Source organism: Streptomyces sp. NPDC045899, assembly GCF_056431485.1.
Window position 1 is genome coordinate 1 of the sequence record NZ_JBWKKP010000003.1, and the last position, 57671, is coordinate 57671.

A 57671-nucleotide genomic window follows, 5' to 3' on the forward strand; every position below is an offset into this window, starting at 1 on the left:
GGTTGATAGGCCAGATATGGAAGCCGGGTGACCGGTGGAGTTGACTGGTACTAATAGGCCGAGGGCTTGTCCTCAGTTGCTCGCGTCCACTGTGTTGGTTCTGAAGTAATGAACCGTGTTGATTTCCGGTTTCATCTTCATAGTGTTTCGGTGGTCATTGCGTTAGGGAAACGCCCGGTTACATTCCGAACCCGGAAGCTAAGCCTTTCAGCGCCGATGGTACTGCAGGGGGGACCCTGTGGGAGAGTAGGACGCCGCCGAACAATCATTCAGAGAGCCCTGTCGGGAACTTCGGTTCCCGACAGGGCTCTCTTTTGTTGTGTTTCGGGTCACGCGGAGTTCATGTTGCGTGGGCACGATGCTGGCCATGGGCACTCCTACGGATGAGCTGTGGCGTGAGTTGACCCGGCTGGGCATCCGGCCGGGCGACGAGGTGGTCGTGCCGTCCTACGGCACCCCCGAGGCGGCGGAAGCGGTGCTGCTGGCCGGCGCGAGACCGGTCTTCGTGGACATCGACGCCGAGACCTTCTGCATAGACCCCGCCGCGGTGGCCGAGGCGATCACGCCCCGGACCGCGGCTGTTGTCGCCGTACACACCTTTGGACACCCGGCCGACATGGCCGGTCTCACCGCGCTGGGCCGGCGGCACGGCGTTCAGATCGTGGGCTGTGGCGCGCAGCCCGAGCCCGCCGGGGAGATCCTGCGGCGGCAGGCCAACGCGGCCTATCTCGACGGAAAGCTGCGGGGGGTCATCCCACCCGCCGTGCGGCAGGGAATGGAACACACCTATCAGCAGTACGTGGTGCGGGTGCCCGGCAACGGCCGTCCGGACCGCGACGCCTTCGCCCGTACGCTGCGCTCCCGAGGCATCGTGTGTCATGTGCCGGTGCAGACGCCCGCGCACCGCACGGCGCGGTTCCGGCGTGATCTGTGGCTCGTGGAGACCGAGCGGGCGGCCGATGAATGCCTGGCGCTGCCCGTCGATCCCGGCATGTCCCGGCGGGAGTTGCAGCGGGTGGTCTCGGCCTGCAACGCGCTCGGGGGACTGTTGCAGTCAGCCGCCTGAGCGACCGGGGGTGGGGTGGTCAGGAGCGCACTCGAGTTCGGGTATGATCTATCTCGTTGCCGCGCCCCAATAGCTCAGTCGGCAGAGCGTCTCCATGGTAAGGAGAAGGTCTACGGTTCGATTCCGTATTGGGGCTCCAGCGCAAGGCCCCCGCCAAGTGGCGGGGGCCTTCGTCATGTTCGGATCCAGAAGCTCCAAGCCCCAATAGGAGGGGGAGGGGCCGAGCACTCCGGCTCCACCTCCTCCCCGGCTTCCGCTTCCTATGCGTCGTGTGGCTCGGGGACGCGCATGACCAGGATCGCCATGTCGTCGGACGGGGGTTCCGCGGCGAAGCGCTCGACGGCCCGCAGCACCCGCGCCGCCACCGCTCCCGCGGTGAGTCCCGTGCAGGTGGTGAGGACGTCGGTGAGACCCTCGTCGCCGAGCATCCTGGTGCCCTCGCGCCGCTCGGTGACCCCGTCGGTGACACACAGCAGGACATCGCCCGGGTCGAGGGTGATGGTCTGCTCGTACAGCTCCAGGTCCTCCATGACGCCCAGCAGCGGCTGTGGTTCGGCCGCCGCCTCGACACTGCCGTCCTGGCGCAGGCGCAGCGGCAGCGGATGTCCGGCGCAGACGACCTTGAGGACCGCGCTGCCGTCGTGCTGCGGCCACAACTCGCCGTAGAGCAGGGTCAGGAAGCGGCTGCGGGCGCCCTCGTCGAGAATGGCCGCGTTGAGCCGCTCCAGCACCGCCGGGCCGCCGAAGCCCTCACGGGCGAGCAGCCGCAGCGCGTGCCGGGCCAGACCGGTCACCGCGGCCGCCTCCGGGCCGGTGCCGCACACATCGCCGATGGCGAAGCCGTAGGCGCCGTCGCGGATGGGGAAGAGGTCGTAGAAGTCACCGCCGACCTCATTGCCCTCGCCCGCCGCGCGGTAGATGACCTCGACCTCGACCCCGGGGACCTCGGGCTGCTCCGGCGGCAGCAGGCTGCGCTGGAGGGACTGGCTGATGGCGGTGCGCTCCGAGTACAGCCGGGCATTGTCCAGGGCGAGCGCGGCCCGGCGGGAGAGGTCCTCGGCGAGCTCCAGATTCTCCTGGCGGAAGTGCTCGTCGGTGGGCTTGCCGAGGGTCAGCATGCCGATCACGCGGTTCCGGGCCACCAGGGGCAGGACGACGGTCTCGCCGCCCACCGCGGAGGCCGTCGCCAGGGAGGCGCCGGGGCCGGAGGAGGGGCGGGCGGAGTCGCCGAGGCTGAGGCTGCGCAGCGAGGTCCGCAGGGCCGCGGCGTGGGCGGCGTCGTAGGGGCCTGACCAGCCGCGGGCGCCGCCGGTGGGTACCTGATCCGGCGGATCGATCTTCGTCAGCAGGGCCTTGAGACCGTCGATACGGTCCTCGTCCTCGTGCAGGACGTAGGAGAGCTCGGGTTCGGAGACCTGGTCGGCGACGGTGTAGACGGCGCACCAGGTGGCGAGGGTGGGAACCGTCATCTGGGCCATCAGGGCGAGGGTCTGGTCGCGGTCCAGGGTGCCCGCGAGCAGGTCGGACGCCTCGACGAGGAAGGACAGCGAACCACGGCGCAGCCGCTCCAGCTCGGTGAGGCGGGCCCGTTCGACGGCGAGGGCGATGCGGTCGGCGGCGAACTGGAGGCGCAGCGCTTCCTCGTTGCTGTATCGGCCGGGGGATTCGGCGGCGACGCCGAGCGAGCCGGTGAGCCGTCCCTCGACCTTCAGCGGGACCGTGACGACCGAGCGCATCCCGGTGTTGACCAGGAGCGGGACGGCTCCGGGCAGCGCCGAGAGATCCTCGTGGACGGCGGGCATACGCGCCGAGCCGTAGCGGCCGGTGCCGGCTTCGACGGGGACGCGGGCGAAGCGCTGGCGGGCGGAGGGCAGGCCGGTGGAGGCGCGCACCTCCAGCTCGGTCTCGTCGTCGGTGGCGAGCAGCAGATAGGCGGCGTCCCCGTCCAGCATGTCGCGGGCCCGCTCGACGGTGCGCTGGAGCAGTCCGTCGAGGTCGTCCGGGGCCGGGGAGCCGATGAAGACCTCGAAGGCGTCGGAGGCCGGACCGCGGTCGGAGGATTCGCCGCTGTCGGGCGCCACCGCGCGCAGCGGGCTCTGGAGGACGGCGCGCTCGCGGTCGCGGACCAGCAGGCAGACGGTGGAGGGATCGCCCTGGGCGTCACGGACGCGCAGGTGGGAGGCGTAGACGGGGGCGACCCGGCCGTCGGCCCCGCGGATGCCGTAGGAGCCCTCCCAGCGGGAGAGCTGGAGGGCCTCGGCGACCCCGGTGCCGGTGCCGGGGGTGTGCGGCCAGGCCGCGAGGTCGGTCAGCGGTTTGCCGATGACCTGCTCCGCGGTGTAGCCGAACAGCTCCTGGGCGTCGTCGTTCCAGTCGCTGATGAGGGCACCGCTGTCGACCTGGACGACGGCGACCCGGACCCGGGCGTCGGCGACGGGCAGGGCGCTGGAGGGCAGTGCGGGGCCCGCGGCCCGGGTGCCGGCCGGGCGGTCGGGCAGGTCGAGCTGGAACCAGACCCGCTTATGGGTCGCGGTGTACTCGACTCCCCAGCGTCCCGCGAGGGCCGCGCAGAGTAGCAGACCGCGGCCGCCTTCGCTGTCGGGGCTTCCGAAGTGGTGGCCGCCGTTGCTCTGCACCGGAAGCTCTCGTTCCGGGTAGCGGTCGGCCACCTCGACGCGTACGCCGGTGTCCGCGCGGACGCAGACCACATCGGCGGTCGTACCGGCATGGACGACGGCGTTGGTGACGAGTTCACTGGTGAGGACGACGGCGTCGTCGACGATGTCGGTGAGACCCCATCCCTGCAGCGTGTCCCTGACGAACGTGCGGGCGGCGGCGACCGAGCGTCCGACCGGCTCGAAGGTGGCGGCTGCCCGCGCGGTGATCACAGGTCTCCTCATATGTGTCTCGGCGATCTGCTCACCCATGTCGCAGCGCCCCTCCGATGCCCTGGCCGGATGCCAGGTTACTTACCTCCACCGCGCTCGCGAATGCCGGTCGGCACTGATTCCACCCCAGAGGGTGCTGTACGCGGTGTGCGATGCTGCCGAACTGTTATGGCCTGGTTGGGCCATGGTGAAACACTGGGCAAGCTGGAAGAAGAACCCGACGAGGATGGTCGACCCTGCGGGAGGGACACGGTGGAGTCTGGCGCAGCGGCGCGGGGCACGAATACGCGCGCGAAGGGCGGACGGTCCCGAAGCAATGGGACGACTGAGGTGGAGACGGCTGCCCTGAACCGGTTGCTGACCGCCATGACGGCGATGCGGGACGGGAACTTCCGCAAGCGCATGACGGTCTCGGGCGACGGGGTCATGTCCGAGATCGCCGCGGTCTTCAATGAGGTCGCGGACCGGAACCTCCAGCTCACCGGCGAATTGACCCGGGTGCGGCGTGTGGTCGGCCGTGAGGGCAAGCTCACCGAGCGGCTGGAGACGGGTGCCTGCGAAGGGCAGTGGGCCGCGGCCATTGACGCGTCCAACGCATTGGTGGACGATCTTGTGCGGCCGGTGTCCGAGGTGGGCCGGGTGCTGTCGGCGGTCGCCGAGGGTGATCTCGAGCAGCGCATGGACCTGCGGGCACAGGGTGCCGACGGTTCGGCGCATCCGCTGCGGGGTGAGTTCCTCAAGGTGGGGCGCACCGTCAACGGCCTGGTGGACCAGCTCTCGGCATTCACCGACGAGGTGACGCGCGTCGCCAGTGAGGTCGGTACCGAGGGCAAACTGGGCGGTCAGGCGCGGGTGCGCGGAATGTCCGGTTCATGGAAGGACCTCACGGAGTCCGTCAACACGATGGCCTCCCGGCTCACCGCCCAGGTGCGCGACATCGCGCTGGTGACCACGGCGGTGGCCAAGGGTGATCTCTCCCGCAAGGTCACGGTCCATGTGTCCGGGGAGATGCTGGAGCTGAAGAACACCGTCAACACGATGGTGGACCAGCTGTCCTCGTTCGCCGCCGAGGTGACCAGAGTCGCCCGTGAGGTGGGTACCGAGGGTGAACTCGGCGGTCAGGCGAAGGTGCCCGGGGTCGCGGGGGTGTGGAAGGACCTGACGGACTCGGTCAACCTGATGGCCGGGAACCTCACCGCCCAGGTGCGCGGGATCGCGCAGGTGACGACGGCGGTCGCCAATGGTGATCTGTCGCAGAAGGTGACGGTCAGCGCACGCGGTGAGGTCGCTCAGCTGGCCGACACGATCAACACGATGACCGAGACGCTGCGCACCTTCGCCGACGAGGTGACGCGGGTGGCCAGCGAGGTCGGGGCCGAGGGTCTGCTCGGTGGCCAGGCGCAGGTGCCGGGTGCGGCGGGGACGTGGAAGGACCTCACCGATTCGGTGAACACCGCCTTCCGGAACCTCACCGCGCAGGTGCGGGACATCGCCCAGGTGACCACGGCGGTGGCCAACGGTGATCTGTCGCAGAAGGTCACGGTGGACGTGGCCGGTGAGATGCTGGAGCTGAAGAACACCGTCAACACGATGGTGGACCAGCTCCAGTCGTTCGGTGCCGAGGTGACCCGGGTGGCCCGGGAGATCGGTGTCGAGGGTGAACTGGGCGGCCAGGCGCAGGTGCCGGGTGCGGCGGGGACGTGGAAGGACCTCACCGATTCGGTGAACACCGCCTTCCGGAACCTCACCGGACAGGTGCGCAACATCGCCCAGGTGACCACGGCGGTGGCCAACGGCGATCTGTCGCAGAAGGTCACCGTCGATGTCTCCGGTGAGATGCTCCAGCTGAAGAACACCGTGAACACCATGGTGGACCAGCTGTCGTCCTTCGCCGACCAGGTGACCCGGATGGCGCGGGACGTGGGCACCGAGGGGCGGCTGGGCGGTCAGGCCCGGGTGGACGGCGTCAGCGGCACCTGGAAGGACCTCACCGACTCCGTCAACTCGATGGCGGGCAACCTGACCTCGCAGGTGCGCGGGATCGCCCAGGTGACCACCGCCGTCGCCCGCGGCGATCTGTCGCAGAAGATCGAGGTGGACGCGCGCGGCGAGATCCTGGAGCTGAAGAACACCATCAACACGATGGTCGACCAGCTCTCCGACTTCGCCGAGCAGGTGACCCGGGTCGCCCGTGAGGTGGGTACGGACGGCCGTCTGGGCGGTCAGGCCCAGGTGCCCGGTGTGGCGGGCGTATGGCGCGATCTGACCGACTCGGTGAACGGTATGGCGGGCAATCTGACCGCTCAGGTCCGTAACATCGCCCAGGTGGCGACCGCGGTCGCCAGGGGTGACCTCTCGCAGAAGATCGACGTCGATGCGCGCGGCGAGATCCTGGAGCTGAAGAACACGCTCAACACCATGGTGGACCAGCTGTCCTCCTTCGCGGAGGAGGTCACCCGGGTGGCCCGCGAGGTGGGCACCGAGGGGCAGTTGGGTGGTCAGGCCGAGGTGCAGGGTGTCTCCGGCACCTGGAAGGACCTCACGCAGTCCGTCAACGGCATGGCCAACAACCTCACCTCGCAGGTGCGTTCCATCGCCGAGGTGACCACTGCGGTCGCCAAGGGCGATCTGTCGAAGAAGATCACCGTTGACGCCAAGGGCGAGATCCTGGAGCTCGTCACCACCGTGAACACGATGGTGGACCAGTTGTCGTCGTTCGCCGAACAGGTCACCCGGGTGGCCCGTGAGGTGGGCACCGAAGGGCAGTTGGGCGGTCAGGCGCGGGTGCCGGGCGTCACCGGCATCTGGAAGGACCTGAGCAACAACGTCAATCTGATGGCCAATAACCTCACCATCCAGGTGCGGAACATCTCCCAGGTCTCGGCGGCGGTCGCCAACGGCGATCTGACGAAGAAGGTGACGGTCGAGGCGCGCGGCGAGGTCGCGGCGCTGGCCGACACCGTCAACACCATGGTGACCACGCTGTCGTCGTTCGCCGACGAGGTGACCCGGGTGGCGCGTGAGGTGGGCACCGACGGCATCCTCGGTGGTCAGGCGCGGGTGCCCGGGGTGTCGGGCACCTGGAAGGACCTCACCGAGTCCGTGAACTCGATGGCGTCCAACCTGACCGGTCAGGTCCGCAACATCGCCATGGTCACCACCGCGATCGCCCAGGGTGATCTGACCAAGAAGATCGACATCGAGGCGCGGGGCGAGATCCTGGAGCTGAAGACGACCATCAACACGATGGTCGACCAGCTGTCCTCGTTCGCCGACCAGGTGACCCGGGTGGCCCGTGAGGTGGGCACCGAGGGCCAGCTGGGCGGTCAGGCGCGGGTGCGGGACGTGGCCGGCACCTGGAAGGACCTGACCGAGTCGGTGAACGAGATGGCCGGGAACCTGACCCGTCAGGTGCGCGCCATCGCGGAGGTCGCCACCGCGGTGACCCGCGGCGATCTCAACCTCAAGATCGACGTGGATGCCTCGGGCGAGATCCAGGTCCTCCAGGACCACATCAACACCATGATCGCCAACCTTCGCGAGACCACGCTCGCCAACAAGGAGCAGGACTGGCTGAAGGGCAACCTGGCCCGGATCTCCGGTCTGATGCAGGGGCGGCGCGATCTGGAGGACGTCGCCCGGCTGATCATGAGCGAGCTGACCCCGGTGGTCTCCGCCCAGCACGGCGCGTTCTTCCTGGCGGCCCCGGTCGGCGAGGGCACCGAGGTGGTGGCCGACAGCACCTCCGAGGAGGGCTACGAGCTGCGGCTGATCGGCAGTTACGGCTACTCCCACGGGTCGATGCCGACCTCGTTCCAGCCGGGCGAGACGCTCATCGGGACGGTCGCGGAGGAGAAGCGGGCGATCCTGGTGGAGAACGTGCCCCCGGGCTACCTCAAGATCGCTTCGGGACTGGGCGAGGCGGCCCCGGCGCATGTGATCGTGCTGCCGGTGCTCTTCGAGGGCCAGCTGCTCGGTGTCGTCGAGCTGGCCTCGTTCCAGCCCTTCGCCCAGATCCAGAAGGACTTCCTCAACCAGATCGCCGAGATGATCGGCACCAGCGTCAACACCATCAGCGTCAACACCAAGACCGAGGTGCTGCTGAAGCAGTCGCAGGAGCTGACCGAGCAGCTGCGGGAGCGGTCGGCGGAGCTGGAGAACCGGCAGAAGGCACTCCAGGCGTCCAACGCGGAGCTGGAGGAGAAGTCGGACCGGCTGGCCCGGCAGAACCGCGACATCGAGGTGAAGAACACCGAGATCGAGGAAGCGCGGCAGGTGCTCGAGGAGCGTGCCGAGCAGCTCGCGGTCTCGATGCGCTACAAGAGCGAGTTCCTGGCCAACATGTCGCACGAGCTGCGCACCCCGCTCAACTCGCTGCTGATCCTGGCCAAGCTGCTCGCCGACAACGCGGACGGCAACCTCTCGCCGAAGCAGGTGGAGTTCGCCGAGACCATCCACGGCGCGGGCTCCGACCTGCTGCAGTTGATCAACGACATCCTGGACCTGTCGAAGGTCGAGGCGGGCAAGATGGACGTCAGCCCGACCCGGATCGCCCTGGTCCAGCTCGTCGACTACGTGGAAGCCACCTTCCGGCCGCTGACCGCCGAGAAGGGGCTGGACTTCTCGGTGCGGGTCTCGCCCGAGCTCCCGGCCACGCTGCACACCGACGAGCAGCGGCTGTTGCAGGTGCTGCGCAACCTGCTGTCCAACGCGGTGAAGTTCACCGACACCGGCGCCGTGGAACTGGTGATCCGGCCGGCGGGCGGCGATGTGCCCAACGCCATCCGGGAACAGCTCCTGGAGGCGGGCGCGCTGCGCGAACCGGACGCGGAGATGATCGCGTTCTCGGTGACCGACACCGGTATCGGCATCGCGGCCAGCAAGATGCGGGTGATCTTCGAGGCGTTCAAACAGGCCGACGGGACCACCAGCCGCAAGTACGGCGGCACCGGTCTGGGGCTGTCCATCAGCCGGGAGATCGCCCGGCTGCTGGGCGGTGAGATCCACGCGGCCAGTGAGCCCGGCCGCGGTTCCACGTTCACGCTCTATCTGCCGCTGCACCCCGGTGAGCTGCCGCCCCAGGGCTATCCGCAGCTCGCTCCGGGCGGATCGGCGCAGGCCATCGCGATCCCGGGCCATTCGGCCTCCGGGCCGCGCACCCCGGCCGCGCTGGAGAACGGTTCCGCGGAGAGGGCCACCGGGGCCGGTTCCGCGGTGGAGCGGGAGGCCACGCCGGACGCGTCCGCCAATGGCGGCCAGCGGGTGTCGGGGCCGGCCCGGCGGGACCGGCGGACCGAGCAGGAGCCCGCGCTGCCGTCGGCCGAGCCGGAGCAGCCGCAGCCCGCGGACCGCGGGGCGGGCAGGCGGGGACGGCAGTCCCAGGAGCAGGTTCCGGAGCCGTGGCTGCTGGGCGGCCAGGACCTGGTCGTACCGGAGCCGGTGGGCGGTTTCCACGGGGAGAAGGTGCTCATCGTCGACGATGACATCCGGAACGTGTTCGCTCTCACCAGTGTGTTGGAGCAGCACGGACTCCAGGTGCTCTACGCGGAGAACGGCCGGGAGGGCATCGAGGTCCTCGAGCAGCACGACGATGTCGTGCTCGTCCTGATGGACATCATGATGCCGGAGATGGACGGTTACGCGACGACGGCGGCGATCCGCAGGATGCCGCAGTTCGCCGGACTGCCGATCATCGCCCTCACCGCGAAGGCGATGAAGGGGGATCGTGAAAAGAGTATTGAGGCTGGCGCGTCGGACTATGTCACGAAGCCCGTCGACACCGATCATCTTCTTGCGGTGATGGAGCAGTGGATGTCAGAGCAGTGACCCGCGGGACGCGGGGCGCGTCTGTGGTGTTGACTGACTGTCGCCGAACACGTGTGGGAACGCGGTATTCGGGGAACCTTCTGGTCTCCCGCCGCGTTTCTGCTACGTGCACAGTGACATCGCGGTGACAGGGTGTGGCGAACAGCGGGGTGCGGCTACCATGACCGGCACAAGGACGGGCGGCGCAAGGGAGTCGTCCCCTGGGGCGGCGCCCGGTGCTTTCCCCAGCTCTTCGAGCTGGGCGGACCCCAAGCCGGGACGAGGAGGACGGGGCATGGTGCAGAAGGCCAAGATCCTCCTGGTCGATGACCGGCCGGAGAATCTGCTGGCGCTGGAGGCCATTCTCTCCGCGCTCGATCAGACCCTGGTGCGGGCATCGTCAGGGGAGGAAGCGCTCAAGGCGCTGCTGACGGACGACTTCGCGGTCATCCTGCTGGATGTCCAGATGCCGGGCATGGACGGGTTCGAGACCGCCGCGCACATCAAGCGGCGTGAGCGGACCCGGGACATCCCGATCATCTTCCTCACGGCGATCAACCACGGCCCGCACCACACCTTCCGGGGCTATGCCGCGGGCGCGGTCGACTACATCTCCAAGCCGTTCGATCCGTGGGTGCTCAGGGCGAAGGTCTCGGTCTTCGTCGATCTGTACATGAAGAACTGCCAGCTGCGGGAGCAGGCTTCGCTGCTGCGTCTGCAGTTGGAGGGCGGTCAGCCCGCGGCCGGTGAGGACGCCAAGGAGTCGGCGGGGCTGCTCGCCGAGCTCTCCGCACGGCTCGCCGCCGTCGAGGAGCAGGCCGAAGCGCTCTCCAAACAGCTGGACGAGTCGGCCGACGCGGCCGCGGTGGCCACCGCGGCCCACCTGGAGCGCAAGCTGACCGGTCTGCGGCGGGCGCTGGACGCTCTGGAGCCGGGCGCGGGCAGCGGCGCCAGCCAGGTCCCCTCGCAGAACTGACCGCGTCCCACCCGCCGCAGGCCGTTCGCCCCCGGCCACCAGCGCTTTGACGCCCTGTCACCGTGCTCTCACCGCACGGCCGGTATCCGGTGCACGCGTGACGTCAGTGGTGTCTGATGCGTCCACCATGCGTGCTCCGTACGGCGGACGCGGGTAATCTCGCCCCCATGGCCTCTCGTACGTCCGGCAAGGGTTCCCAGAGCGCGGCGGGCACTCCGAAGAAGCGCGCCGGGCAGTCCGGAGGCGCGGCGAAGAAGTCACCCGCGAAGAAGGCGGTGGCCAGGAAGGCGCCCGCCAAGAAGCCGACGGCGCCCGCGAAGAAGGCCGCCCCGAAGAAGAAGGCGGCGGCGAAGAAGGTGGCGCCGCCTCCGGCGCCCAGCCCCACCAGTGGTGTCTACCGCGCGGTGCGCGCGGTGTGGATGGGCACGGCGCGCGGTGTCGGGGCGATGTTCCGCGGCATAGGGCGCGGTGCCAAAGGGCTGGACCCGGCGCACCGCAAGGACGGCAGCGCACTGCTGCTGCTCGCCCTGTCGCTGATCGTCGCCGCGGGCACCTGGTCGAATCTGGACGGCCCGGTCGGCGACCTGGTCGAGATGCTGGTCACCGGTGCCTTCGGCCGGCTCGATCTGGTGGTGCCGATACTGCTGGCCACCATCGCCGTCCGGCTGATCCTCCACCCCGAGAAGCCGGAGGCCAACGGGCGGATCGTGATCGGTCTGTCCGCGCTGGTGATCGGGGTGCTGGGCCAGGTCCACATCGCCTGCGGGGCCCCGGGGCGCGGCCAGGGGACCGAGGCGATACAGGACGCGGGCGGTCTGATCGGCTGGGGAGTCTCCCGGCCGCTGATCTACGCGATGGGCGAGGTGCTGGCCGTACCGCTGCTGGTGCTGCTCACCGTCTTCGGGCTGCTGGTCGTCACCGCGACCCCGGTCGCGGCGATCCCGCAGCGGCTGCGGGCTGCGGGCGTCCGACTGGGCCTGATCCAGGACGACGGGGCGTTCGAGGACGCCGGGGCGGACGGGGAGTACGCCGGGGAATGGCGTGAGACGCCCGTCAGGCGCCCGCGGAGGTCCGCCCCGGCCCACGGAGCCCATGATGTCGCGGACGACCATGAGCAGGCCGAGGAGGACGCGCTGCGGGGGCGCCGCCGTTCTCCGCGCCGTACCCGGCCCGTGGAGCCGCCGCAGGACCGGCCCCTGGACGCGGTGGACGTGGCGGCCGCGGCCGCCGCCTCGCTGGACGGCGCCGTCCTGCACGGCGTCCAGCCCTCGCCGCTGGTCGCCGGGCTGAGCAACGGGATCTCGGCGGAGCGCGACACCGGTGACGGCAGCGGTGCGGTGTCCCAGCCGGGCGACACCGGTCCGCAGCTCACCAAGTCCGCCGGGGCGGGGTCCCGCCGCGGCGGGAACGACGAGAGCGAGGAGACGGGGGGCTCCCGCGTTCCCGATCTCACCCGGCCCTCGGCCGACGCCGCCGAGCCGCTGCCGCCCCGCGCCGAGCAGCTCCAGCTCTCCGGTGACATCACCTACTCGCTGCCCTCCCTCGAACTGCTGGAGCGCGGCGGGCCCGGCAAGACCCGCAGCGCCGCCAATGACGCCGTGGTCGACTCGCTGACCAAGGTGTTCACGGAGTTCAAGGTCGACGCGACGGTCACCGGCTTCACCCGCGGTCCGACGGTCACCCGCTACGAGGTGGAGCTCGGCCCGGCGGTGAAGGTCGAGCGGATCACCGCGCTGACCAAGAACATCGCGTACGCGGTCGCCAGCCCCGATGTGCGGATCATCAGCCCGATCCCGGGCAAGTCCGCGGTGGGCATCGAAATCCCCAACAGCGACCGCGAGATGGTCAATCTCGGTGATGTGCTGCGCTCGGCGAACTCCGTCGGCGACGACCACCCGATGCTGGTCGGCCTCGGCAAGGACGTCGAGGGCGGCTATGTGGCGGCCAACCTCGCGTCCATGCCGCACGTACTGGTGGCGGGCGCCACCGGCTCCGGCAAGTCGTCCTGCATCAACTGCCTGATCACTTCGATCATGGCCCGGGCCACTCCGGACGATGTACGGATGGTGCTGGTCGACCCCAAGCGGGTGGAGCTGACCGCGTACGAGGGCATTCCGCACCTGATCACGCCGATCATCACCAACCCCAAGCGCGCCGCCGAGGCGCTCCAGTGGGTCGTCCGCGAGATGGACCTGCGCTACGACGACCTCGCGGCCTACGGGTTCCGCCATATCGACGACTTCAACGCGGCGGTCCGCAAGGGCGAGGTCAAACAGCCCGAGGGGAGCGAGCGGGAGCTCAAGCCGTACCCGTATCTGCTGGTGATCGTCGACGAGCTGGCGGACCTGATGATGGTCGCGCCGCGTGACGTGGAGGACGCCATCGTCCGGATCACCCAGCTCGCGCGCGCGGCCGGGATCCATCTGGTGCTGGCCACCCAGCGGCCCTCGGTGGACGTCGTCACCGGACTGATCAAGGCCAATGTGCCCTCGCGGCTCGCCTTCGCCACCTCCTCGCTGGCCGACAGCCGGGTCATCCTGGACCAGCCCGGCGCCGAGAAGCTGATCGGCAAGGGCGACGGTCTGTTCCTGCCGATGGGCGCGAACAAACCGGTCCGGATGCAGGGCGCCTATGTCACCGAGCGCGAGGTCGAGGCCGTCGTCACGCACTGCAAGGAACAGATGGCCCCGGTCTTCCGCGAGGACGTGACGGTCGGGACGGGGAGGAAGAAGGAGATCGACGAGGAGATCGGCGATGATCTCGATCTTCTGTGTCAGGCCGCTGAGCTGGTCGTTTCCACGCAGTTCGGTTCGACGTCCATGCTGCAGCGCAAGCTGCGGGTGGGGTTCGCCAAGGCCGGGCGGCTGATGGACCTCATGGAGTCCCGGGGGGTCGTCGGGCCGAGCGAGGGCTCCAAGGCGCGGGACGTGCTGGTGAAGCCGGACGAATTGGATGGCGTGCTGGACGTGATCCGCGGTAAGGCTCATTCGTAAGGATTCGGCAGGCAACCGTTTCCCCTGCCGAGACGTCAAGTTGAGGGAGGTGGCGGAGTGAGGTCGCACCATCATGATTGCGGGGCAATCCCGATGGCGGACAAACTCCGTCCTCCCGCTTGCCCGACCCTTTCGTCCCACCCCTAGACTGAACCTCCAGCAGGTGGCTACACGCTCGAAAGGCGCCCCCGTGTCCATCGGCAACTTTCCCGAAGACGGCAACTCCCCCGAAAACGACCGGCCTTCCGTCGGCAGCGCCCTCCGGCAAGCCCGTATCGACGCCGGGCTGACCATCGACGAGGTCAGCACCTCCACCCGGGTCCGGGTCCCCATAGTGCAGGGGATCGAGCAGGACGACTTCTCGCGCTGTGGCGGCGACGTGTATGCCCGGGGGCATATCCGCGTGCTCGCGCGCGCTGTCGGACTCGATCCCGATGGTCTGATCGCACAATTTGACGCCGATCATGGTGGACGGCCGGTGCCGACCGCCCCGGCCCCGCTCTTCGAGGCCGAGCGGATCCGTCCCGAGCCCCGGCGCCCCAACTGGACCGCGGCGATGGTCGCCGCCATCGTGGCCGTCGTCGGATTCGTCGGCTTCACGCTTTTCAGTGGTGGTGACGGTGACGGCGGGTCCACGGTCGCCGAGGAATCCGGTTCGCCCAAGGCCAGTCACACGCCCAGCCGGAGTCACAAGCCCGAGCCCGACGAACCGGACCGCCCTGAGCCGTCCGACAGCGCCATCGCGGGCGTTCCGGCGGACAAGGTCACGGTCAAGCTCACCGCCGAGCGCGGGCAGAGCTGGATCTCCGCGCAGGATCACAACGGGCGGCTGCTGGAGGAGGGCGTGCTGCGCGAGGGCGACTCCAAGACGTTCAGCGACAGCAAGCGCATCGACCTGGTGCTCGGGAATGCCGGGGCGATCAAGCTCTTCGTGAACGGCAAGGAAGTGAAGAAGGTGGGCACCAGCGGAGCCGTCCAGCGGCTGAGCTACACCAAGGGAGATCCCGAAGCGGGCTGATCGCCCGTGATCGGGAGCCCTGGCAGCGGGGGCAGGGCAGGGGACGAAGTAGTCTGAGCGCATGCCCGAACGCCGCACCGTTGCCCTTGTCACTCTTGGCTGCGCCCGTAATGAGGTGGACTCGGAGGAGCTCGCAGGCCGCTTGGCGGCGGACGGCTGGGAGCTCGTCGAGGAAGCCGCCGAAGCCGACGTCGCCGTCGTCAACACCTGTGGCTTCGTCGAAGCCGCCAAGAAGGACTCGGTCGACGCCCTGCTGGAGGCGCGGGACCTGAAGGACCACGGCCGGACCCAGGCCGTCGTGGCCGTCGGCTGCATGGCCGAGCGCTACGGCAAGGATCTCGCCGAGGCGCTGCCCGAGGCCGACGGGGTGCTCGGGTTCGACGACTACGCCGATATCTCCGACCGCCTCCAGACCATCCTCTCCGGCGGCATCCACGCCTCCCACACCCCGCGCGACCGCCGCAAGCTGCTGCCGATCAGCCCCGCCGAGCGGCAGGACGCCTCCGCCGTGGCACTGCCCGGCCACGCCCAGGACACCCCGCCCGAGGACCTGCCCGCCGGAGTGGCGCCCGCCTCGGGGCCGCGTGCCCCGCTGCGCCGCCGGCTGGACTCCAGCCCGGTCGCCTCGGTGAAGCTGGCCTCGGGATGCGACCGGCGGTGCTCCTTCTGCGCCATCCCGTCCTTCCGCGGCTCCTTCATCTCACGGCGGCCCTCGGACGTGCTGGGGGAGACCCGCTGGCTGGCCGAGCAGGGAGTCAAGGAGGTCATGCTCGTCTCCGAGAACAACACCTCCTACGGCAAGGACCTCGGGGACATCCGGCTGCTGGAGACGCTGCTGCCGGAGCTGGCCGCCGTGGACGGCATCGAGCGGATCCGGGTCAGCTACCTCCAGCCCGCCGAGATGCGGCCCGGGCTGATCGACGTGCTGACCTCGACCGATAAGGTCGCGCCCTACTTCGACCTGTCCTTCCAGCACTCGGCCCCGGGAGTGCTGCGCGCGATGCGGCGCTTCGGGGACACCGACCGCTTCCTGGGCCTGCTGGAGGAGATCAGAGGCAAGGCGCCGCAGGCGGGCGCCCGGTCCAACTTCATCGTGGGCTTCCCCGGGGAGACCGAGGAGGACCTGGCCGAGCTGGAGCGCTTCATCAGCGAGGCCCGCCTGGACGCCATCGGCGTGTTCGGCTACTCGGACGAGGACGGCACCGAGGCCGCCGGTTACGAGAACAAGGTCGACCCGGACGAGGTCGCCGCGCGGCTGGAGCACCTCTCCCGGCTGGCCGAGGAGCTCACCGCCCAGCGGGCCGAGGAGCGGCTCGGCGAGGTCGTCGAGGTGCTGGTGGAGGAGATCGAGGAGACCGGGGCGGTACTGGGGCGCGGCGCCCACCAGGCGCCGGAGACCGACGGGCAGACCCTGCTCAGGACGGACGCGCAGCCCGCGGTGGGCCGTATCGTCGAAGCCAAGGTGATCGCGACGGAGGGAGTGGACCTCGTCGCGGAGCCGCTGCGGCCGCTGGACGGATCCGGTGGCGGCGCGTGTACCGAGGAGGCGGCCAGATGACAGGCGTCCCGGCCTCCGCCGCGGGAGGCCACCACCGGACGGCCGCGGCCGTCCGGCCCGCCCGACTGTGGAACATCGCCAACATCCTCACCATGATGCGGCTGGTCCTCGTGCCGGGGTTCGTGCTGCTGATGCTCCACAACGGCGGCTACGACCCGGCCTGGCGCTCGTTCGCCTGGGCGGCGTTCGCGATCGCCATGATCACCGACCTCTTCGACGGCCATCTGGCCCGGCGGTACAACCTCGTCACCGATTTCGGCAAGATCGCCGACCCGATCGCGGACAAGGCGATCATGGGTGCGGCGCTGATCTGTCTCTCGGCCCTGTCCGATCTGCCCTGGTGGGTGACGGGCGTGATCCTCTTCCGTGAGATTGGGATCACACTGATGCGGTTCTGGGTGATCCGGCATGGGGTGATCCCGGCCAGCCGCGGCGGAAAGATGAAGACCCTCGCGCAGGGCACGGCGGTGGGGATGTACATCCTGGCGCTGACCGGGCCGCTGGCCACCCTGCGCTTCTGGGTGATGGCGGTGGCCGTGGTGCTGACCGTCGTCACCGGTCTCGACTACGTGCGCCAGGCGATCGTGCTGCGCCGGGCGGGCCGCGCGGCCCAGGAGCCCGCGCCATGAACGGCGGCGCGGCGGAGGGCGGCCCGGCGGAGCCCGGGCGGGCCACCGCGGCCGGGGTGCTGGCGCTGCTGGAGCGGCGCGGGCAGACCGTCGCGGTGGCCGAGTCGCTCACCGGCGGTCTGGTCGCCGCGGAGCTGACGGCGGTGGACGGGGCGTCCCGCTCCTTCCGCGGTTCGGTGACCGCCTACGCCACCGCGCTCAAGCACGAGCTGCTGGGGGTGGACGACGCCCTGCTGGCCGAGCGCGGGGCGGTGGACGCCGAGGTCGCGCGGCAGATGGCCCGGGGCGTGACGCGCGCGCTGGGCGCCGACTGGGGTGTGGCCACCACCGGTGTGGCGGGTCCCACACCGCAGGACGGCCAGCCCGTGGGCACCGTCCACGTGGCGGTGGCCGGGCCCGCGGACCGGGTGGCGGCGGCCGCGCTGCGGCTGGAGGGGGACCGCTCGGGCGTCCGCGAACAGAGCGTGGAGGCCGCGGTCAAGCTGCTGTTCAGCGAATTGATCGCAACAGCGGGGGCACAGGATACGGAACAACACAGCGGGATTTGATGTTTGCAGCCCTGAGTGAACACGACATCGCTCCCCGCACGGGCGCAGCCGGAGGCGGTACGGTGGGGCGTGAAGGATCCGGATCCGAGGTCCGAGGAGGGAGCCAGCGATGATTCTGCTCCGTCGCCTGCTGGGTGACGTGCTGCGTCGGCAGCGCCAGCGCCAGGGCCGTACTCTGCGCGAGGTTTCCTCCTCCGCCCGGGTGTCGCTCGGCTATCTGTCAGAGGTCGAGCGCGGGCAGAAGGAAGCCTCGTCGGAGCTGCTCTCCGCGATCTGCGATGCCCTGGACGTACGGATGTCGCAGGTGATGCGAGAGGTGAGCGACGAGCTGTCGCTCGCGGAGCTGGCGGAGTCGGCGGCGGCGGGCGAGAAGGTGCCCGCGCCGATGCGGCCGATGCTCAACCCCGTATCCGTGTCCTCTGTGACGGGTGTCCCGGAGGAGCGGGTGACGATCAAGGCGCCCACGGAGGCCGTGGACGTCGTGGCGGCCTGATCCACGTACAGGCCCTGCCCTGCGGCTTTTCGGGCCCCGGTCGGTTCTCACCGGCCGGGGCCCGATGTTTGTCCCGCCTCTTTCGGGTCACCCAGGGGTGTGAGAGGTAATCAAGGGGGCTGAACGGTCGAACAGGAGGAAGCGGATGACTGTGGTCAAGAGTCCGCTCGGGGACGAAGGTCTGAAGATCGTCGGCGATGCCCTCCAGGGCGCCCTCGTCGATCTCGTGGACCTCGCGCTGGTGGGCAAGCAGATCCACTGGACGGTCGTCGGCCCGCGGTTCCGCACGGTTCATCTCCAGCTCGACGAGGTCGTCGCGACCGCCCGGGCGCACGCCGACACGGTGGCGGAGCGGTCCTCGGCGATCGGGGTGGCTCCGGACGGGCGGGCCGAGACGGTCGCCAAGACCAGCGCCGTCGGCGCGGTCAAGGGTGGCTGGACCGAGGACAAGGAAGCCGTGCGGACGCTGGTCGAGGCCCTCGCGTCCGTGATCGCCCGCATGCGTGAGCGCATCGACGCCACCGCCGATCCCGACCCGGTGAGCCAGGACATCCTGATCGGTCTCACCCGGGATCTCGAGAAGCATCACTGGATGTTCCAGGCGGAGAACGTCAACGGGGGCTAGGGGCGGCCGCCGCCCGCACACCGTGTGGTCATCGTCCCCCGTGGCGGTGGCCGCACCATCTGCGGTCCCCGGCGTTCCCCGGGACGGTCCGCGCGCCCCTCGGTCATCGATGGCCGGGGGGCGCGCTTCGCTCTGGGTGCGCCCTGCGGTCCGGCTGGGCAGACTGGGGGGAGCCCGGGTGTCCGACGCGCGCTGACGTGCCTCCTGTGCGCCCTCCCGCCGTGTGTGAACAGGCGTCTAGCGTCGCTCGAAGGAGGCAGTCATGGCAGCCGTCGGAGGGGCCGGCACCCTGGGCCGACGGGCGGTCCGGTGGATGCTCGCGCTCGCTCTCGGGGGACTGTGGTGGTGGGCGGTCTTACGGCTGACCCTGTCGCCCGGCGCGGCCGGGCCGGTGGAGGGCGCCCTCGCGGTCGGCGGCTGGGGGCTGAGCCTGCTTCCGGTGCACTGCGGGCCCTCACCGCGGCGAAGTGGGGCTCGCTGGCGACGGGAGGTCACCACGGCATCGCGATTCCGCCATTCGGGCGCAGGATCTGGCCGGTCATGAAGGCCGAGGCGCCGGACGCCAGGTAGAGCACCGCGTGGGCGATGTCCTCGGGCTCGCCGACCCGTCCCAGCGGAGTGCGCCGCGCCATGGGTTCTTCGGCCAGCCGCTGCTCCTCGTCGCTGTTCCGCGCGGTCATGGGGGTGCGGACCCAGCCGGGCGCCACCGCGTTGACGCGGATGCCGTGGCGGCCCACCTCGGCCGCGAGTGTGCGGGTGAGCTGGACCACGGCGGCCTTGGTGACGCCGTAGCAGAGCAGTCCCGGGGCGCCGGTGTCGATCGCGCCCGAGGCCATGGTGACGATGGAGCCGCCCGTGCCCTGGGTGATCATGGCGCGCGCCGCTTCCTGGCAGCCGTACAGCACCCCCTTGAAGTTGACCGCGATGACCCGGTCGAGATCGGCTTCGTCGGTCTCCAGTACCGGGCTGCTGTGCATGATCCCGGCGATGGCGGCCAGGACGTCCAGTCGTCCGTCGTCCCGGACGACGGCCTCGACCACGGCGCGGACCTGGGCCCGGTCGGCGACATCGAGTGCGTGGGCGCGGGCGGTACCGCCGGAGAGGGTGATCCGCTCGGCGGTTCGCCGGGCCCCGGCTTCGTCGAGGTCGGCGCAGTGGACGGCGGCTCCGGCTGCCGCGAGCAGCAGGGCGGTGGCCCGTCCGATACCCCCGGCCGCCCCCGTGACCAGGGCGGTGCGACAACTGAGGTCGTACGCCGGTATGGCGGTCATGGGGTGACGGTACGACTGGATCTGACGAACCGTCAATCAGGGCGGCGGGGGCATCAGCGTGAGCCGGGCGGGGGCGGGCCCTGCGGTCCCGGCTGACAGTGCGGACACCAGAAGGTGATGCGCTCTTCGCCCGCGCGCCCTTGGTCCGCGGCGCGCACCGGCGTACCGCAGCGCAGACAGGGGCGCCCGGGGCGGCCGTACACCCACACCCTGCGATCGGGGCGCGACTGCGCCGTGGTGATGCGGGCCGCGCGGTTCCGGTTGACCTCCAGCAGCCGCTGGGCGACGGTCACCAGGCGCTCGGGGGACGGCACGTCGCCGATCGGCAGCCAGGGCGAGAGCCGCAGCACGAAGCACAGCTCGCACTTGTAGACGTTGCCGATCCCGGCCAGGTTCCGCTGGTCGAGCAGGGCCTCGCCCAGCGGCCGGGACGGGTCGGCGAGCAGTCGGCGCAGCGCCTCCTCCGGATCCCAGTCGGGGCCGAGCAGATCAGGGCCCAGATGACCGACCGCGCGGTCCTCCTCGGTGGTGCGCAGCAGCTCCAGCACCGGGAGCCGGTAGCCGACCGCGGTGCGCTCGGCCGTGGCGAGGACGGCGCGGATCTGGTGGTGCGGACCGCCGCGCCACCGCTCCCCGGCGCCGAACACGTACCAGGCGCCGTCCATCCGCAGATGGGAGTGGAGGGTGAGACCTCCCTCCACCCGGGTCAGCAGATGCTTGCCGCGCGCGACGACCTCCAGGACCCGGCGGCCGGTGAGGTCGGCCGTCGCCAGCCGGGGGACCCGCAGATCGCATCCGGTGAGCGGGGTGCCCGCCAGAGCCCTGTGCAGCCGTTGTGCCGTCTGCCAGACGGTGTCTCCTTCGGGCATGGACAGCCTCTCAGGGGCGCAGCCGCAGACCGCGCGGCGTCGGATGGAACCCGGCGGCCTCCAGGACGCGGCCGACCGCGGACGACAGGGCCGCGCCGCCGTTGATCCGCTCGACGGTCACACTGCCCAGGGCGCCCGCGCGGGCCGATCCGGCCAGTGCCTCGACGGCCGTCCGCAGCCTGCCGTCGTCCTCCGGGGAGTCGGCCTCGGCCGCGCCGGAGGGCCAGGCGAGGAGGGTCTTTCCACCGCGCTCCATGTACAGGGTCAGCGCGCCGTCGACGAGCACCACCAGCGACCCTGCCTTGCGGCCGGGCCGGTGGCCCGCGTCCGCGGGCGGATCGGGCCAGGGCAGCGCGGCACCGTAGGCGTTGGCCGGGTCGGCGGCGGCCAGGACGACGGCGCGTGGGGACGGACCCGGCCGTCCGTCGAACACCGGGCCGGGGGCGGGGCCGGCGGCGCGGTCACGGGCCGTGGAGACCGCGCGGAGTCGGTCCACCGCCCCGTCCATCGCGAACTGGGCGGCGCCCAGCCCCTCGACCACATAGCCGCGGCGTGCCTGGCCGGTCTCCTCGAACGCGGCCAGCACCCGGTACGCGGCGGAGAACCCGCCCTCGACGCCCTCGGCGGCGACCGCGCCGCGGGTGACCACCCCGTGCCGGTCCAGGAGCGTGTGCGCCAGGGCGTGGGCCCGGTGAGTGGGTTCGGCCTCGCGCTCCGGCAGCAGCGACCAGCGCCCGGCGACGGTGGGCGGTCCGCCGCGCGAGGCGGTGGGGCGCCCGGTGCGGCCCGCGAGGCCGCCGTAGCGCCCCCGGGGGACCGTGCGCTTGGCGCGGTGGGCGGTCGAGCCCGCGGTACGGCCCGAGCCCAGCAGGGCGCGGAGCGGGGCCAGGGTGTCACCGGTGAGCCGGCCCGACCAGGCCAGATCCCAGACGGCCTCGGCGAGCTGCGGGTCCTGGAACTCGTGCCCGGCGGCGCGGACCTGTTCGGCGATCTGGCGGAAGAACAGGCCGTACCCCCCGGCCAGGGCGTCCAGTACGGCCTGGTGCAGCGGGCCCGCCTCGAACGGGTGCGGGGTGTGCAGCAACAGCGGGGCGGTCTCCGCCAGATGGAGGGTGACCCAGCCGTCCTTGCCGGGCAGCGCGCCCGCCCCGGCCCAGACCACCTCCCCGGAGGCGGTCAGCTCGTCGAGCATCGTGGGGGTGTAGTCGCCGACTCGGGAGGGCAGCACCAGCTTCTCCAGGGCGGAGGCGGGCACCGGCGCCCCCTGGAGCTGCTCGATCGCGCGCACCAGCCCATCGGGACCGCGCAGGCTGTGGGTCCCCAGGTGCTGCCACTGGGGCAGGAACGCGGCGAGCGCCGCGGGGGGCACCGGCTCCAGCTCATGGCGCAGCGCGGCGAGCGAGCGGCGGCGCAGCCGCCGCAGCACGGCGGCGTCGCACCACTCCTGGCCCACCCCGGCCGGGTGGAACTCGCCCTGGACGATCCGGCCGCTCGCGGCGAGCCGGTGCAGGGCGCCGTCGGTGACGGCCGTACCGAGGCCGAGGCGGGCGGCGGCCGAGGCGGAGGTGAACGGACCGTGCGTGCGGGCGTACCGGGCCAGCAGATCGCCGAGGGGGTCCTTGACCGGTTCGGTGAACGCCTCGGGCACGCCCACCGGGAGCGCGGTGCCCAGGGCGTCGCGCAGCCGCCCGGCGTCCTCGACGGCCGCCCAGTGGTCCTCGCCCGCGATCCGCACCCGGATGGCGCGCCGGGCCGCCGTCAGCTCCTCGGCCCAGCGCGGATCGGCGCCGCGCTCGGCCAGCTCGGCCCCGGTGAGCGGACCGAGCAGCCGCAGCAGATCGGCGACGCTCTCCGCGTCCTTGACCCGGCGGTCCTCGGTGAGCCACTGCAGCTCGCGCTCCAGCTCGGTGAGGACCTCCGCGTCCAGCAGCTCGCGCAGCTCGGCCTGGCCGAGCAGCTCGGCCAGCAGCCGGGAGTCCAGCGAGAGGGCGGCCGCGCGGCGCTCGGCCGGCGGGGAGTCGCCCTCGTAGAGGAACTGGGCGACATAGCCGAAGAGCAGCGAGCGGGCGAAGGGTGACGGCTCGGGGGTGGTGACCTCGACCAGCCGCACCCGGCGGGCTTCGATATCGCCCATCAGCTCCGTGAGGCCGGGGACGTCGAAGACGTCCTGGAGGCATTCGCGGACGGCTTCCAGGACGATCGGGAAGGAGCCGAACTCGCTTGCCACCTGCAGCAGTTGGGCGGCGCGCTGGCGCTGCTGCCACAGCGGGGTGCGCTTGCCGGGGTTGCGCCGCGGCAGCAGCAGGGCGCGGGCGGCGCATTCGCGGAACCGGGAGGCGAACAGGGCCGAGCCGCCGACCTGGTCGGTGACGATGTCACCGATCTCGCCCTTGTCGAAGACGGCGTCGGTGGCTCCCACGGGCGACTGCTCGGTGTCGTACTCGGTGCCCTGCCGTGCCGGATCGGCGTCGAGGAGGTCCAGGCCCATCAGATCGGCGTCGGGCAGCCGGAGCACGATCCCGTCGTCGGCGTGCATCACCTGCGCGTCCATGCCGTACCGCTCGGACAGCCGGGCCCCCAGGGCGAGCGCCCAGGGGGCGTGCACCTGGGCGCCGAAGGGGGAGTGGACCACGACCCGCCAGTCGCCCAGCTCGTCCCGGAACCGCTCCACCACGATGGTCCGGTCATCGGGCACATGGCCGCAGGCACGGCGCTGTTCGTCGAGATAGGCGGTGACGTTGTCGGCGGCCCACGCGTCCAGCCCGGCGGCCAGCAGCCGCGCGCGGGCGGCCTCGGGCGTCAGTGCGCCGATCTCGCGCAGGAACGCGCCCAGCGCGCGGCCCAGTTCGAGCGGGCGGCCGAGCTGATCGCCCTTCCAGAAGGGGAGACGGCCGGGGACGCCGGGGGCCGGGGAGACCAGGACCCGGTCACGGGTGATGTCCTCGATCCGCCAGGAGGTGGTGCCGAGGGTGAACACATCGCCCACCCGCGACTCGTAGACCATCTCCTCGTCCAGCTCGCCGACCCTGCCGCCGCCCTTCTTGGGGTCGGCGCCCGCCAGGAAGACGCCGAAAAGACCGCGGTCGGGGATGGTGCCGCCGGAGGTCACCGCGAGCCGCTGCGCACCCGGCCGCCCGGTGACCGTATTGGCCACGCGGTCCCACACCAGACGGGGGCGCAGCTCCGCGAAGGCGTCGGAGGGGTAGCGCCCGGCCAGCATGTCCAGCACGGAGGTGTACGCCGACTCCGGGAGCGAGGCGAAGGGAGCGGCCCGGCGGACGAGGGCGAGCAATTCGTCCACGTCCCAGCCGTCCATGGAGGTGATGGCGACGAGCTGCTGGGCGAGTACGTCCAGCGGGTTGGCGGGCACCCGCAGCGCCTCGATGGCCCCCTCCCGCATCCGCTCGGTGACCACCGCCGACTGGACCAGATCGCCGCGGTACTTGGGGAAGACCACTCCGGTGGAGACCGCGCCCACCTGGTGACCGGCCCGGCCCACCCGCTGGAGTCCGGAGGCCACCGAGGGCGGGGACTCGACCTGGACGACCAGGTCCACCGCGCCCATGTCGATGCCCAGCTCCAGGCTGGAGGTGGCGACCACGGCGGGCAGCCGCCCGGCCTTGAGGTCCTCCTCGACCAGTGCCCGCTGCTCCTTGGAGACGGAGCCGTGGTGCGCACGGGCCAGCAGCGGGGGCGCGCCCGCTGCCGCCCCGGACCCGCCCATCAGCTCGGCGGGGGAGTGGTCCTCGGGCGCCGCCTCGCCGGTGGCGCGTTCATAGGCGATCTCGTTGAGCCGGTTGCACAGCCGCTCGGCCAGCCGCCGGGAGTTGGCGAAGACGATCGTGGAGCGGTGGGCCTGGACGAGATCGGCGATCCGCTCCTCCACATGCGGCCAGATGGAGGGGCGCTCACCGGTCTCCCCGTCCTGCACGGGGGAGCCGCCCAACTCGCCCAGGTCCTCGACCGGGACGACCACCGACAGGTCGAACTCCTTGCCCGAGGGCGGCTGGACGATCTCGACGGCGCGGCGCGGGGACAGGAAGCGCGCCACCTCGTCCACCGGGCGCACGGTGGCCGACAGCCCGATGCGGCGGGCGGGGCGGTCCAGCAGCTCGTCGAGCCGCTCCAGGGTGAGGGCGAGATGGGCGCCGCGCTTGGTGCCCGCGACGGCGTGCACCTCGTCCAGGATGACGGTCTCCACACCGCGCAGCGCGTCCCGGGTGGCGGAGGTGAGCATCAGGAACAGCGACTCGGGCGTGGTGATCAGGATGTCCGGCGGGCGGCCGGCCAGGGCCCGGCGCTCGGCGGCCGGGGTGTCACCGGAGCGGATGCCCACCCTGATCTCAGGCTCGGGGAGGCCCAGCCGCACGGACTCCTGGCGGATACCGGTGAGCGGACTGCGGAGGTTGCGCTCGACGTCGACCGCGAGGGCCTTCAGCGGGGAGACGTAGAGCACCCGGCAGCGCTTCTTGGCCTCGGCGGGCGGGGGCTCACCGGCCAGCCGGTCCAGGGAGGCCAGGAACGCGGCCAGCGTCTTGCCGGAACCGGTGGGCGCGACGACCAGCACGTCCGACCCCGCGCCGATGGCCCGCCAGGCCCCCTCCTGCGCGGCCGTGGGCGCGGTGAAGGCACCCGTGAACCACTCGCGGGTGGCCGGGGAGAATCCGTCGAGCGCCGAGCCTGCCATGTCCCCCATCGTGCACCGGGCCACTGACAGCCGAGCGGATCCGCTGGTCAGCGGTGGCCGGGCGGGCCGCACAATGGAGGGCATGGGCACCGGTGAGAGCGCGCGGCACTGGCGGTATCCCCCGCTGCCGGGGGTGGACCTGCTCCGTGCCCGCTACATCCACAAGACCTTCGTCCAGCACACCCACGAGACGTTCGTGATCGCGGCGATCACCGAGGGCGTCGAGGAGTTCCACCACCGCGGCACGGTGGAGCGGACCGGGCCCGGCGGGCTCGCGCTCATCAATCCCGATACCCCGCACACCGGACGGGCCGGGGTGCCGGAGGGGTGGAGCTACAGCGTGCTGTACCCGGAGGCGGACGTGGTCGCCGCCATCGCCACCGAGATCACCTCCCTCCGCGGCGCGGCCGGGTTCGGGGCCGCCGTGGTCGACGATCCGCGGACCGCCCGGCTGATCACCGAGGTGCACCGGGCCGCCGAGGAGGGCAACGCGCTGGCCGCAGACAGTCTGCTGCGCGTCGCCGTCGCCCGTCTGCTGCGTGACCATGGCGGTCCGCTCCCGGCGCGCGCGACGCCCACCGCGGGCGCGCGGATCGCGGTGCGCGCGCGTGCGCTCCTGGAGGAGCGGATGGCCGATCCGCCGTCCCTGGAGCGGCTGGCCGCCGAGCTGGGCACCGGGCCGTTCGCCCTGCTGCGCGCCTTCCGGGCCGCCTACGGGATGCCGCCGCACACCTGGCTGACCGACGCCCGGGTACGGCGGGCCCGCCGACTGCTGGACGACGGGGTCGCACCGGCGGAGGCGGCCGTCACCGTCGGGTTCACCGATCAGCCCCATCTGCACCGGCACTTCACCCGCATCGTGGGGGTGCCGCCGGGTGCCTACCGCCGCGAGCGCGCAAGAACGTACAAGAACGGTCCCGACGCGCTCGCCTAGCGTGCGGGATGTGCCAGAACAGCGAGAGCAGACGGAACACTCAGAGCGAATAGAACGAACTCATCCGACAGAACGGGAAGAGCGGGCGGAGCAGGCGGACCTACGGGCCGAGTCCGCGGCACCCCCGGCGGACTCCGCCGTGGTCCGCGACGCCCTGGGCGTCGGCGTGGCCGTCGGACTCTCCGGGTTCGCCTTCGGCGTGACCTCGGCGGGCGCCGGGCTGAGCCTGCTGCAGAGCTGTGCGCTGAGCCTGCTGGTGTTCACCGGTGCCTCGCAGTTCGCCCTGGTCGGGGCGCTCGCCGCGGGCGGCAACCCGTTCACGGCCGCCGCCGGTGCGTTCTTCCTCGGAACGCGCAACGCTTTCTACGGACTGCGGCTGTCCGGACTGCTCGGCTTCTCCCGCGCGGTGCGCCCCCTGGCCGCCCACTGGGTCATCGACGAGACCTCCGCCGTCGCGCTCGCCCAGCCCGACCGGCGCACCGCACGTCTGGGGTTCACCATCACCGGGCTGACCCTGTACGTGCTGTGGAACCTCTCCACCCTGATCGGCGCCCTGGGGGCGTCCGCGCTCGGTGACACCGCCGGCTGGGGGCTGGACGCCGCCGGACCCGCCGTCTTCCTCGCCCTGCTGGCCCCGATGCTCCGCTCCTCCCTGGAGCGTGCCGTGGCCGGACTCGGCGTGCTGCTCGTCCTCGTCTGCCAGCCGGTGCTGCCCGCCGGGGTGCCGGTGCTCGCGGCCGCGCTCGCCGCCCCCGTCGTCCTCGCCGTGCACGGGCGCACCGCGCGCGGCAAGGACGGCCGGGAGGACTCCCAGGAGGCGGTGCGCGGATGAACACCTGGATCGCCATCGGCGCCACCGCGGCCGGCTGCTACCTGTTCAAACTGCTGGGCCTCTCGGTGCCCGCCGGGGCCCTGGAGCGCCCGGTCGTCCGACGGCTGGCGGCGCTGCTCCCGGTGGCCCTGCTGGCCGCCCTGACCGCCCAGCAGACCTTCACCGACGGACAGCACCTGGTGCTGGACGCGCGGGCGGCCGGGCTCGGCGCGGCCGCGCTCGCTCTGATCCTGCGCGCCCCCTTCCTGGTGGTGGTCGCCGTGGCGGTCATCGTCACCGCCGCCGTCCGCACCCTGTGAACGCGTGTGCGGGCGGTCTCATACCGCCCGCCCATAGGCGCGCAGGGTGAGCAGCGCCTCCAGGGTCGCCACCGCCCGCGTCTCCAGGGCCGCCCCCGGTGCCCACGCGCGTCGGCGGGCGGGCCAGCCGCCGTCCTCCCGCTGAGCTTCCGTGAGGGCGTCCAGCGACCGCTCCACCTCCGCGTCGGTGAACCACCGGCGGGCCAGCGAACCGGGCTCCGGGGCGATGTCGCGCACCAGCGCCGGTGTCCCGCTGCCGCCCTGGCCGGGTACCGCCGCCTCCTCGGCGCGCCCGGGATCCAGTGCCACCAGCCCCCGCTCCCGCACCCGGCGGCCCAGCCGGTCCGCCGCCTCCTGGGCGCGCCCGCGGTCCGGTACCCCGTCCAGGAAGGCGACGGCCGCCGTGATCTCGTAGGGGTGCGCGGACGCGCCCTCGGCCAGCGCCGTGACCGCCGCCCAGCAGAAGTCGGTGGCCCGGAAGAGCCAGGCGTGCCACACCTCGTTGCGGTGCAGCAGCCCCACCACCGGACCGGTGGTGAGCAGTCCGCTCGGCGGATCGTCCGTCAGCGGGATCCAGGGGGCGGCCGGGTAGCCGCGCAGCGAGGGGTGGCTCACCGGCAGCGCGCCGTCCGGGGTGGACACGGCCGTCAGATAGCGGCACAGGCGCTCGATCCGCTGCCCGCCGCAGCGCCCGATCCCGTCGAGCACCCGCAGCGCGTGCACGGCGTGCAGCGGCTGGCTCACCGGTCCGCGCAGATCCGGCTCCAGCCCGTGGCCGTAACCGCCGTCCGGCGCGAGGTAGGCGGTGAGCGCTGTCTCGACCGCATCCGCGCCCCCGTCCAGGAAGTGATACGCGAAGCGGCGCTGCTCCAGCACCCGGGCGGTCAGCCACACGAACCGCTCGGCCCGCGAGAGAGCGGAGGAGGGGGAGGGCGGCGACGAGGAGAGGCTCATGGATCGATCCATGGTCAGACCGTAGGGCGCGGGGCACCCCCGGCAGGGGGCTCACGCCCCGGTGCACCCCGGGAGCGCGATACTGGGCGCATGCGGTTGACGGTCTTCTGGCAGCGGATGGCGGACTACTTCGGTGAGTCCTACGCCGACTCCTTCGCGCGCGATCATGTGATGTCCGAGCTCGGCGGGCGGACCGTGCACCAGGCCCTGGACGCGGGCTGGAGCGCCAAGGAGGTGTGGCGCGGGGTGTGCACCGCGGTGGACGTCCCCCAGGACAAGCGCTGACCTGGGCCGCCGCCCGGGTACCCGCCCGCGCGGCGGCCCCGGCCGGGCCGGGGAAGCTCCGGCTCCGGCCAATAAGGGGGTGGCCGGATTTTTTCGGCGGATGTACGCCACACTTGCCCAGTGGCCCCGACCGAAGAGACCCTCCCGCCCAGTGCTGACGGCACCCCAGCCGCCGCTCCGGCTGCCGTGAATCCCGAGAAGCCGTCCGCGGCGGAGTCCGCGCGCATGCCGCGCTGGCTGCCGCGCGCGATGGTGCTGGCACTCGCGCTGGTGGGCTGTTACCGGCTCGCCAGCTGGGCCTTCGACCAGCTGACCGGGCTGCTGCTGAACATCCTGATCGCCTTCTTCCTGGCGCTGGCGATAGAGCCCGCCGTCGACCGGATGTCCGCGCGGGGCATGCGCCGCGGGCTGGCCACCGGAATCGTCTTCCTCGGCATCCTGATCTCCGTGGCGGGCTTCTTCACCCTGCTCGGCTCGATGCTCGCCGACCAGATCGTGACCATGGTCGAGGAGTTCCCGGCGTACCTGGACAAGGTCGTCAGCTGGGTCAACGACACCTTCCACACCGATCTGTCACGGCTGGAGGTCCAGGACAGCCTGCTCCACTCGGACTGGCTCCAGAACTATGTGAAGAACAGCGCCAACAACGTGCTGGACGTCTCGGCGCAGGTGCTCGGCGGGCTGTTCAAGGTTCTCACGGTGACCCTGTTCGCCTTCTACTTCGCCGCCGACGGCCCGCGGCTGCGCCGCGCCCTGTGCTCGGTGCTGCCCCCGGCCCGCCAGACCGAGGTGCTGCGCGCCTGGGAGATCGCGGTCGCCAAGACCGGCGGCTACATCTACTCGCGCGGGCTGATGGCGCTGATCTCCGGTATCGCCCACTACGTTCTGCTGGAGACCCTGTCGGTGCCCTACGCCCCGGCCCTCGCGGTGTGGGTCGGTCTGATCTCCCAGTTCATCCCGACCATCGGCACCTACCTGGCCGGGGCCCTGCCGATGCTCATCGCGTTCACCGTCAATCCCTGGTTCGCGGTCTGGGTGCTGGGCTTCGTCGTGATCTACCAGCAGTTCGAGAACTACCTGCTCCAGCCGCGGATCACCGCGAAGACGGTCGACATCCACCCGGCGGTGTCCTTCGGATCGGTGATAGCGGGCACCGCGCTGCTGGGCGCGGTGGGCGCGCTGATCGCGATTCCGGCGACCGCGACGCTCCAGGCGTTCCTCGGCGCGTACATCAAGCGCTACGACGTGACCGACGATCCGCGGGTGCACGGACGCACGCGACGGCGCGGCGCCTCGGCGCTGGCGCGGGTACGCCACGCACTGTCGCGGCGTGGTTGACACGAAAATCGAACATCCATTCTCATGGAGTCCCGGCCCGGTTATCCACAGGCCGAGGACGTCCGGGCCGCTTGTCAGTGGCAGGCGCTAGCGTCATGGACGTGAAGCGATCGACTCAAGCAAACCGGGTGGAGCCCATGGCTGGAAACGACCGCGAGAAGGCGCTCGACGCCGCTCTCGCACAGATTGAACGGCAGTTCGGCAAGGGCGCCGTGATGCGCATGGGCGACCGGCCGAACGACCCCATCGAGGTCATCCCCACCGGGTCGACCGCTCTCGATGTCGCCCTCGGCGTGGGCGGACTGCCGCGCGGTCGCGTGGTGGAGGTCTACGGCCCGGAATCCTCCGGTAAGACGACCCTGACGCTGCACGCGGTGGCCAACGCCCAGCGGGCGGGCGGCACGGTCGCCTTCGTGGACGCGGAGCACGCCCTCGACCCCGACTACGCGCAGAAGCTGGGCGTGGACACCGATTCGCTGATCCTCTCCCAGCCGGACAACGGCGAGCAGGCGCTCGAGATCGTGGACATGCTGGTCCGCTCCGGCGCCCTCGACCTGATCGTCATCGACTCCGTCGCCGCGCTGGTGCCGCGCGCGGAGATCGAGGGTGAGATGGGCGACTCCCACGTCGGCCTCCAGGCCCGGCTCATGAGCCAGGCGCTCCGCAAGATCACCAGTGCGCTCAACCAGTCCAAGACCACCGCGATCTTCATCAACCAGCTGCGGGAGAAGATCGGTGTCATGTTCGGCTCCCCGGAGACGACGACCGGTGGCCGGGCCCTGAAGTTCTACGCCTCGGTCCGTATCGACATCCGCCGGATCGAGACCCTCAAGGACGGCACGGACGCGGTCGGCAACCGCACCCGCTGCAAGGTCGTGAAGAACAAGGTCGCGCCCCCCTTCAAGCAGGCCGAGTTCGACATCCTCTACGGCCAGGGCATCAGCCGTGAGGGCGGTCTGATCGACATGGGCGTCGAGCACGGTTTCATCCGCAAGTCCGGCGCCTGGTACACCTACGAGGGCGACCAGCTGGGGCAGGGCAAGGAGAACGCCCGTAACTTCCTCAAGGACAACCCCGACCTGGCCAACGAGGTCGAGAAGAAGATCAAGGAGAAGCTCGGCATCGGTGTGAAGCCCGAGGCCGCGGCCGAGCCCGGTGTTGCGGACGCCGCGGGCGGCGCGGAGCCGGTCGTCGCACCGGTGAAGGCCGCGCCCGTGCCGGCGGCCAAGTCCGGGGCCAAGGCGGCCAAGACCGCCGCGGCCAAGAGCTGATCCATGACCCGGCGGACCGCATGGCCGCAGGATCCGGGCGGTCCGGAGCGACCGGCCCGCCCGGACGGCGGCGCCCCCTCCCCGTCGAAAGCCGGGCAGGGGCCGCCACCCAGTCCCGAGGAGCAGGCGCGGGCGATCTGTCTGCGTCTGCTCACCGGGACCGCGCGCACCCGTCAGCAGCTCGCTGACGCGCTGCGGACACGGGGCATCCCGGACGAGGCGGCCGAGGAAGTGCTGTCCCGGTTCGAGGACGTCGGGCTGATCGACGATGCCGCGTTCGCCGCGGCCTGGGTGGAGTCCCGGCACCACAGCCGGGGGCTGGCCCGCCGTGCGCTCGCCCGCGAGCTGCGCACCAAGGGCGTTGACTCCACCCTGATCGACGATGCGATGGGGCAGCTCGACGCCGACCAGGAGGAGCGCACCGCCCGCGAGCTGGTCGAGCGCAAGCTGCGGGCGACCCGTGGCCTGGACCGCGAGAAGCGGCTCCGTCGGCTCGCCGGAATGCTGGCGCGCAAGGGCTATGCGGAGGGGCTGGCACTGCGTGTGGTGCGCCGAGCCCTGGAGGAAGAGGGGGAGGACCCGGAGCTGCTGGAGGGCTACATCCCGGACAACTGACGGCCCGGATCCCCGGACCGTGAGGGCACCTTGGCCGGTGGAGTCCGTGCGGGTCACATACATCCGGGGCCGCGTCACCCCATGCCAGGCAGCCCCGGAACGCGCAGCGCCGGAACGTCATGCCCGTGCGGGGTTCAGGAGGGCGCGGGGGGCTCCACGGGGAGTCCGGCCGCGCGCCACGCCTGGAAGCCGCCGATCAGATCGGTCGCCCGGTCCAGCCCCAGCTGCCGTAGGGAGACGGCCGCGAAACTGGAGGCGTAGCCCTCGTTGCACACCACCACGACCGGCAGATCGTGATGGACGGCCTCCGGCAACCGGTGGTCGCACTGCGGGTCGAGCCGCCACTCCAGCTCGTTCCGCTCGACGATCAGCGCGCCCGGAATGGTCCCGTCGCGGTCCCGCAGGGCCGCGTACCGGATGTCCACCAGCAGTCCGCCCGCGGCCTGGACGGCCGCCGCCTCGACGGGGCCGAGCCGGTCGAGCTCGGCGCGGGCCTCGTCCAGCAGTTCGTCGACGCTGCGCCGCGTCCCTCGGGTCCGTGGTGTGGTGCTCATCGTCCCTATCCCCACTCTTCCGGCTGCTCGACCTGTTCCAGCCGCAGTGTGTGCCCGGTGCGGCTGTAGCGTCGCATCAGCGGCAGCGGCGGGTAGTAGGCGTGCACCGAGACCGCGTGACGGGTCGTGGACAGGTTGAGCACCTCATGGACGTGGTGCGGGCCGAAGGCCCGGCCCTCTCCGGCGGGCAGCCGCCGCTCCCGGTCCACGTCATCGGCGAGTTCGAGGGTCTTCCAGCCCTCGGTGGGCAGCCGTGCCGCGAGGGACTGCTCGGTCAGCTCACCCGCGGCCGCGATGAACGCGCCGTGCGAGCCGCCGTGGTCATGCCACCCGGTGCCGGTACCAGGGGGCCAGCCGATCAGCCATGCCTCACTGCCGCCCGGCCCCTCGATCCGCAGCCAGGTGCGGCCCTCCGGGTCCAGGGGGAGCGAGGCGACCAGCGCGGCGTCGGCGGCCGTGCGGCGGACGAAGGCGAGGAGATCGCCCTCGGTGGGTGGGGACGCCGGACCGGGCTCGGCGGCCGGGCGCGCGGGAACGACGGCCGGGGCGGCGGGAGCCGGAGCAGGCGAGGGAATGCGTACGTCGGGCACAGGGACCGTCCTGAGTGATCGCGAAAGGGGCGCGGCCGCGCCGCGCGGGAGACATGCGGATCAACAGGACGGACGACACACACAGCCCGCGTAGCGGACCAGGTCCAGATGGACCCTCCGCCAGAAGCGAGGCAAGCAGGTGTCAGTCACGCTCCGCAGTGAAGCATGCGCCGGAAGCGGAGGTCAACCGCACCTGGCTGGGACCGCGGTCACAGCCCCGGTCCTGCCTGCCGCGGCGCCGCCTCCCGCCCGGCGGCACCGCCCCCGCCTACCGGCGCGCGGTCGCCTCCGTGTCCCGGGTCGCCTCGTCCCGTGCCCTTGCCCCGCCCCGCAGCGCGTCCGCGCACGCGTACAGCTCGGCGGGCCGGACCCCGGACAGGGCCGCGGCGAGATGGCCGTCCGGCCGGACCAGCAGCACCGTATGGGCCGGGGCCCCCGGGTACTCCTCGGCGACCAGCAGTTCGGTCCGCATCGGCAGGGTGGAGACGGCGGCCGCCAGCCGCGGCATCAGCCCGGCCCGCATCCAGTGGCGCCGCTCCCACACCCCGGTCCCGGGGGCGACCAGCACCACCAGCAGTTCGCGGCCCAGCCGCTCCCGCAGTGTCACGACCGATCCGTCCGGCGCCGTCACCGGGACATCGGCGACCGGCGCCCCGAGCGCCGTCCCCACCGCCACCGCGCCCTCGGGCGGTGGCGCGGGCGTCAGCGGCGAACGGCCGTAGACCGGTGGCGCGCCCAGCGGCCCGTCCCCGAGGTGCCCGTCGGTGAGCAGGGCGTCATGTCCGCGTTCCCCTCCCGGCAGCACATTGCGCCGTACCGCGCGCCAGCCGCCGGACGCCCGCACCTGCGGCAGCGCCTGGTCGGCGGTGCGCAGCCGGGCGCCGACGGCCCCGCGCCGCTCCGTCTGATAACTGTCCAGCAGGGTGTCGGAGGCGCCGTGGTGCCAGGCGAGCGAGAGCTTCCAGGCGAGGTTGGCGACGTCCCGCAGCCCTTCCTCCAGCCCCTGGGTGCCGAGCGCGCCCAGCAGATGGGCCGCGTCTCCCGCCAGGAAGGCCCGCCCCACGCGCCACCGCAGGGCGAGCCGGTGGTGCACGGTGTGCACACCGGTGTCCAGAAGCTCATAGGGGAGCGCGGTGTCCCCGCACCACCCGGCGAGGGTGTCGCGCACCCGCACCAGCAGGGCATCGGGGGTGACGAGGTCACGGCCGGGCGGGAGCAGCCAGTCGACGCGCCACAGGCCTCGGGGCAGCGGACGCGCGGTCACCTCCGCGTCGATGCTGCGCCACGGCGGCGAGCGGTGCAGCAGGGCCTCACCGGGCCAGGGGAGTCCGGCGCGCAGTACCGCGACCGCGTGCCGCTCCACCGCCGTACGCCCCGGGAAGCGCACCCCCAGGGCCTTGCGGACGGTGGACCGGGGCCCGTCGCAGCCGACCAGATGGCTGCCCCGCCACCAGGTGGCCTCGGCGCCGCGGGTGCGCACGCTGACCCCGTGGGCGTCCTGTTCCAGGGTCTCGACCCGGGTGCCGGTGACGATCCGGACCAGGTCCTCGTCGCCGATCGCGGCCAGCGCGCCGCGCAGCGCCCGGGTGAGTTCGTGCTGCGGCAGGTGTACCGGGGAGAGCGCGGGGGTGGTCCGGTCGTCCGGGGAACCGCCCTCGGCTCCCTCGTCGTCACCGTCGCGGGCGGCGGGCAGCCCGGTCGACCGCCCCGCTCCGAAGAGGGGGCCCGGGGCGAGCGGGAGCTGCCGGACCAGCTGCCGTCGCCGCATGGTGCGCCAGCCGGTCCACGGCGTGGTGCGGGCGGCGGCGCGACAGCCCAGCCGTTCCAGCAGGGCGGCGGTGTCCTGACGCAGGACGACGGTGCGGGCGAGGCGGCTCTCGTCGGCGCCCGCGGACTCGTCGAAGAGCACGACGGGTACGTCGTGGCGTGCGAGGGCGAGGGCGAGGGTGAGTCCGACCGGGCCCGCCCCGGCAATGATCACCGGGTCCACGGTGCGGTTCCTGTGGCCCTGCGGGTCGTACGCGACGTACGGAAACTGGCAGTTGAAACCCGGTGTGCGATCACAGAAGGCATGCAACCGACTGCGGGTGCCCGCGTCAAGCGACGAAGGGCGGTGGCGCGTGCGCCACCGCCCTTGGCGGACCCCGGTGTACTCCGGTCGTCGGACCTACTTGACGTCCGGCAGGTCCACCGGCACATCCGTCGGGGTCTGGTTCGCGATGTCACCGCCGGCCAGCTGCTGGGTGGCGTCCGCGACCGGGATCCCCGTCTTGGCGCGCCGGCCCCGCCGCTCGATCCAGGTCGCCAGGGCGGAGAGCGCCATACACATCGCGATGTAGATGACACCGCCGACGACGATCATCGGGAAGAACGGGTTCTCATCGTTGACGATGATGTTCCCGGCCATCTGCTGGAGCGAGAACAGCAGCTCTTCGTAGGTGATGACGAAGCCGAGCGAGGTGTCCTTCAGGGTGACCACCAGCTGGCTGATGATGGTCGGCAGCATCGCCCGGACGGCCTGCGGAATCAGAACGGTCACCATGACCTGGGTCTTGCTCATACCCAGGGCGTAGGCGGCCTCGCGCTGCCCCTTGGGCACCGCGTTGATGCCCGCCCGCAACACCTCGGCCTGCACCGATCCGTTGTAGACGGTCAGGCCGATGACCAAGGCCCAGAACGCGGTGCTGTCGCCGCTGAATCCCAGTTCGGACCTGTAGGTGAGGAAGAGCACCCACAGGGCGTAGATGGTGATCAGCAGGGGGACGGCCCGGAAGAGCTCGATGAAGCTGGTCGCGAGCCACCGGACCGGCTTGTGGTCCGAGAGCCTGCCGACCGCGAGCAGGGCGCCCAGCAGCAGCGACAGCACCGCCGCCACCGCGAACACCTTGAGCGTGGTGAGCACACCGTCGCGGATATTGGTGCGCACACCCGCGTTGTTGAAGATGTTCCACATCTCCGGCTCGAACTGGCCCTTGGCATTGAGGCGCAGTACGGCGAAGAGAACGATGCCGAGGACGGCCAGCACACCGACGACCGAGAAGATCCGGTTGCGGACACGGGCCTTGGGGCCGGGGGCGTCGTACAGGACACTCGAGCTCATCGGGCCACCTCCAGGCGGCGCTCCAGCAGTCGGAAGGCACCGCTGATGGTGAAGGTGATGACCAGGTAGGCCAGGGCGATCCACAGGAAGATCCAGCCGACCTCGTAACCCTTGTCGTTCAGCAGCTTCGACACGCTGAACAGCTCGGTGACGCTGAAGGCGCCAGCGATGGCCGAGTTCTTGGTGAGCGCGATGAAGATGCTGCTCATCGGGGGGATCACGGTCCGGGTGGCCTGCGGCAGGACGATCATCCGCAGGGTCTGGGAGAAGGTCATCCCCAGGCTGCGCGCCGCCTCCGCCTGGCCGAGCGGCACGGTGTTGATACCGGACCGCACGGCCTCACAGACGAAGGACGACGTGTAGCAGCCCAGCGCCCCCGTCGCGAGGACGAACGGGCTCGTCCCCGGGAAGAAGATCTGGGGGATCACGAAGAACGCGATCAGGAACAGCAGGGTCAGGGGGGTGTTGCGCAGCAGGGTGACCCACGCCGTGCCGAAGGCGCGCAGCGGCGGGATGGGGGACACCCTGAAGCCGGCTATGAGAATGCCCAGGACAAGAGCGAGCACCGCACTGGCCGCCGTGATGGCGAGGGTTCCCAGGAACCCTTCACGGAACTCGGGCAAATGATCGAGGAGTACGTTCATCGATTCTCCGCGGTAGCGGTCAGGTCAGCGGCGTGCGGAGCGCACCGGCTTTCGAGGGCGAACGGGGGCCTGCCGACCGGAGCCGGCAGGCGCGGTGACGTGCGGGCTCAGTAGCGCGGCAGGGGGGTCTTCGGCGCGACGTAGGACGAGCCGGACTTGCCGAGCGTGCCGTCGTACGCCTTCTTGTAGTCGCCGTTCTTGATGTGCTTCTCCAGCGCGTCGGTGATCGCGTCGCGGAGCGCCTTGTCGCCCTTGTCCATGCCGACGCCGTAGGGCTCCTTGGTGAACGGCTTGCCGACCACCTTGAGCTTGCTGGGCCGCTGGGCCGCGTAGCCCTTGAGGATCGCGTCGTCGGTGGTGACCGCGTCGACCTGGCCGTCGAGGAGCTGCTTGACGCAGAGCGAGTACTTGCCGAGCTCGGTGGTCTTGGCGCCGTACTTCGACTTCTTGATCTCCTGGAGGGGAGTCGAGCCGACGATCGAGCAGACCTTCTTGCCCTTGACGCTGTCCGGGCCGGTGATGCCCTTCTCGTCCTTGCGGACCAGGAGGTCGGCGCCGGCCTCGTAGTACGGGCCCGCGAAGCCGACCTGCTTCTTGCGCTCGTCGTTGATGGTGTAGGTGCCGACGTAGTAGTCGACCTGGCCCTTGGAGATCGAGGTCTCACGGACGTTGGAGTCGACCGTCTTGAACTCGATCTGCTTCTCGGAGAAGCCGAGGTCGGCGGCGACCATCTTGGCGATCTCGATGTCGAAACCGGAGCGATTGCCCTCGGTGTCCACGAAGCCGAGGTAGGGCTGGTCGGCCTTGGCACCGATGATCAGCTTGCCGCGCTGCTGCGCCTTCTTCAGGGTCGGCGAGTCCAGCTTCACGCCCTTGGCGACCTTGTAGGTGCCGCTCTTGACGTCGCCGCCCTTCGGCTTGTCACCGGCGGTGCCGGAGTCTCCGCCACAGGCGGTCGCCGTCGCTGCCAGCGCGAGTACCACCGTGGCCGCCGCGGCCGTCTTACGCATGCTCATGGTGCCATCCCTCTTGGTTCGGAACGCCGTATCGGTACGTCGTCTCAGGTCGATTCAGTGCGTCATCGCGGAAACAGGTCGGCGGCCTGGGGGAGCCACCGGGTGATCAGATGATCAGTGGTGAAGGATCTTCGACAGGAAGTCCTTCGCCCGGTCGCTGCGGGGGTTGTTGAAGAACTGGTCCGGCTCGGCTTCTTCGACGATGCGCCCGTCGGCCATGAAGACCACCCGGTTCGCCGCGGAGCGCGCGAAGCCCATCTCGTGGGTGACGACGACCATCGTCATCCCGTCCCGGGCGAGCTGCTGCATGACCTCCAGCACCTCGTTGATCATCTCCGGGTCGAGCGCCGAGGTCGGCTCGTCGAAGAGCATCACCTTCGGGTCCATGGCCAGTGCGCGGGCGATCGCCACCCGCTGCTGCTGGCCGCCGGAGAGCTGGGCGGGGTACTTGTCCGCCTGTGTGCCCACGCCGACTCGGTCGAGCAGCTTGCGGGCCTTGTCCTCAGCCGCCTTCTTGTCCGTCCTGCGAACCTTGAGCTGGCCCAGCATCACGTTCTCGAGCACGGTCTTGTGCGCGAAGAGGTTGAAGGACTGGAAGACCATGCCCACATCGGCGCGCAGCCGGGCGAGCTCCTTGCCCTCCTGGGGCAGGGGCTTGCCGTCGATCGTGATGGAACCGTCGTCGATGGTCTCCAGCCGGTTGATGGTCCGGCACAGGGTGGACTTACCGGACCCGGAGGGTCCGATCACCACGACCACTTCGCCCCGGGCGATGGTCAGGTCGATGTCCTGGAGTACATGCAGCGCGCCGAAGTGCTTGTTGACTCCTGACAGCGCAACCAACGCGTCCGGTGTGGCGTCCTTGGTCACCGATACTTCGCTCATCGGCGTCTCGCTCCGTCCTCCTCGGTTGGGAGGACATTAATGAGCTGTCGCGACCAGCGTCATTACATCTGAGCTGAAATTGAGGATAACGATATGGCCGCTGCCGGATACGCTCCGTAAAGGGGTTGCGGCCTTGTCGTACCGGCTACATAACGGAAACCACTGTGTGACCGAAAGCGTCTTGACGACCGGCCGTCGATCGGCATGGATGCCCTGTGGCCATGTTCGTGGTCCGGGGCTACGGGACGCCAGTCCTCCCATGAATTTTTGTGATTCCTTGAGCGACCAAGTGATGAATCGAGCGATGAAGGTGGTGCGGGCATCCGGTGAGACTGCTGCTCGTCGAGGACGACAACCATGTCGCCGCGGCCCTGTCCGCAGTGCTGTCCCGGCACGGCTTCGACGTCACCCACGCGCGCAGCGGTGAGGAGGCGCTCCAGGCGCTGCTGCCCGACACCGGTGCGCCCTTCGGTGTCGTCCTGCTCGACCTCGGCCTGCCCGACCAGGACGGATTCGAGGTCTGCGGCCGGATACGCAAGCGCACAGCCACCCCCGTGATCATGGTGACCGCACGGTCGGACGTGCGCTCGCGCATCCACGGCCTCAACCTCGGCGCCGACGACTACGTGGTGAAGCCCTACGACACCATGGAGCTGCTGGCCCGTATCCACGCGGTCAGCCGCCGCACCGTCCCGTCGGACCCCGCCCCGCCCGCCGAGGAGCCCGCGGCCGGTCCCCAGCCGCCGCTGCGGCTCGGTCCGGTGACCATCGAACTGCCCACCCGCCAGGTGCTGGTGAACGGTGTGGCCGTCTCGCTCACCCGTAAGGAGTTCGATCTGCTGGCCCTGCTCGCCCAGCGTCCCGGGGTGGTCTTCCGCCGGGAGCAGATCATCAGCCAGGTGTGGCGCACCAGTTGGGAGGGGACCGGGCGCACCCTGGAGGTGCACATCGCCTCCCTCCGCTCCAAGCTGCGGTTGCCCGCGCTGATCGAGACGGTGCGCGGGGTGGGCTACCGTCTCGTCGTCCCGTCCCCCTGAACGACCACGGGAACCCTGGGTGCGCACTCGACTCCTTCCGCTGCTCATCGTCCTCATGGCGGGCGTGCTGCTCGCGCTGGGCTTCCCGCTGGCCGGGAGCCTGGCCGCGCGGGAACAGCAGCGGGTGGTCGTCGACCGGATCGACGACACCGCGCGGTTCGCGGCGCTGGCCCAGTTCGTCACGGCCGGGCCCTCGGGCGAGGCCACCCCCGACGGGGACGAGCGGCGGGAGACCCTGCAGTCCGAGCTCAGGCGCTACCACGACCTCTACGGGATCAAGGCCGGGGTGTTCTACCGCGACCGTGACGCCCCGCCCATGGCCGAGGCGCCCGAGGGCTGGCGGCTGCCCCGGACCGGCGACGGCGCCGAGGCGTTCGACGAGGCCCTCGCCGGGCGCCGCAGCCACGATCCGCACCAGGTGTGGCCCTGGCAGCGGGGGCGGCTCACCGTGGCGTCCCCCGTCGTCCGGGACGGGGACGTGGTGGCCGTGGTCGTCACCGACTCGCCCACCGGGCAGATGCGCTCCCGCATCCTGCACGGCTGGCTGCTGATCGGCGCGGGCGAGGTCGCCGCGATGCTGCTGGCGGTGGCCGCGGCCTTCCGGCTCACCGGCTGGGTGCTGCGGCCGGTGCGGGTCCTGGACACGGCCACCCACGACATCGCGACCGGCCGCATGCAGTCGCGGGTCGCGGCCGCCTCCGGCCCTCCTGAGCTGCGCCGGCTGGCCCGTTCGTTCAACGAGATGGCGGACAACGTCGAGGAAGTCCTCGAACAGCAGCGGGCGTTCGTCGCGGACGCCTCCCACCAGCTGCGCAATCCGCTCTCGGCGCTGCTGCTGCGGATCGAGCTGCTGGCGCTGGAACTGCCGCCGGGGCACGAGGAGATCGCCTCGGTGCGCACCGAGGGCAAGCGGCTGGCCAGCGTCCTCGACGACCTGCTGGACCTCGCTCTGGCCGAGCACACCGCCGCTGACCTCCGCCTCACCGACATCGCCGAACTGGCCGCCGACCGGGTCGGCGCCTGGCTCCCGGTCGCCGAGCGCGAGGAGGTCGGCCTCGCCTACACCGGCCCGGCGGCCGTCACCGGCTGGGCGGATCCGGTGGCCCTGTCCAGCGCGTTGGACGCGGTGGTGGACAACGCCCTGAAGTTCACGCCGGAGGGAGCCCATGTGGAGGTCTCGGCGCGCACGGAGGGCGACACTGTCGCGATCACCGTCGCCGACGGCGGCCCCGGGCTGACCGAGGACGAACTGGCGCGGATCGGGGACCGCTTCTGGCGCAGCAGCCGCCACCAGAACGTCTCGGGCTCCGGGCTGGGGCTGTCCATCACCCGCGCCCTGCTGGCCGCGGGCGGGGCCACGATCTCCTACGCCCCCAACGAGCCGCGCGGACTGTGCGTCACCATCACCCTCCCGCGCACCGAACCCCAGGCCGGGCCGGGACAGGTCCGCGCCTGACGGGACGGGACGGGGGTGGGCCGGGGCGGGGACGGGGCCCGCCCTGACCGGCTAAGGCTTGACCGAGCGGTAGTAGCGCGCCGCACCCTGGTGCAGAGCGAGTGGATCGGTGAAGACGGCGGTCCGCAGGTCCACCTTCTGGGCGGCATGCACCTGCGCCCCGATGCGGTCCCGGTTCTTTATCACCGTGCGGGTGACGCCCTCCGCCAGATCGGGGTCCACCCGGTCCGTGGTGACCAGGAGGTTCGGTACGGCGATCGTCTTGACCGGCTCAGGTCGGCGTATGTCCGCGTACGCGTCGGCGGGCACGGTCGCCGCCCGGTAGTAGCGCGTCACCCCGCCCTGCCGGTGCAGCCGGCTGGTGAGGTCGCCGAGCTGGACCAGCCGGATCGGATAGGCGCGCGCCAGGGTGCGCACCGCGGTGGTGGGCAGCCCGCCCGACCAGAAGAAGGCGTCCAGCTTCCCCTGCCGCAGCAGCTTCGGCATGGTGTCGATCCCGGCCCGGACCGCGGTGATGTCCTTGTCGAAGTCGACCCCGGCGGCCTTCAGCAGCGCCCGGGTGATCAGCTGGACGCCCGAGCCGTCGTCGCCCACGCCGACCTTCAGGTGCCGCAGGTCCCGCGCGGAGCGCACCGCGGAGCCCCGGGGGACGACCAGCTGCATGTAGTCGTCGTAGAGGCGGGCGCATGCCCGCAGCCGGCCCGCGCCCTCGCCCCGGTAGGCGGCGACGGCGTCGGTGGCGGCGATCGCGAAGGTGGCCTTGCCCTCGGCCAGCCGCTCGACGTTGTCCGGGGAGCCACGGGACTGGATCAGATCGACGTCCACGTCGGGCAGGTCCCGGGCCAGGTCCTGCTGGAGCATCTGGCCGTAGGTGTCGTAGACCCCGGTGGAGACTCCGGTGGTGAAGGTGATCCGCCCGCTGGGCGAGCTCCCGCCCCCGACCGGCAGCAGCCACCACAGCAGCAGCGCGAGCACGACCAGGCCCGCAGCCGCGGACTGGAGGGCGCGGCGCCGGTCGAGACGCGGAAGGGTGACGGCCATGACCGCGATCCTGCCAAACTTCCTCCCGGGAAGGGAGGGGCGGGGGAGGCGGACGACCCCGTACCCTGGTCGATTGAGATGAGTGCGAAGACTTACGAGGTGCGCACCTACGGGTGCCAGATGAACGTCCACGACTCCGAGCGGCTCTCCGGCCTCCTGGAAGGCGCGGGCTACGTGCGCGCGCCGGAGGAGACCGGTGAGGGCGAGGCCGATGTCGTCGTCTTCAACACCTGCGCGGTGCGGGAGAACGCCGACAACCGGCTGTACGGCAATCTCGGCCGGCTGGCGCCGGTCAAGGCGCGGAAGCCGGGTATGCAGATCGCCGTCGGCGGGTGCCTGGCCCAGAAGGACCGCGACACCATCGTGAAGAAGGCGCCGTGGGTCGACGTCGTCTTCGGCACGCACAACATCGGCAGCCTGCCGGTGCTCCTGGAGCGCGCCCGCGTCCAGGAGGAGGCGCAGGTCGAGATCGCCGAGTCGCTGGAAGCCTTCCCCTCCACCCTGCCGACACGGCGGGAGTCCGCGTACGCCGCGTGGGTCTCCATCTCCGTCGGCTGCAACAACACCTGCACCTTCTGTATCGTCCCGGCGCTGCGCGGCAAGGAGAAGGACCGCCGTCCCGGCGACATCCTGGCCGAGGTGGAGGCGCTGGTCGCGGAGGGTGTCAGCGAGATCACCCTGCTCGGCCAGAACGTGAACGCGTACGGGTCGGACATCGGTGACCGCGAGGCGTTCAGCAAGCTGCTGCGCGCCTGCGGCAAGGTCGAGGGTCTGGAGCGGGTCCGGTTCACCTCTCCGCACCCCCGGGACTTCACGGACGACGTCATCTCCGCCATGGCGGAGACGGAGAACGTGATGCCCCAGCTGCACATGCCGCTCCAGTCCGGTTCGGACACCGTGCTGAAGGCGATGCGCCGCTCGTACCGGCAGGAGCGTTTCCTGGGCATCATCGAGAAGGTGCGCGCCGCGATGCCGGACGCCGCCATCTCGACCGACATCATCGTCGGCTTCCCCGGGGAGACCGACGAGGACTTCGAGCAGACGCTGCACGTGGTGCGCGAGGCCCGATTCGCGCAGGCGTTCACCTTCCAGTACTCGAAGCGGCCCGGGACCCCGGCCGCCGACATGGAGGGCCAGATCCCGAAGGCCGTCGTCCAGGAGCGCTACGAGCGGCTGGTCGCCCTCCAGGAGGAGATCTCCTGGGAGGAGAACAAGAAGCAGGTCGGCCGCACGCTGGAGGTGCTGGTCGCCGAGGGTGAGGGCCGCAAGGACGACGCCACCCGGCGGCTGTCCGGCCGTGCCCCCGACAACCGCCTGGTCCACTTCACCCGGCCCGAGGGGCCCGTGCGCCCCGGTGACGTGGTCACGGTCGACATCACCTACGCCGCCCCGCACCACCTGCTCGCCGAAGGCCCGACCCGCGGGGTGCGGAGCACTCGCGCGGGCGACGCCTGGGAGCGGCGGAACGCGGCGGAGCAGAAGAAGCCCGCGGGCGTCATGCTCGGGCTGCCGACCATCGGTGCCCCGGCCCCCGCGCCCGCACCGGCCGCGGGCTGCGGCTGCGACTGACGCGACGGGGGCGGGGCCGGGCGGGGCTGGCGTCACGCGTTCGCGAAGCGGCAGGCCGGGCATACCGGATCCCGTACGCGAGGGGTCCGGCGCACCGGTCCGGGGTGGCCGAGGTGCTGCGCACTCGGCCTCCCGGCGCGGACACGCCGGATAGGCTGCCGATCATGCTGATCGCCGCCGCCGTCTGCCCGTGCCCGCCCCTCCTGGTGCCCGAGGTCGCCGCCGGGGCCGCTCCCGAGCTGGACCCGCTGCGCGCGGCGTGCGCCGAGGCCATCGCGGCGGTCGCGGCGGTACGGCCGGAGCGGCTGATCGTGGTGGGGCCCGCCGGCCCGGCCGGGCGGGGCCCCCACCCCCAGGGGGCGGGCGGCTCCTTCCACGGCTTCGGCGTGGATCTCGAGGTACGGCTGGGTGGTCCGGCCGTACCGGATACCGCTCCGGATACCGCTTCTGGCCAGCGGCGGACGCTGCCGCCGTCGCTCGCGGTCGGTGCCTGGCTCCTGGAGCACGCGGGGTGGGACGGTGCCGTACCGGTCGAGGGGCTGGGTGTGGGGGAACCTCTCGCGGCCGAGCGGTGTAAAGAAGTCGGAAGGGAGCTCGCCGCGGGGGCGGAGCGGCTGGCGCTGCTGGTGATGGCCGATGGCAGCGCATGCCGGACGCTGAAGGCCCCGGGCTATCTCGACGAGCGGGCCGCGGCGTTCGACGCCGCGGTGGCGCGGGCGCTGGGGTCGGCCGACCCCGCGGCCCTGGCCGCGCTGGACGAGGAGCTGGCGGAGGAGCTCCAGGCAGCCGGTCGCGCGCCGCTGCACGTTCTCGCGGGGGCGGGTGAGGGGGCGGCGCTGAAGGGGGAGTTGCGGTATGACGAGGCGCCGTACGGCGTGGGGTACTTCGTGGCCGACTGGTCCTAGCCCCGGTCCGCAGCCGGACGCCGGGCCGGGCACGCGCGGGCGCGGCCACGGGGCGTGGTGCTCCGCGGCCGCGCACCGGCGGGGACCGGGCGGGCGGGGGTCAGACCCCTTCGCCGCCGGAGGTCTTGCCCCCGCCCTGCTCGTCGTTCCGGCCCTTTTCCTTGTGCTCGTGCTCGTCCATGTGGGAGAGGCGGTTCAGGGCGTCCTTCGCCTTGCCCGTGCCGGTTTCGATCTTGCCGGTGTACTTGCCCTTGGTCTTGGAGTCGACCGTCTTGGCGGCCTTCTCCAGCCCACGCTCGATCTTCGCCTCGTGCTGCTGCGCGAAGCTGCCGGCCTTGCCCTTCATGGCACCGGCCTTGGCCTTGAGATTGTCCATCAGGCCCATGGGCCACCTTCCCTCATCGAATGGCTAGGTGCGGGCGTTCTCGCCGGCCTCGCTGTCCGCCGACTCCTCGGCCGACAGCTGCTTGGGGATCCCGGCACCCTCGCCCGCCACGGTCTCCTCTTCGCTCCGCACCGCCTCCGCCGTCTCCTCGGCGGCGGCCGTCCCGGACTCGGGCTCCGCCGTCACGGGGTCGGCCGTGGTCTTCTCGGATGGCGCCCCCTCGGACGAGCGCCCCGCCTCCTTCGACCTACGACGAAACCTGGAAAACACGCCCATATCTACTCCATAGCCTACTCGTGTGGGCGAAATCCCGTGCCGCTCGGAGCGTCCCATTGCGGCGCTCGCGGAGACCGGTTTCCCCGTTCCGGTCCTAGGAATCTCGCAACAGGCAACGAACCCGGCGGTGTCCCGTCACGTCGCTCGTTCGAGGAACCCCTCGGGGGTTTGGGAGACTGGTGCGGTGAATACAGCAGGCCACCCGCCGCGAGTCATCGCCGTCGTCGGCCCCACCGCGGCCGGAAAGTCCGATCTGGGCGTCGCTCTCGCCCGTCACCTCGACGGTGAGGTCGTCAACGCCGACTCCATGCAGCTCTACCGGGGCATGGACATCGGCACCGCCAAGCTGACGGAGGAGGAGCGGCAGGGGGTGCCGCACCGGCTCCTGGACATCTGGGACGTCACCCAGGCGGCCAGCGTCGCCGAGTACCAGCGGCTGGCCCGCGCGGAAATGGACCGGCTGCTCGCCGAGGGCCGCACCCCGGTCCTGGTGGGCGGCTCCGGCCTGTACGTCCGCGGCGCCATCGACGCGCTCGACTTCCCGGGCACCGATCCCGCGGTCCGGGCCCGGCTGGAGGCCGAGCTCGAGGAGCACGGCCCGGGAGCCCTGCACGCCCGGCTCGCGGCTGCCGACCCCGAGGCCGGGCGGGCGATCCTGCCCAGCAACGGCCGCCGGGTGGTGCGGGCGCTGGAGGTCATCGAGATCACCGGACGCCCCTTCACCGCCAATCTGCCGGGCCATGAGGCCGTCTACGACACCCTCCAGATCGGGGTCGACGTCGAGCGGCCCGAGCTCGACGAGCGGATCGCGCTGCGGGTGGACCGGATGTGGGAGGCCGGTCTGGTGGAGGAGGTCCGCCGACTGGAGGAGCTCGGGCTGCGGTCGGGGCGTACGGCCTCCCGGGCACTGGGCTACCAGCAGGTGCTCGCCGCCCTCGCGGGGCAGTGCACCGAGGACGAGGCGAGGGACGAGACGGTGCGTGCCACCAAGCGGTTCGCCCGCCGCCAGGACTCCTGGTTCCGCCGGGACCCCCGGGTGCACTGGCTCAGCGGTGCCGTCGAGCGGCGCGCGGAACTGCTGCCGAGCGCGCTCGCGTTGGTTGAACGGGCGGTCACAGCCTGATCACGTGATGGCATCGGGACGCTCCGCTCGTCATGCGGCCCCCCGCGGGCATGCCATCATCGAGCTCCGATCGTGCCGCGGTGTCTGGAGTTGGGAGGGCGTGTGGCGATGGAGGCCGGCCCTCGTGACGCATCACAGCAGGCGCCGCTCGGCGACCCGCGGCCACTGACCACGGACGGTCCCGATGGCGCCGGACCGATCGAGCCGGGAGCCCCGGTCCTCGGCGATCCGGCCCTCGACGACGTGGTGCTCGGCGATCCGGTTCTCGACGACCCCGGTGAGCCGGTGTCCGAGGAGTCCTTCCGCGAGCTCCGTCCGCCGCGCAGACTGCGGGTCTGGCAGCTCGCGCCCATCGTCGGCCTGGGCATCCTCGGTTCGCTGATGTTCGCGTTCCCGCTCGCCTTCGAGTTCGGCGACGGCGGGGCGGTGGTGGCCATGCTGGGGCTGCTGCTCAGCTGCTGCGCCGCGGGCTGGGGCCTGATGGCGGCCCGCCGGGTGGGCTACACCTGGCCCGGTCTGCCGCCCCGGGGCTCCGGCCGCCGCCCCGACTGGCGCTTCGTCCTGCTCTACGTGGGGATCGTGGCAGTGCTCGCCGCGCTCACGTTCTGGCGGGTCGCCCGCCTCCGCTAGGTCCTGCCCTGCCGGTCTTCGCGGCCCGGCCGCTGCCATGTCCGCCCGCCGGGCGCCGGGCGACGCCGTCCGGGGCGCACCCGTAGGATCGAGGGATGAGCACCACGCCCCGGCTGCCCTTCCTCAAGGGGCACGGCACCGAGAACGACTTCGTCATCGTCCCCGACCTGGACGGGCACCTCGAGGTGTCCCCGGCCGCCGTCGCCCGGATCTGCGACCGCCGCGCCGGAGTCGGTGCCGACGGGCTGATCCGCGTCGTGCGGTCCTCGGCGCACTCCGAGGCGCGGGAGATGGCCGACCGGGCCGAGTGGTTCATGGACTACCGCAACGGCGACGGCAGCATCGCCGAGATGTGCGGCAACGGCGTGCGCGTCTTCGCCCGCTACCTCCAGCGGGCCGGGCTCGCCGAAGAGGGCGACCTCACGATCGCGACCCGGGCCGGACTCCGCCACGTCCACATCGCCAAGGCACCCGACAGCACGGACGGGGCCGCCGGGGACGGCGAGGGCGCGGTCACCGTCGTCATGGGCAAGGCCCTGCTGCCCGAGCCGGGCCCCGAGGGCGCGATCACCGTCACGGTCGGCGAGCGCAGCTGGCCCGCCCGCCACGTGAACATGGGCAATCCGCACGCCGTCGCGTTCGTCGACGACCTCGGCCACGCCGGAAACCTGTTCACCGCACCCGCCGTGAGCCCCGCTGCGGCCTATCCGCACGGCACCAACGTCGAGTTCGTCGTGGACCGCGGCCCCCGTCACGTCGCCCTGCGGGTGCACGAGCGCGGCTCCGGTGAGACCCGCTCCTGCGGCACCGGCGCCTGCGCCGTGATGGTGGCCGCCGCGCGCCGCGACGGAGTTGACCCCGCGGTCACCGGACACCCCGTCACCTACACCGTGGACGTGCCCGGAGGGCGCCTTGTCATCAGCGAGCGGCCTGACGGTACGGTGGAGATGACCGGCCCTGCCGTGATCGTGGCCGAGGGGGAGTTCGACGCCGCCTGGCTGGACACGGCCCTCGGCTGACACCTCCCTCGAATGGGTGATCCGTTTCACTCTGGGCGAGAGCCGGTCGGCCGTGCGTGATGGGCTCGATAGCATCAAGCACCGGCCCCGGGGGAGTGCCCACGCCGGTTGACGCTCGACGCCGCCGGAGGTGCCCATGAGCGCAGAGGCCACCGATCACGCCGCTCTCGGCCGCAGGCGCGGCCTCCCCCGCCTCGACCTGCGCAATCTCCGCAGGTTCAGCCGGGCGGCCCTGCTGGGGCCGACGGCCCGCGGTCGGCTGCCGGACGCGATCGAGCATGTGGCCAAGGTCCATCGCGCCCACCATCCGGGCGCGGATCTGGACGTTCTGCGCCAGGCGTATGTGCTCGCCGAGTCCTCCCACCGCGGTCAGATGCGGAAAAGTGGTGAGCCGTACATCACACATCCGCTGGCCGTCACGCTGATCCTGGCCGAACTGGGCGCGGAGACCACGACCTTGACGGCCTCTCTGCTCCACGACACGGTCGAGGACACCGAGGTGACCCTCGATCAGGTGGGGGAGCAGTTCGGCGAGGAGGTGCGCTATCTCGTCGACGGCGTCACCAAGTTGGAGAAGGTCGACTACGGGGCGGCGGCCGAGCCCGAGACCTTCCGCAAGATGCTCGTCGCCACCGGCAACGACGTCCGGGTGATGTCCATCAAACTCGCCGACCGGCTGCACAACATGCGCACCCTCGGCGTGATGCGCCCCGAGAAACAGGCCCGCATCGCGAAGGTCACCCGCGATGTGCTGATCCCGCTCGCCGAACGGCTCGGTGTCCAGGCGCTCAAGACCGAGCTGGAGGATCTGGTCTTCGCCATCCTCCACCCCGAGGAGTACGCCCGCACCCGCGAGCTCCTCCAGACCCACGCCGGCCGCCCCGACCCGCTGGCCCACGCCGCGGAGGACGTACGCGGGGTACTGCAGGAGGCGGGCATCACCGCCGAAGTCCTGGTCCGGCCACGGCACTTCGTCTCGGTGCACCGGGTCGGGCGCAAGCGCGGCGAGCTGACCGGCGCCGATCTGGGGCGGCTGCTGGTGCTCGTCGCCGAGGATGCCGACTGCTACGCGGTCCTCGGCGAACTGCACACCTGTTTCACCCCGGTCATCTCGGAGTTCAAGGACTTCATCGCCGTCCCCAAGTTCAACCTCTACCAGTCGCTCCACACGGCGGTCGCCGGGCGCGGCGGCGATGTGGCCGAAATCCTCATCCGCACCCACCAGATGCACCTGGTGGCGGAGGCCGGGGTGATCGCCCTCGGCAATCCCTACGCCCCCAGCGACACCGCCGACACCCCGGAGGGTGAGCGGGCCGACCCCACCCGCCCCGGCTGGCTGTCCCGGCTCCTCGATTGGCAGAGCGCCACCCCCGATCCGGACATCTTCTGGACCTCGCTCCGCGACGACCTCGCCCAGGACCGGGAGATCACCGTCTTCCGGTCCGACGGGGGCACCCTCGGTCTGCCCGCGGGCGCCAGCTGTGTGGACGCGGCGTACGCCCAGTTCGGCGAGGACGCCCACGGCTGTATCGGCGCCCGGGTCAATGGCCGCATCGCGACGCTCAGCACGGTGCTGCGCGACGGTGACACGCTCCAGCTGCTGATGGCCCCCGACACCAAGGACGCGGCCTCGCACGGTCCGTCGCCGAAGTGGCTGGACCACGCCCGTACCCCCGCCGCGCGCATCGCCATCAACCGCTGGCTGGCCGCCCATCCGGCCCACCCCGAGCAGCAGACCCAGCAGCCCCGGGACCGCGGCGGGGAACAGCAGGCCGACGGTGAGCAGGACACGGTGTCCCCGACCGCCCGGGTGGTCACCACGGCGGGCGGTGCCGGACGCCGGGAGGCGGGCATCGTCGTCGACCTGCCCGGCGTCACCGTGCGGCTCGCCCGCTGCTGCACTCCGGTACCGCCGGACACGGTCACCGGGTTCGCGGTGCGCGGCGGGGCCGTGACCGTCCACCGTGAGCAGTGCTCGGGTGTGGGGCGGATGATCGCGGCCGGGCGTACGACCGTCGGGGTGCGGTGGGCGGACGAGGGCGACAGCGAGGGAAGCGGGGACTACCGCGTCACTCTCTTCGCCGAGGCGTTCAGCCGTCCGCATCTGCTCGCCGACCTCACCGAGGCCATCGCCGCCGAGGGCGCCGAGGTGGTCGCCGCCGCCGTCGAGCCGCCCCGTGAGCAGCGGGTCCGGCACACCTACACGCTCCAGCTGTCCGACGCGGGGCGGCTGCCGGCGCTGATGCGGGCGATGCGCAATGTGCCCGGCGTCTACGACGTGACGCGGGAGAGCCGGAGCATGGCGGGCGCTCGCTCCTGACCGCACCCCTCCGCGACCGGACTTTCACCCTCCACACCCCTCTGTCTCGCGGTCCCTGGATTGGTGTGCAGGTACCGGGCTCCGCGGCTTTCCGCAACTCCTTCGGGTGGATCCGGGTCCGGTGGAACTGCGCCCGTGCCGGGGCGCTGGTAGCCGTAGGGCATGAGCCATTCCCCGGGGCGACGCCCGCGGCCCTCGCCCCGATCCGGGCGCGGCAGGACCGCCCTCGCGGCCGTCTCGGTGGCCGTCGCGCTGATCGCGCTCGGTCCGTCCTCCGCGGTGGGCCGGATCACGGCATCGGGCCAGGGGGACTCCCGGGGACCGAGGGCCCTGGGCATCGGTGACCCGCTGTACCCGAACCTCGGGAACCCCGGGTACGACGTCTCCGCGTACGACCTCGCCTTCGACTACCGGCGCGCGAACCGTCCGCTGGGCGCCGTGACCACGATCTCCGCGCGCGCCACCACCTCGCTGCCCACCATCAATCTCGACTTCGCCGAGGGCAGTGTCCGCTCCGTCCGGGTCAACGGTGCCCCGGCCCGCTTCACCACCGCCGCCGAGGACCTGGTGATCACTCCCTCCGAGCCGATCGGCGCGGACGACACCTTCGCGATCACCGTCCGGCACACCAGCGATCCGCGCGACACGGCGAACGGCGGCTGGGTCCGCACCCGCGACGGTCTCGCCATGGCCAACCAGGCGGACGCCGCCCACCGCGTCTTCCCCTGCAACGACCATCCGTCCGACAAGGCCCGGTTCACCATCAGGGTCACCGCCCCGCGCGACCTGACGGTGGTGGCGGGCGGCCTGCCGCTGGAGCGGGTGCGCAAGGGGGCGCGCACCACCTGGGCGTACCGCCTCGCCCATCCCATGGCCACCGAACTGGCCCAGGTCTCCATCGGACGCTCCGCCGTCCTGCGCCGCACCGGGCCGCACGGACTGCCGGTGCGCGATGTCGTGCCCGTCGCGGACCGGAAGCGGATGGAGCCCTGGCTGGCGCGCACCCCGGGGCAGCTGGCCTGGATGGAGCGGAAGGCCGGACCGTACCCCTTCGAGACCTACGGTCTGCTGATCGCGGGCGCCAGCACCGGTTTCGAGCTGGAGACACAGACGCTGTCGCTGTTCGAGCGCGGTCTGTTCACCGGCCATGGCCTGCCCCGCTGGTACCTCGAATCGATCATGGTGCATGAGCTGGCGCACCAGTGGTTCGGCGACAGCGTCGCCCCGGGCCGCTGGTCGGATCTGTGGCTCAACGAGGGGCACGCCACCTGGTACGAGGCGCTCTACGCGGACGAGCGGGGCAAGGCGAGCCTGGAACGGCGGATGCGCGAGGCGTACCGGCAGTCCGACGGCTGGCGCGCCGCCGGAGGGCCACCCGCCGCGCCCAGGCCCGCCGAACCCGGCCAGCAGATCGGCATCTTCCGCCCGGTGGTCTACGACGGCAGCGCCCTGGTCCTCTATGCGCTGCGGCAGCACATCGGGCGGGAGGCGTTCGAACGGCTGGAGCGGCAGTGGGTGGTCCGGCACCGGGACGGAGTCGCCTCCACCTCGGACTTCACGCGTCTCGCCTCGGAGGTGACCGGCCGGGACGTGGCCGGATTCCTGAACCCCTGGCTGTACGGGACGAAGACACCGCCGATGCCGGGCCGTCCGACGTGGAAGGCCGCGCCGAGGACCGAGACGGGGACGGGAACGGACGCCAAGGCGGGCCGGAAGGTGCGTACGGGGCCGGGAACCGGGGTGGGAGCGGCGGGCGGAACCGGGTCGGGGGACGGGGATAGACGGGCGCGCGGGGGCGCCACGCCCTCCGTCCGCCCGTGAAACCCGAGTGACGCCCCGGCCACCCCGTGGGACCATCGAGGGGTCGGCGTCGCGGCCGGACGCGGGAATCCCGCGGCCCCGTCACGCGTTGTCGAGAGAGAATGTCCCACGACGTAAGGATTCCTTTGACCCACTCCTCTTCCCTTCCGCAGGACCGGCAGCGCACCGCCGAGAGCCTTCGGGCCGACGCCCTGATGGAAGAGGACGTCGCCTGGAGTCACGCGATCGACGAGGAGCGTGACGGCGATCAGTACGACCGCTCCGAGCGTGCCGCGCTGCGGCGCGTGGTGGGACTCTCCACGGAGCTCGAGGACGTCACCGAGGTCGAGTACCGGCAGCTGCGCCTGGAGCGTGTGGTGCTGGTCGGCGTCTGGACGTCCGGTACGGTCCACGACGCGGACAACTCCCTGGCCGAGCTGGCAGCCCTCGCGGAGACCGCGGGCGCGCTGGTGCTCGACGGGGTCATCCAGCGCCGTAGCAAGCCGGATCCGGCCACCTACATCGGCTCCGGCAAAGCCGAGGAACTGCGCGACATCGTGATCGAGACCGGTGCCGACACCGTCGTATGCGACGGTGAGCTGAGCCCCGGCCAGCTGATCCATCTCGAGGACGTCGTCAAGGTCAAGGTGGTCGACCGCACCGCCCTGATCCTCGACATCTTCGCGCAGCACGCCAAGTCCCGTGAGGGCAAGGCACAGGTCTCGCTCGCGCAGATGCAGTACATGCTGCCGAGGCTGCGCGGCTGGGGTCAGTCGCTGTCCCGGCAGATGGGTGGTGGTGGCTCCGGCTCCTCGGGCGGCGGTATGGCCACCCGTGGTCCCGGTGAGACCAAGATCGAGACGGACCGGCGCCGCATTCGCGAGAAGATGGCGAAGATGCGCCGCGAGATCGCCGAGATGAAGACCGGCCGTGACATCAAGCGGCAGGAGCGCCGGCGGAACAAGGTCCCCTCGGTCGCCATCGCCGGATACACCAACGCGGGTAAGTCCTCGCTGCTCAACCGGCTGACCGGGGCGGGTGTCCTGGTGGAGAACGCGCTGTTCGCCACCCTGGACCCGACCGTGCGGCGGGCGGAGACGCCCAGCGGGCGGCTCTACACCCTGGCGGACACCGTCGGGTTCGTACGCCATCTGCCGCACCACCTCGTGGAGGCGTTCCGCTCCACCATGGAGGAGGTCGGCGACGCCGATCTGATCGTGCACGTGGTGGACGGTTCGCATCCGGTGCCGGAGGAGCAGCTGGCCGCCGTGCGCGAGGTGATCCGCGAGGTGGGCGCCGTCGAGGTGCCCGAGATCGTGGTGATCAACAAGGCGGATATGGCGGACCCGCTGGTCCTCCAGCGGCTGCTGCGTCTGGAGCGGCGGGCGATGGCGGTGTCGGCCCGAACCGGGCAGGGCATCGACGAGCTGCTCGCCGTGATCGACGAGGAGCTGCCGCGGCCGCAGGTCGAGGTGGAGGCCCTGGTGCCCTACACCGAGGGCAAGCTGGTCTCGCGTACGCACGCCGACGGTGAGGTGATCTCCGAGGAGCACACCGCGGAGGGCACGCTGCTCAGGGCGCGGGTACACGAGGAGCTGGCGGCCGAGCTGAAGCGCTACGCGCCGACGGCGTCCGCGTCGCAGTAGCTCCCTGCTCCCCGCTCTCCGCTACGACGAGGGCCCGCCCCCGGAAGATCCGGGGGCGGGCCCTCGCCCATGTGGTGGATGCGCTGCGCCGGGGCGCGTGGCGAGCGGGCCCGCCAGGCGCCTACCGGCTCACCGGATGCCGCGGGTCACCGGTCCTCCCGCTCTTCCGATCGCCCGGCTCTCCGGATCTCTCCGGATCTCTCCGGATCTCTCCGGCTCACTGGTTCGCGAACTTCTTGCTCACCGCGTTGTAAACGCCCTTGGCCTCGGGGCCGAGGTGCGGACCGGCCAGCCAGGTGGCGTTGGACGGGCCTATGGAGGTGTTGGACACCAGCGCGGGCTTGCCGTCGGAGCCGGTGGCGACCCAGCCGCCGCCGGACGAACCGGCGGTCATCGTGCAGCCGATGCGGAACATGGTCGGCTGCTTGGCGTCCAGCGACAACCGGCCCGGCTTGTCCGCGCACTGGTTCATCTTCTGGCCGTCGAACGGCGGGGCTGCCGGGTAACCGGTGGCCGTGATGTTCTTGATGGACTTCACCGCCGGGGCGTTGAAGTCGACCGGCAGCGCGCCGCCGACCGTCTCCTCCAGCGACTTGCCGCCGCTGTTCTCCGGCTTCACGTGGATCACCGCGAAGTCGTAGGGAGCGCCCTTGCCGCCGACCGCGGCGCCGTTGTCGATCCACTGCGAGGAGGTCTGCGCCCAGTCGGCCCACCAGACGCCCTTGGGCGCGAGCTCTTCCTTGGTGGCGTTCTTGAGCTCGGCCGCCGCCTTACCGGCGTCGTTGTAGGACGGCACGAACATCAGGTTCTTGTACCAGCCGCCGCCCTTGCCCGCGTGGACACAGTGGCCAGCGGTCCACACCATGTTGGACTTGCCGGGGTGCGCGGGGTCCTTGACCACGGTCGCGGAGCAGACCATCGAACCCTCGGGGCTGTCGAAGAAGACCTTGCCCGCGTAGGGGACCTTGCCGCTGTAGGGGTGGCTGACCTCCTTGGCCGTGACCGGCTTCGGGTCCGGGTCGGTCACACCCTGGTCATCGATGTCACCGTCGTCGACGGGCTGATCGGGCTCCTGCGCGTCCCGCATCCGGTCCGGCTTCCACAGACCCTTGATGATCGGGTTGATGAAGTCACCGGCCTCGCGCAGCCAGTCGTCCTTGTTCCACTTGTTCCAGGCGCCGTTCTTCCACTCGTCGAGGTCGACGCCGAGGTTTTTGAGCCTGTCGTTGAGGTTGTCGGGCAGCTTGATGTCACCCGTGCTCTCCTGGCCCGACGATGCCGGTGCCTTGGACTCGGTCGTGTCGTCCGACGAGTCGCAGGCGGTGGCGGTCAGCGCCAGTACGGCGGTGACCGCGGCCACGGCCAGCGCGGGTCGGCGTGTGGATGGCATCGGTGGAACTCCCCCTGAATGTTCTGAGCTGCTCTGCGTCCGGTGTGGACTTGTCATGCACCGCCCCGACGGCGGGATGGTCTCCCACTATGCCGGTGCCGCCTACGACGGCTGAAGGCGGGTCCGTGGTTCCCGTACGGCAAGGATCTTCGGTCAGCCCGTGATCCCGGGGCTGACCCGTCGTTGGTACGTACGGGGGACTGTCGGAGGGCGTTCAGCAGCAGGAGGACCGTGAGTCATGGCCGTGACCGAACTCCCGCCGATTCCCCTGCCGGACGGGCCCGAGGGCACCGGGAGTGGAGCCCAGGGCATTCTGCGGCGCCAGGCCCTGCGGGAGTCCGCCGCCCGCACCTATGCGCGGGCGCTGCCCATCGTGCCGGTGCGTGCGCGGGGGCTGACGATCGAGGGAGCCGACGGCCACCGCTACCTCGACTGTCTCTCCGGCGCGGGGACCCTGGCGCTGGGCCACAACCACCCGGTGGTGCTGGAGGCCATCCGGGGCGTGCTGGACTCGGGTGCGCCGCTCCAGGTCCTGGACCTGGCCACACCGGTCAAGGACGCCTTCACCGAAGAGCTGTTCAGCACCCTGCCGCCCGGGCTCGCCCGCCACGCACGGGTGCAGTTCTGCGGCCCGGCGGGCACGGACGCGGTCGAGGCCGCCCTCAAGCTGGTGCGGACCGCCACCGGCCGGGACGGACTGCTGGCCTTCTCCGGTGCCTACCACGGAATGACGGCCGGAGCGCTGGCCGCGTCCGGCGGCGCCCCCTCGGTGAGCACGACCCGGCTGCCCTTCCCTTATGACTACCGCTGTCCCTTCGGCGTGGGCGGGGAGCACGGCGCGGAGCTCTCGGCGCGCTGGACCGAACAACTCCTCGACGACCCCAAGGGCGGGGCCGGCGCCCCGGCCGGGATGATCCTGGAACCGGTGCAGGGCGAGGGCGGTGTGATCCCGGCCCCGGACGGCTGGCTCCGGCGGATGCGGGACATCACCTCGGCCCGTTCCATCCCGCTGATCGTGGACGAGGTGCAGACCGGCGTCGGGCGCACCGGCGCCTTCTGGGCGGTGCAGCACAGCGGTGTGGTGCCCGATGTGATGGTGCTGTCGAAGGCCATCGGCGGCAGCATGCCGCTGGCCGTCGTCGTCTACCACGAGGCGCTGGACGCCTGGCGCCCGGGCGCTCACGCGGGCACCTTCCGCGGCAACCAGCTGGCCATGGCGGCCGGTGCGGCGACCCTCGCATACGTACGGAAGAACCGGCTCGCGGAGCGTGCCGCCGCCCTCGGTGAGCGCATGCTGCACCGTCTGCGCCAACTCGCCGAGCGCTACCCCCATATCGGCGACGTCCGCGGCCGTGGCCTCATGATCGGCCTCGAACTGGTCAACCCCGAGGCCGAACAGCCGGAAGCCGAACAGCTTGCAGCCGGACGACCGGGAGTCGAGCGGCCAGGAGCCGAGCGGCCGGAAGCCGAACGACCGGGGAGCGGCCGTCCCGGGGCCCGGCCCGCCGCGCCGATGCTCGCGGCGGCCGTCCAGCAGGAGTGTCTGCAGCGTGGCCTGATCGTCGAACTGGGTGGCCGCCACAGCGCGGTGATCCGCCTCCTTCCGCCCCTGACCATCACCGACGAACAAGCCGAAGCGGTGCTCAACCGGCTTGCCGACGCCCTCGACGCCGCGATCCGCACCGCCGGAGCCCCTGGCCTCGGCCCTGGCTCTGGCCTCGGCCCCGGTCCCGAACGGCCCTCCGCCGTGGCCCCGTTCGTCGGCGACCACCGGTGACGTGTCCCGCACCGCACTCCCGCACCCCCACCGCACCAGCGAAGGAGGCAGGCACCGGGCCCACGGACCGACCGACGTGATGCCCGAGCCGAACCCACCATGCCGCACTCCCTCGGGGGAGACCCCCTTCCTTCCCAGCCGGGTCCCCAGCCGGAACCAGAGGCCGGACCCTCGACCGGCCGCGGTGCCCCGGGCCGCCGTCCCGCCCGTCCCGTCCCACCGGCACAGCCATCCCCGACGGGGACAGTGACCACGGCGACCTCTCCGCCCCACGGTGGCGCGGCGGAGGGCTCTCCGGGAGGAGCGCCGCCCACAGAAGCGTCGGGCACCGGCGGTTCAGCCGGCGGTGGGCCGGGAGCCGACGGGTCGCGACCCGAGGGGCCGGGGACGGAAGGGCCGCGTGCCGGGGAACCGCCGGTCGCCGTGCCGCCGGTGGTTCTGCCGTCCCCCGTCGCGCGGACGGCGGGGGAGGGAGCCGTGGTTCCCTCCACAGCGCGGACCACCGCGTCATCTGCGCCACCCGTGCCGCTCACGACGCCGCCCACGGCGGTGCC

Annotated in this window: 45 protein-coding genes, 1 tRNA gene and 1 rRNA gene; 30 read left to right on the top strand and 17 right to left on the bottom strand. The window is 71.5% G+C overall.

Going from position 1 to position 57671, the window contains the following annotated elements:
- The first annotated feature begins 146 nt into the window (after positions 1 to 146).
- The 3 genes from rrf (at position 147) to AC07FT_RS04780 (ending at position 1205) form a co-directional block, all read left to right on the top strand.
- A 5S ribosomal RNA gene (gene rrf / locus AC07FT_RS04770) occupies positions 147 to 263 on the top strand.
- Positions 264 to 367: 104 nt separating this feature from the next.
- Positions 368 to 1066 (top strand): DegT/DnrJ/EryC1/StrS family aminotransferase, encoded by a 699-nt coding sequence (locus tag AC07FT_RS04775; RefSeq protein WP_479173984.1) that lies wholly within the window; start codon positions 368 to 370, stop codon positions 1064 to 1066.
- A 63-nt stretch (positions 1067 to 1129) separates the two neighbouring features.
- Positions 1130 to 1205 (top strand) — tRNA-Thr (locus AC07FT_RS04780).
- A 121-nt stretch (positions 1206 to 1326) separates the two neighbouring features.
- Here the strand turns inward: AC07FT_RS04780 and AC07FT_RS04785 are convergent.
- Positions 1327 to 3993, bottom strand: a complete 2667-nt coding sequence (locus AC07FT_RS04785; RefSeq protein WP_479173986.1) for a SpoIIE family protein phosphatase — start codon at positions 3991 to 3993, stop codon at positions 1327 to 1329.
- Between the two features lie 213 nt (positions 3994 to 4206).
- Between AC07FT_RS04785 and AC07FT_RS04790 the strand changes: the two genes are divergently transcribed.
- From AC07FT_RS04790 to AC07FT_RS04830, 9 genes are all read left to right on the top strand, one after another.
- Positions 4207 to 9780 (top strand): HAMP domain-containing protein, encoded by a 5574-nt coding sequence (locus AC07FT_RS04790; protein ID WP_479173988.1) that lies wholly within the window; start codon positions 4207 to 4209, stop codon positions 9778 to 9780.
- Between the two features lie 274 nt (positions 9781 to 10054).
- On the top strand, positions 10055 to 10735 hold the full coding sequence (locus AC07FT_RS04795; RefSeq protein ID WP_431775771.1) for a response regulator: 681 nt from the start codon (positions 10055 to 10057) through the stop codon (positions 10733 to 10735).
- Between the two features lie 167 nt (positions 10736 to 10902).
- Positions 10903 to 13728: a DNA translocase FtsK gene (locus tag AC07FT_RS04800; protein WP_479173990.1), complete on the top strand. Its 2826-nt coding sequence runs from the start codon at positions 10903 to 10905 to the stop codon at positions 13726 to 13728.
- A gap of 190 nt (positions 13729 to 13918) precedes the next feature.
- Positions 13919 to 14746 (top strand): helix-turn-helix domain-containing protein, encoded by an 828-nt coding sequence (locus AC07FT_RS04805; protein ID WP_479173992.1) that lies wholly within the window; start codon positions 13919 to 13921, stop codon positions 14744 to 14746.
- 61 nt (positions 14747 to 14807) lie between these two features.
- Positions 14808 to 16304: a 30S ribosomal protein S12 methylthiotransferase RimO gene (gene rimO, locus AC07FT_RS04810; RefSeq protein ID WP_479173994.1), complete on the top strand. Its 1497-nt coding sequence runs from the start codon at positions 14808 to 14810 to the stop codon at positions 16302 to 16304.
- Positions 16301 to 16933 carry a CDP-diacylglycerol--glycerol-3-phosphate 3-phosphatidyltransferase gene (gene pgsA, locus AC07FT_RS04815; RefSeq protein ID WP_432014440.1) on the top strand — a complete coding sequence of 211 codons (633 nt, stop codon included), beginning with the start codon at positions 16301 to 16303 and terminating at the stop codon, positions 16931 to 16933. Before rimO ends, pgsA begins: the two co-directional genes overlap by 4 nt.
- Complete coding sequence (locus AC07FT_RS04820) at positions 16930 to 17481, top strand: CinA family protein (protein ID WP_432014439.1); 552 nt, start codon at positions 16930 to 16932, stop codon at positions 17479 to 17481. The genes pgsA and AC07FT_RS04820 overlap by 4 nt, the downstream gene beginning before the upstream one ends.
- A gap of 109 nt (positions 17482 to 17590) precedes the next feature.
- Positions 17591 to 17974: a helix-turn-helix domain-containing protein gene (locus AC07FT_RS04825; RefSeq protein WP_176180301.1), complete on the top strand. Its 384-nt coding sequence runs from the start codon at positions 17591 to 17593 to the stop codon at positions 17972 to 17974.
- 145 nt (positions 17975 to 18119) lie between these two features.
- Positions 18120 to 18599, top strand: a complete 480-nt coding sequence (locus tag AC07FT_RS04830; protein WP_254737029.1) for a Dps family protein — start codon at positions 18120 to 18122, stop codon at positions 18597 to 18599.
- Between the two features lie 491 nt (positions 18600 to 19090).
- On the opposite strand, the gene AC07FT_RS04835 is transcribed toward AC07FT_RS04830, so the two are convergent.
- Genes AC07FT_RS04835 through AC07FT_RS04845 form a run of 3 tightly spaced genes read right to left on the bottom strand, consistent with a single transcriptional unit; the run spans position 19091 to position 25426 of the window.
- Positions 19091 to 19870 carry an SDR family NAD(P)-dependent oxidoreductase gene (locus tag AC07FT_RS04835; protein WP_479173996.1) on the bottom strand — a complete coding sequence of 260 codons (780 nt, stop codon included), beginning with the start codon at positions 19868 to 19870 and terminating at the stop codon, positions 19091 to 19093.
- Between the two features lie 53 nt (positions 19871 to 19923).
- A complete protein-coding gene (locus tag AC07FT_RS04840; protein WP_479173998.1) occupies positions 19924 to 20739 on the bottom strand; it encodes an Fpg/Nei family DNA glycosylase in 816 nt (271 codons plus the stop codon).
- A gap of 10 nt (positions 20740 to 20749) precedes the next feature.
- A complete protein-coding gene (locus AC07FT_RS04845) occupies positions 20750 to 25426 on the bottom strand; it encodes an ATP-dependent helicase (RefSeq protein WP_479174000.1) in 4677 nt (1558 codons plus the stop codon).
- An 82-nt stretch (positions 25427 to 25508) separates the two neighbouring features.
- On the opposite strand from AC07FT_RS04845, the gene AC07FT_RS04850 reads away from it, so the two are divergent.
- From AC07FT_RS04850 to AC07FT_RS04860, 3 genes are all read left to right on the top strand, one after another.
- Entirely contained in the window at positions 25509 to 26360 is an 852-nt protein-coding gene (locus tag AC07FT_RS04850; protein ID WP_479174002.1) for an AraC family transcriptional regulator, read from the top strand.
- 139 nt (positions 26361 to 26499) lie between these two features.
- Entirely contained in the window at positions 26500 to 27192 is a 693-nt protein-coding gene (locus tag AC07FT_RS04855; protein ID WP_479174004.1) for an AzlC family ABC transporter permease, read from the top strand.
- Positions 27189 to 27491, top strand: a complete 303-nt coding sequence (locus AC07FT_RS04860; protein WP_479174006.1) for an AzlD domain-containing protein — start codon at positions 27189 to 27191, stop codon at positions 27489 to 27491. The genes AC07FT_RS04855 and AC07FT_RS04860 overlap by 4 nt, the downstream gene beginning before the upstream one ends.
- An 18-nt stretch (positions 27492 to 27509) precedes the next feature.
- Here the strand turns inward: AC07FT_RS04860 and AC07FT_RS04865 are convergent, their stop codons facing one another.
- The gene (locus AC07FT_RS04865; RefSeq protein ID WP_479174007.1) at positions 27510 to 28457 is read right to left on the bottom strand and encodes a hypothetical protein; all 948 of its coding nucleotides are present in this window, start codon (positions 28455 to 28457) and stop codon (positions 27510 to 27512) included.
- Positions 28458 to 28535: 78 nt separating this feature from the next.
- On the opposite strand from AC07FT_RS04865, the gene AC07FT_RS04870 reads away from it, so the two are divergent.
- From AC07FT_RS04870 to recX, 4 genes are all read left to right on the top strand, one after another.
- The gene (locus AC07FT_RS04870; protein ID WP_471192691.1) at positions 28536 to 28730 is read left to right on the top strand and encodes a DUF3046 domain-containing protein; all 195 of its coding nucleotides are present in this window, start codon (positions 28536 to 28538) and stop codon (positions 28728 to 28730) included.
- 120 nt (positions 28731 to 28850) lie between these two features.
- On the top strand, positions 28851 to 30068 hold the full coding sequence (locus tag AC07FT_RS04875; protein ID WP_479174009.1) for an AI-2E family transporter: 1218 nt from the start codon (positions 28851 to 28853) through the stop codon (positions 30066 to 30068).
- 137 nt (positions 30069 to 30205) lie between these two features.
- Positions 30206 to 31339: a recombinase RecA gene (gene recA / locus AC07FT_RS04880; RefSeq protein ID WP_479174011.1), complete on the top strand. Its 1134-nt coding sequence runs from the start codon at positions 30206 to 30208 to the stop codon at positions 31337 to 31339.
- A gap of 3 nt (positions 31340 to 31342) precedes the next feature.
- Entirely contained in the window at positions 31343 to 31954 is a 612-nt protein-coding gene (recX, locus tag AC07FT_RS04885; RefSeq protein ID WP_479174013.1) for a recombination regulator RecX, read from the top strand.
- Positions 31955 to 32088: 134 nt separating this feature from the next.
- On the opposite strand, the gene AC07FT_RS04890 is transcribed toward recX, so the two are convergent.
- The 8 genes from AC07FT_RS04890 to AC07FT_RS04925 all read right to left on the bottom strand — a co-directional run bounded on the left by AC07FT_RS04890 (position 32089) and on the right by AC07FT_RS04925 (position 38743).
- Positions 32089 to 32508 (bottom strand): rhodanese-like domain-containing protein, encoded by a 420-nt coding sequence (locus AC07FT_RS04890; protein WP_479174015.1) that lies wholly within the window; start codon positions 32506 to 32508, stop codon positions 32089 to 32091.
- Positions 32509 to 32513: 5 nt separating this feature from the next.
- Positions 32514 to 33098, bottom strand: coding sequence for a cupin domain-containing protein (locus AC07FT_RS04895; protein WP_471192701.1), 585 nt, complete (start codon positions 33096 to 33098; stop codon positions 32514 to 32516).
- A 60-nt stretch (positions 33099 to 33158) separates the two neighbouring features.
- A complete protein-coding gene (locus AC07FT_RS04900) occupies positions 33159 to 33248 on the bottom strand; it encodes a putative leader peptide (RefSeq protein ID WP_309471148.1) in 90 nt (29 codons plus the stop codon).
- A gap of 118 nt (positions 33249 to 33366) precedes the next feature.
- Positions 33367 to 35088 (bottom strand): FAD-dependent monooxygenase, encoded by a 1722-nt coding sequence (locus tag AC07FT_RS04905; protein ID WP_479174017.1) that lies wholly within the window; start codon positions 35086 to 35088, stop codon positions 33367 to 33369.
- A 177-nt stretch (positions 35089 to 35265) separates the two neighbouring features.
- Complete coding sequence (locus AC07FT_RS04910; RefSeq protein WP_479174019.1) at positions 35266 to 36198, bottom strand: amino acid ABC transporter permease; 933 nt, start codon at positions 36196 to 36198, stop codon at positions 35266 to 35268.
- Positions 36195 to 36842: an amino acid ABC transporter permease gene (locus AC07FT_RS04915; RefSeq protein WP_471192707.1), complete on the bottom strand. Its 648-nt coding sequence runs from the start codon at positions 36840 to 36842 to the stop codon at positions 36195 to 36197. Before AC07FT_RS04915 ends, AC07FT_RS04910 begins: the two co-directional genes overlap by 4 nt.
- Positions 36843 to 36949: 107 nt before the next feature.
- Complete coding sequence (locus AC07FT_RS04920; RefSeq protein ID WP_479174021.1) at positions 36950 to 37858, bottom strand: glutamate ABC transporter substrate-binding protein; 909 nt, start codon at positions 37856 to 37858, stop codon at positions 36950 to 36952.
- Positions 37859 to 37972: 114 nt separating this feature from the next.
- Positions 37973 to 38743 (bottom strand): amino acid ABC transporter ATP-binding protein, encoded by a 771-nt coding sequence (locus AC07FT_RS04925; protein WP_431775793.1) that lies wholly within the window; start codon positions 38741 to 38743, stop codon positions 37973 to 37975.
- Positions 38744 to 39069: 326 nt separating this feature from the next.
- On the opposite strand from AC07FT_RS04925, the gene AC07FT_RS04930 reads away from it, so the two are divergent.
- Positions 39070 to 39780 (top strand): response regulator transcription factor, encoded by a 711-nt coding sequence (locus AC07FT_RS04930; RefSeq protein WP_471192711.1) that lies wholly within the window; start codon positions 39070 to 39072, stop codon positions 39778 to 39780.
- A 19-nt stretch (positions 39781 to 39799) separates the two neighbouring features.
- Positions 39800 to 41236: a sensor histidine kinase gene (locus AC07FT_RS04935; protein WP_479174024.1), complete on the top strand. Its 1437-nt coding sequence runs from the start codon at positions 39800 to 39802 to the stop codon at positions 41234 to 41236.
- A 51-nt stretch (positions 41237 to 41287) separates the two neighbouring features.
- Here AC07FT_RS04935 and AC07FT_RS04940 read toward each other — a convergent pair whose 3' ends face one another.
- Positions 41288 to 42277, bottom strand: a complete 990-nt coding sequence (locus tag AC07FT_RS04940; RefSeq protein ID WP_471192715.1) for a TAXI family TRAP transporter solute-binding subunit — start codon at positions 42275 to 42277, stop codon at positions 41288 to 41290.
- A 78-nt stretch (positions 42278 to 42355) separates the two neighbouring features.
- Between AC07FT_RS04940 and miaB the strand changes: the two genes are divergently transcribed.
- Entirely contained in the window at positions 42356 to 43846 is a 1491-nt protein-coding gene (gene miaB / locus AC07FT_RS04945) for a tRNA (N6-isopentenyl adenosine(37)-C2)-methylthiotransferase MiaB (protein WP_479174026.1), read from the top strand.
- Between the two features lie 164 nt (positions 43847 to 44010).
- Positions 44011 to 44751, top strand: coding sequence for a class III extradiol dioxygenase subunit B-like domain-containing protein (locus AC07FT_RS04950; protein WP_479174028.1), 741 nt, complete (start codon positions 44011 to 44013; stop codon positions 44749 to 44751).
- Positions 44752 to 44851: 100 nt separating this feature from the next.
- Here the strand turns inward: AC07FT_RS04950 and AC07FT_RS04955 are convergent, their stop codons facing one another.
- Positions 44852 to 45127: an antitoxin gene (locus AC07FT_RS04955; protein WP_479174030.1), complete on the bottom strand. Its 276-nt coding sequence runs from the start codon at positions 45125 to 45127 to the stop codon at positions 44852 to 44854.
- Positions 45128 to 45160: 33 nt separating this feature from the next.
- A complete protein-coding gene (locus AC07FT_RS04960; RefSeq protein ID WP_471192723.1) occupies positions 45161 to 45322 on the bottom strand; it encodes a hypothetical protein in 162 nt (53 codons plus the stop codon).
- 274 nt (positions 45323 to 45596) lie between these two features.
- On the opposite strand from AC07FT_RS04960, the gene miaA reads away from it, so the two are divergent.
- The 6 genes from miaA to hflX all read left to right on the top strand — a co-directional run bounded on the left by miaA (position 45597) and on the right by hflX (position 53950).
- The gene (gene miaA / locus AC07FT_RS04965) at positions 45597 to 46535 is read left to right on the top strand and encodes a tRNA (adenosine(37)-N6)-dimethylallyltransferase MiaA (RefSeq protein ID WP_479174033.1); all 939 of its coding nucleotides are present in this window, start codon (positions 45597 to 45599) and stop codon (positions 46533 to 46535) included.
- Positions 46536 to 46643: 108 nt separating this feature from the next.
- Positions 46644 to 47165 (top strand): hypothetical protein, encoded by a 522-nt coding sequence (locus AC07FT_RS04970; RefSeq protein WP_479174508.1) that lies wholly within the window; start codon positions 46644 to 46646, stop codon positions 47163 to 47165.
- Positions 47166 to 47260: 95 nt separating this feature from the next.
- Entirely contained in the window at positions 47261 to 48184 is a 924-nt protein-coding gene (gene dapF / locus AC07FT_RS04975; protein WP_479174035.1) for a diaminopimelate epimerase, read from the top strand.
- A gap of 136 nt (positions 48185 to 48320) precedes the next feature.
- Complete coding sequence (locus AC07FT_RS04980) at positions 48321 to 50504, top strand: RelA/SpoT family protein (protein WP_479174037.1); 2184 nt, start codon at positions 48321 to 48323, stop codon at positions 50502 to 50504.
- Positions 50505 to 50666: 162 nt separating this feature from the next.
- Positions 50667 to 52325 carry a M1 family metallopeptidase gene (locus AC07FT_RS04985; RefSeq protein WP_479174039.1) on the top strand — a complete coding sequence of 553 codons (1659 nt, stop codon included), beginning with the start codon at positions 50667 to 50669 and terminating at the stop codon, positions 52323 to 52325.
- A gap of 125 nt (positions 52326 to 52450) precedes the next feature.
- Positions 52451 to 53950 (top strand): GTPase HflX, encoded by a 1500-nt coding sequence (hflX, locus tag AC07FT_RS04990; RefSeq protein ID WP_471192733.1) that lies wholly within the window; start codon positions 52451 to 52453, stop codon positions 53948 to 53950.
- A 217-nt stretch (positions 53951 to 54167) separates the two neighbouring features.
- On the opposite strand, the gene AC07FT_RS04995 is transcribed toward hflX, so the two are convergent.
- Positions 54168 to 55340 carry a trypsin-like serine peptidase gene (locus tag AC07FT_RS04995; RefSeq protein WP_471192735.1) on the bottom strand — a complete coding sequence of 391 codons (1173 nt, stop codon included), beginning with the start codon at positions 55338 to 55340 and terminating at the stop codon, positions 54168 to 54170.
- Positions 55341 to 55578: 238 nt separating this feature from the next.
- On the opposite strand from AC07FT_RS04995, the gene AC07FT_RS05000 reads away from it, so the two are divergent.
- Positions 55579 to 57117 carry a diaminobutyrate--2-oxoglutarate transaminase family protein gene (locus AC07FT_RS05000; RefSeq protein ID WP_479174041.1) on the top strand — a complete coding sequence of 513 codons (1539 nt, stop codon included), beginning with the start codon at positions 55579 to 55581 and terminating at the stop codon, positions 57115 to 57117.
- Positions 57118 to 57671: the final 554 nt, after the last annotated feature.

Coding starts and splice junctions, on each gene's coding strand:
- AC07FT_RS04995 (WP_471192735.1), bottom strand. CDS start 55,340: ATGCCATCCACACGCCGACCCGCGCTGGCCGTGGCCGCGGTCACCGCC.
- AC07FT_RS04850 (WP_479174002.1), top strand. CDS start 25,509: ATGGGCACCGGTGAGAGCGCGCGGCACTGGCGGTATCCCCCGCTGCCG.
- AC07FT_RS04845 (WP_479174000.1), bottom strand. CDS start 25,426: ATGGCAGGCTCGGCGCTCGACGGATTCTCCCCGGCCACCCGCGAGTGG.
- AC07FT_RS04915 (WP_471192707.1), bottom strand. CDS start 36,842: ATGAACGTACTCCTCGATCATTTGCCCGAGTTCCGTGAAGGGTTCCTG.
- AC07FT_RS05000 (WP_479174041.1), top strand. CDS start 55,579: ATGGCCGTGACCGAACTCCCGCCGATTCCCCTGCCGGACGGGCCCGAG.
- AC07FT_RS04800 (WP_479173990.1), top strand. CDS start 10,903: ATGGCCTCTCGTACGTCCGGCAAGGGTTCCCAGAGCGCGGCGGGCACT.
- AC07FT_RS04835 (WP_479173996.1), bottom strand. CDS start 19,870: ATGACCGCCATACCGGCGTACGACCTCAGTTGTCGCACCGCCCTGGTC.
- AC07FT_RS04970 (WP_479174508.1), top strand. CDS start 46,644: ATGGAGGCCGGCCCTCGTGACGCATCACAGCAGGCGCCGCTCGGCGAC.
- AC07FT_RS04795 (WP_431775771.1), top strand. CDS start 10,055: ATGGTGCAGAAGGCCAAGATCCTCCTGGTCGATGACCGGCCGGAGAAT.
- AC07FT_RS04830 (WP_254737029.1), top strand. CDS start 18,120: ATGACTGTGGTCAAGAGTCCGCTCGGGGACGAAGGTCTGAAGATCGTC.
- AC07FT_RS04840 (WP_479173998.1), bottom strand. CDS start 20,739: ATGCCCGAAGGAGACACCGTCTGGCAGACGGCACAACGGCTGCACAGG.
- rimO (WP_479173994.1), top strand. CDS start 14,808: ATGCCCGAACGCCGCACCGTTGCCCTTGTCACTCTTGGCTGCGCCCGT.
- dapF (WP_479174035.1), top strand. CDS start 47,261: ATGAGCACCACGCCCCGGCTGCCCTTCCTCAAGGGGCACGGCACCGAG.
- AC07FT_RS04910 (WP_479174019.1), bottom strand. CDS start 36,198: ATGAGCTCGAGTGTCCTGTACGACGCCCCCGGCCCCAAGGCCCGTGTC.
- AC07FT_RS04950 (WP_479174028.1), top strand. CDS start 44,011: ATGCTGATCGCCGCCGCCGTCTGCCCGTGCCCGCCCCTCCTGGTGCCC.
- recX (WP_479174013.1), top strand. CDS start 31,343: ATGACCCGGCGGACCGCATGGCCGCAGGATCCGGGCGGTCCGGAGCGA.
- AC07FT_RS04980 (WP_479174037.1), top strand. CDS start 48,321: ATGAGCGCAGAGGCCACCGATCACGCCGCTCTCGGCCGCAGGCGCGGC.
- AC07FT_RS04820 (WP_432014439.1), top strand. CDS start 16,930: ATGAACGGCGGCGCGGCGGAGGGCGGCCCGGCGGAGCCCGGGCGGGCC.
- AC07FT_RS04860 (WP_479174006.1), top strand. CDS start 27,189: ATGAACACCTGGATCGCCATCGGCGCCACCGCGGCCGGCTGCTACCTG.
- AC07FT_RS04955 (WP_479174030.1), bottom strand. CDS start 45,127: ATGGACAATCTCAAGGCCAAGGCCGGTGCCATGAAGGGCAAGGCCGGC.
- AC07FT_RS04825 (WP_176180301.1), top strand. CDS start 17,591: ATGATTCTGCTCCGTCGCCTGCTGGGTGACGTGCTGCGTCGGCAGCGC.
- AC07FT_RS04940 (WP_471192715.1), bottom strand. CDS start 42,277: ATGGCCGTCACCCTTCCGCGTCTCGACCGGCGCCGCGCCCTCCAGTCC.
- AC07FT_RS04870 (WP_471192691.1), top strand. CDS start 28,536: ATGCGGTTGACGGTCTTCTGGCAGCGGATGGCGGACTACTTCGGTGAG.
- AC07FT_RS04890 (WP_479174015.1), bottom strand. CDS start 32,508: ATGAGCACCACACCACGGACCCGAGGGACGCGGCGCAGCGTCGACGAA.
- AC07FT_RS04775 (WP_479173984.1), top strand. CDS start 368: ATGGGCACTCCTACGGATGAGCTGTGGCGTGAGTTGACCCGGCTGGGC.
- AC07FT_RS04920 (WP_479174021.1), bottom strand. CDS start 37,858: ATGAGCATGCGTAAGACGGCCGCGGCGGCCACGGTGGTACTCGCGCTG.
- AC07FT_RS04785 (WP_479173986.1), bottom strand. CDS start 3,993: ATGGGTGAGCAGATCGCCGAGACACATATGAGGAGACCTGTGATCACC.
- pgsA (WP_432014440.1), top strand. CDS start 16,301: ATGACAGGCGTCCCGGCCTCCGCCGCGGGAGGCCACCACCGGACGGCC.
- AC07FT_RS04925 (WP_431775793.1), bottom strand. CDS start 38,743: ATGAGCGAAGTATCGGTGACCAAGGACGCCACACCGGACGCGTTGGTT.
- recA (WP_479174011.1), top strand. CDS start 30,206: ATGGCTGGAAACGACCGCGAGAAGGCGCTCGACGCCGCTCTCGCACAG.
- AC07FT_RS04865 (WP_479174007.1), bottom strand. CDS start 28,457: ATGGATCGATCCATGAGCCTCTCCTCGTCGCCGCCCTCCCCCTCCTCC.
- AC07FT_RS04985 (WP_479174039.1), top strand. CDS start 50,667: ATGAGCCATTCCCCGGGGCGACGCCCGCGGCCCTCGCCCCGATCCGGG.
- miaB (WP_479174026.1), top strand. CDS start 42,356: ATGAGTGCGAAGACTTACGAGGTGCGCACCTACGGGTGCCAGATGAAC.